Below are 57,002 nucleotides of genomic sequence, written 5' to 3' on the forward strand. Positions count from 1 at the left end.
CCTGTGCGCGGCGGCGCAACCATGCCGCGGTCAGGATCGCATCGGTTGCATGGTCCGTATAATGCGCGAGCGGCGCATGCGGCCTTGTGCCCAGAGCCGCCAGCGCACGGTCGAGCGTCACGCCGTCGCGCAGCTTCGACCGGCCCTTGCGTCCGCCGGCATCGCGCGCCGCGATCGCGGTATAGATTTCCACGACACACGCCCCCGCGCGGGGTGCTGCATCGAATGGCCAGATTGGCACCGCGCCGTGCAGCCGGTGCAGCAGCCGCATACCCGCAAAGCTGGCCTTGGCGACCTGCGCGGCGCCGATCGCGTCGAACACGGTGGACGGCTTGGTGCTTCCGTCATGCGCGACTTCGCAGCAGCGCCAGTGCAGAAAATCGGCTTTCCGGCCATCCGCCGCACCAAGATAGAAATGCCGCCCCCGCCGTTCCTCGATGAACTGTGCGGCGCCTAGGTCCGCGTCGGGGCTGTGCGCATCGACATGCGCCCACAGCTCGGATGCCTGCGCACTGCACGTCTCGCCCGGCAGATGCGCGCCGCGTGCGACAAAGGGGGCAGAGAAGCTGAAATCGAATCCGATCAGCATCGGTGCGTCGGCACGCGCGCGCACCCAGTCGAGCACGTCGCGGCGCGACCAGTGGCGATCGGGTGGCGGGATGAGCTGCGGCGCGGCGTCGCCAGCGGTGCAGTGCGCGACCGCGATCCCTGCGTGGCGCGATCCGCGCGCGCCGGACCAGTCGATCGCGACGAACTCGCGGAAATGGTCGGGCGCTCCGGCCATCTTGCGCTCAGCCGGGCGTTTCGATCCCTGCCAGCACGGCCATGCGGATCGCCTCGGCAAAGCTGGCGACGTCCAGCTTGAGCATGATCCGCGCGCGGTGCGACTCGACCGTCCGGACGCTCAGCCCCAGCTTGTCGGCAACCTCGCGGTTGGTCATCCCGTCGACCAGCAGCGCCAGGATCTCGACCTCGCGGTCGCTCAGCGTCTCCAGCCGCTCGCGTTCGCGCCCGCTCTGCTGGTCCAGCGTCAGATTGCGGTCGAGATGCTCGAACGCCACGCGCAGCGGCGCGAGCAGCTTGTCGAGGGTGAACGGCTTTTCGATGAAGTCGATCGCGCCCCGCTTGAGCGATTCGACCGCCGAAGTGATCTGGCCCTGGCCCGACACGATGATCGCCGGAAACCGGTTCTGGTCGAGCGTGCGCAGCGCGTCATTGCCTGAAAGACCCGGCATGTTGAGGTCCAGCAGCACCACGCCCGGCGTCGCCCCCTGCTGCGCGGCGGCGAGGAACTGCTCGGCCGACTCCCACGCACGCACATCGACCCCGGGCAGCGTGGCAACCAGGCTGGCGATCACGTCACGGGCAAGATCATCGTCATCGACGACGTGGACGGTTCTGGGCATCTGTGTTCGCTGCTCGCAAGACGGAACGCGCGTGATAATCGTGCCGTTCCACAAGTCCATATAGTTGCGCGCAGCTACTACTCAAATTGCATCGCCATGGGAAACGGTTTCGATCCTCTCGCGCAAATTATGCGCAAGGATGATACGTTCGTGCGGGCTGGCCTCTGCCATCGCCCGTTCGGTCTCACGCGCGGCGTCGCCCGCCTCGTCGTCCCCGAAATGACCGGCCGTGCCCGCGAACTTGTGGATGTCGGCGACCAGCGCGGCGACGGTTGCCGGGTCTTCGGCGGCGGCGAGGTCGAAGCGGTGCAGCGCATCGGCGAGTTCGGCCTTGCGGGTCCGGTATCGCTCCACCAATGCAGCCGGCGGTGCGGACGAATCCGGCACCGGGTCCAGCACAGGGGCTGGCGAAGCCGCTCGAGTGGCGCGTGGCCGTGCCCACGTGGCGATGGCACGTTCGAGCGCGTCGCGGCGCACCGGCTTGGCAAGATGCGCCTGCATGCCCGCCGCCGCACAGGCATCGATATCGCTCTGATAGACATTCGCCGACAGCGCGACGATCGGCAGCGTATCGGGTCCATGGCCCAGCGCGCGCAGCCGCTGGGCCGCACCGATCCCGTCCAGCACGGGCATCTGGATATCCATCAGGACCAAGTCGTAGGGATCGCCCGACTCGGCCGCGGCGACCGCGCGCGTCACGGCTTCGGCGCCATTGCTGGCAATGTCCATCTCAAGCCCCAGGCGCGCGGCGGTTGCGCGCATCAGCGCCTGATTGATCTCATTGTCCTCGGCCAGCAGCACGCGCGCTGCGGGCATCGACGGCTTGCCGCCGGCGGCGCTCGGCATCGCGGCGCTGCGGTCCGCATCGGCGTCGGGTGCCGGGACGCAGGGCAGGGTAAAGTGAAACACGCTGCCTTCGCCGACGCGGCTGTTGACCTTCAGCGTGCCGCCCATCAGCCGGACCAGCGAGCTCGAAATGGTCAGTCCCAGCCCGGTACCACCGCGTCCGGACAGTGCTTCGCCGCTGAGCTGGACGAACGACTTGAAGATGTCCGCAATCCGGTCGGGCGGGATGCCCGGGCCGGAATCGATCACCGCAAAGCGCATCGCATCGCCCGCGCGCGTGACTTCCAGCCGGACAAAGCCTTCCTCGGTGAACTTGACCGCATTGCCGATCAGGTTGAGCAGCACCTGGCGCAGCCGCAGAGTATCGCCCCGCACCCGCTGCGGAATTGCAGGGTCGATTTGCACTTCCAGCCACACGCTGCGCTGCCGGACGCTCGGCATCAGCATCCGGATCGTCGAGCGGGCCAGTTCCTCGATCGCGATCGGCTCGTCGGCCAGTTCCATATGCCCCGCCTCGATCTTGGACAGGTCGAGCACGTCGTTGAGTAGCGCCATCATGTTGGTGCCCGATTCGACGATGATCTGGGCATAGTTGCGCTGGTCGGCCTCGAGTTCGGTCTCGAGCAGCAGTTCGGCAAAGCCGATCACCCCGTTCATCGGAGTACGGATTTCGTGGCTGAGATTGGCCAGGAATGCGCCGCGCGCCTGCGATTCGCGCTGCGCCGTGTCGCGCGCCTTCAGCAGCAGGTTGCGCGCCTGGGTTTCGCTGGTGATGTCCTGCATGACCCCGAACAGCGCGATGGCGTTGCCGTCATCGTCCAGCTCGACCTGCGTCCAGTAACGCAGATAGCGCAGTTCGCCGTCGTCGCGCCGGATCCGCACCCGCGCGTCGAACGGCCTGCGCTCGCGCTGCGCCATTGCCAGCGCACGTTGAGTCGCCGGCTGGTCGTTGGGGTGAACATAGGCGAGCGATTCGGTGTTGTTGATCGCGCGGGCGGGGTCGCGCCCGGCGATCCGGTACAATTCATCCGACCAGAACAGCGATCCGGTGGCGATGTCGTAACGCCAGTGTCCGACATGCGTCGTCGCCTCGGTCAGCAGCAGCAGCCGGTTAGCCTCGGTCAGGTCGCGCGTCGCGCGCCGGACCTCGCTGGTCACGATCGCTTCGCGCCGGGCGACGATCCCCAGCACTGCGGCCAGCGCGAGGTTGATGGTCAGGCCGGTGAGCAGCACCAGCAACGGCTCGATGCTGCGCACCTTGCGCTCAAATGCTGTGGTGCTGTGCCATTCCAGCGACCAGACCCGCCCGGCGGCATCGATCTGCCGGCTTTCGGTATAGGCTGGCCGGTGGGTCTTGCCCGCGCTGGCCGGCGCGGTGTCGAACACCGTGATCCAGCTATTGTCGGCGTCCAGCGCGCGGATGCGCAGCTCGAACTCCTCGCCTTGTGTTTCGGTCAGTCCATTGAAGAACCGCTCGGCCGGGAAGGGGTGGTAGACCCAGCCAAGCAGCGCCGCGCGTCGCGCGGCCACCGATTGCGGCGGTCGCCCGGTCGAGTAGACGGGCCGCATCATGGTGAAGCCATAGCCGGGACCGCGATACTGCACGAATTCGACCGGCAGGGTGACGACGGCCAGCCCGGTATCGCGCGCCTGATCGGCTGCTGCCTTGCGCTTGGGGTCGAACGTAATGTCGAGACCCAGCACCGCCCGGTTTTTCTCGAGCGGGTAGATATAGGTCACCACATAATGCGGCCCGGTCGGCGAAGCGCGCTTGAGCTCGGTGATCGGCAGCCCGTTGCGGCGCGTCTCGGCGCGATATGCGTCGAGCCCCGCGCGCGGAACGTTGCGAATGAACCCGATATCGCGGATCCCGGGATAGGAACGCTCGATATCGATCACCTCGGAATAGGCAGCCCATTCGTCCCAAGTCACCCGCTCGCCGGCGGTGAACAGCCCGGATGCAGCGTCAAGGCTCTGCGCTGCGCGCGCAAGCCGGCCGCGCAACGCTTCTTCATTTGCGGTCGTCAGAACCGAAAATTGCGACCGCGCCGTCGCCAGTACCTGCTCGCGCGCATTGATCCACGCAAACAGGGTCAGGGCAAGGCCCAGGCCGACCCCCAGCGCGATATAGCCATAAAGCCCGCGAACCGGCTCGCCACGCCACAATGCGCGCAGGCGCCGGCCTTCACCGATCATTGCGAACGGCGCGACCGTGAGGATGCCGATCGCATCGCCCAGCGCCCAGACCGCCATGTTCGCCGGAACATCCTGCAGCGGAAAGCCGCGCAATATGACGAGGGCCGCATTGCCGATCGTGGCGGATATGAGCACGGGGATGACAATGCCCAGACCGATCGCGACGGCGACGTCGTTGCGGCGGGAAATGTCGATGCGGCGACCGAATCGTGCGCGCAACAGCGTCGCCGCAACCAGCGCCTGCAGCGTCGCACCGCTCGCGGTGAACACCGCCAGGGTCAGCGTCCGGGTGAAGCCCGATCCCATCGACATGCCGATGGTGACGTTGAGGATGAGCGATCCCAGCAGGACACCTGGCCACATCCACCGGCCATGCAGCAGCAGCGCGCCCACGGCGACGCCAGAGGGAAGCCACAGCATCGCGACATTGGCCGGCGGGATGGCGAGTTGCTTGGCAACCCATCCGCTCGTCACGAACAGCACCGCCAGCAGCGCGATCCGCTGCAACCGGATCAGGGGTGAATCGGGCGCACGCGGCCGGGGCGCGGGCAGCGCGGAACCAGCAGAGGGGGCGTCGGTCACGGTGGCCACGGCGAGATCGTATAGCATGCGTAACGCAATGCGCATCCCCGCATGTTTCTGGAATGTGCGGGCGCGGAAGGCGCTGCCGACGGACCCCGCATCGGCGCTGCTCAGGCTGACGATGTGGTGGAAATTGGTCGGGGCGACAGGATTCGAACCTGCGACCCCCACACCCCCAGTGTGATGCGCTACCAGGCTGCGCTACGCCCCGACCGAAGGCAGGCCCTCTAGGCGCCTGTGGCGGGGGATGCAAGGGGGTTCGGTCGGACTCTGTTCTGGCTGCGCCAAAGCGGTCCCGGCCCGCCGACAGTTGCGCCCGCGCAACACAAGTGGTAGCCCGCGCCGCTTGAACCGGGGGGCATCGCTCCCCACCAATAGGCCCACATCTCAGGCCCGGGAAACCCATGATCATCACCCCAGCATTTGCACAGGCCGCCAGCGGCGCGGCAGGACAGGCCAGCGGCGCCGCGTCGTTCCTTTCGATCGCACCGCTCGTCCTGATCTTCGTTGCCTTCTACTTCCTGATGATTCGCCCGCAGCAGAAGCGGATGAAGACGCTTCAGGCGACGATCGCGTCGATGAAGAAGAACGACACGGTCATCACTGCAGGCGGTCTGGTCGGCAAGGTGGTGTCGGTGGACGACGTCTATGCCAATGTCGAAATCGCGCCGACCGTGAAGGTCAAGGTGGTCAAGGCGACCATCGTCGAGGTTCAGCCGCTCGGCGGCAAGCCCGCGAACGACTGACGCCATGCTCGATTTTCCCAAGTGGAAAGTGTGGGCGGTGTGGCTCAGCATCGCCGCCTGCATCCTGCTCGCCGTGCCGAGCGTCGTCCCCGAAAGCTATCGGGAGCGCTGGCCGTCCTGGATTCCGCAGCCGTCGATCAACCTCGGCCTCGACCTTGCCGGCGGCAGCTCGATCCTGCTCGAAGCGGATGTCGACGATCTCGCGCGCACGCGCCTCGCCGCCAAGCGCGACGAGATCGAGACCGAGTTCCGGCGTCAGGATCCGCGGATCGACATCGGCGACATTTCCACCCGGGACAATCGCATCAGCTTCATGGTGCGCGACGTCGCGCAGGTCGATGCCGCGCGCGAGCGGCTGCTTCAGCTGACCGGCAGCGGCGTTGGCATGTCGGGCCAGCGCGAATGGACGATCGAGGTGCGGGACGGCACCCGCTTCATCGTTAGCCAGACCCGCGCCGGGCTCGATCAGGCAATCACCCAGGCGATGGCGGACGCGCGCGAAGTGGTCGATCGCCGCATCAACGCGCTCGGCACGCTCGAACCCACGATCATTCTCGAAGGGCGCAACCGCATCCTGGTCGAGGTTCCGGGTCTTAAGGATCCCGAAGCGCTCAAGGCATTGCTCGGCAAGACCGCACGGCTTGAGTTCAAGCTTGTCGACCTGACCGCCAACCCCGCCGACATCGCCGCCGGCCGCCCGCCGATCGGCAGCGAAATCGCCCCCTATCCGACCGCTCCCGGCGGGGCCCCTTATATCGCCTATCCGGCGCGAGAGGGTGAGGTCGCCAGGATCGCGCTGAAGCGTCAGATCATCGTCAGCGGCGATCAGCTGATCGATGCCAAGCAGGAATTCGACCAGGACCAGCGCCCGGTCGTTGCCTTCACCTTCGACAGCCAAGGCGGGTACAAGTTCGCGCAGACGACCCAGGCCAATACCGGCAAGCCGTTCGCCATCCTCGTCGACGGCCAGGTCATTTCGGCGCCGAACATCAACGAACCGATCCTGGGCGGTCGCGGCCAGATTTCGGGCGGCTTCACCGTCGAAAGCGCCAACGAACTCGCCATTGCACTGCGCTCGGGCAAGCTGCCGGTCGCGCTCAAGGTGGTCGAGGAGCGGACGGTTTCGGCCGAGCTCGGTCAGGAATCGATCGAGAAGGGCATCCTCGCCGGTGTCGTCGGCACGCTCGCACTGATCGGCTTCATGCTGTTCACCTATCTCCGCTTCGGGGTCTACACGACCGCCGCGCTGCTGGTGAACGCGATCATGATCCTTGGCGTGATGGCGTTTTTCGGTGCCACGCTGACCCTGCCCGGCATCGCCGGCTTCGTGCTCACCATCGGCGCCGCGGTCGACGCGAACGTGCTGATCAACGAACGCATCCGCGAGGAACAGCGCATCCGCGGTCGCGCGGCAATCGCCTCGGTCGAATTCGGCTACAAGGAAGCAAGCCGCGCAATCTTTGACGCGAACATCACCAACGTCATCTCGGCGGCGATCATGTTCCTGTTCGGCTCCGGCCCGATCCGCGGTTTCGCCGTCGTTCTCGCCATCGGCATCGTCACTTCGGTCTTCACCGGCGTTACCTTCACCCGCCTGCTCGTCGCAGACTGGCTGAAGCGCAACCGCCCGAAGACGATCAACATTTAAGGGCCGCCGGCAATGCGTCCGCTCAAACTTGTCCCCGACAACACCAACATCCCGTTCCTGAAATGGCGGAACGTGGCGATGGCGCTGTCGCTGCTGCTCATCATCGGCTCGATCGTGCTGTGCTTCGTCAAGGGGTTCAACCTCGGCATCGATTTCGTCGGCGGGCAGCAGACCCGCGTGACCTTCAGCCAGCCGGTCGATGTCGAAACGCTGCGCCAGCGGGTCGAAGGGCTCGGCTATGGTGAAGCGACGATCCAGCGTTCGGGCACCAGCAACGAATATTCGGTGCGTACCCCACTGCCCGACGGTGGTGAGGAGGCCGCGAACAAGGCGGCCTCGGCCATCCGCAAGTCGATCGAACAGGGCTATCCCGGCGCTCAGGTCGGCGGCGCACAGAGCGTGTCGGGCAAGGTGTCGGAAGAGCTGTTCCGCAACGGCGCGATCAGCCTGACGCTCGCGATGATCGCCATCGCGCTCTATGTCTGGTTCCGCTTCGAATGGCAGTTCGGCGTCGGCGCGCTGTTCGCGCTGTTCCACGACGTCGCGCTGACGCTCGGCTTCTTCGCGCTGACCCAGCTTGAGTTCGACCTCAACATCGTCGCGGCGATCCTGACGATCATCGGCTATTCATTGAACGACACCATCGTCGTCTATGACCGTATTCGCGAAAATATGCGCAAATACCGCAAGATGGAGATGGGCGAGCTGCTCGACCTGTCGATCAACGAAACGCTGTCGCGGACGGTCGTGACGTCGCTGTCGATCGGTATCGTGCTGACCATCCTGCTGGTGCTCGGACCGGATGTGATCTTCGGCTTCACCGCCGCGATGCTGCTCGGCATCGTCATCGGTACCTTCTCGTCGGTCTATGTTTCGGCGGCGATCCTGCTGTGGCTGCGGCTCAAACCCGACAGCTTCCTGCCCAAGGAAGCGGCGGGTCCCAAGGGCGCTGAGCGGACCGGGCCGGTCGATTTCAAGGACATGCCCTGATGCGGGTCGACCGGACCCGGATCGAGGGGCCGGTCGTCGCGGGGTTCAGCGGGCGCGGCTTCCGCGTCGACGATGGCGTGTATGAGGGGTTGTTGCTGACCCCGACGCGCGCCGAAGGCTGGTCGCCTCCGTCGCTCGACGCGCTCACCGCCGACGATCTCGCGCCGCTGCTGGCGATGGACCCGCTGCCCGAGTTCCTGATCCTTGGCACGGGGGGCACGCTGCGCCGGCCGCCGGCCGCGCTCGAGGCGGCGCTGCCCTTTGGTATCGAACCGATGGACAGCCGCGCCGCGGCGCGCCTGTGGGGCGTGCTGCGCGCGGAGCTTCGCGGCGTTGCCGCGGCACTCTATCCGCTCGACTGAGGCGCCATACCCGATCTTCCAGTTTGATTTGAACTGCGGCATCATCCCCTCAAACAAGCAGGGGAGAGGATCATGCTGACGTCCGTCATTGCATTCGCCGCCGTTCAGGCCGCCGCACCTGCGGCAGCCGATTATCGCGATGCCGCCAACTGGCTCTGCCGCCCGGGGCGAGAGGATAGCTGCACCGTCAATCTCGACGCCACCGTGGTCGCCCCCGACGGCGCGCGCACGGTCGAGAAATTCACGCCGGCAGCAAACCCGAAATTCGATTGCTTCTACGTCTATCCCACGGTCTCGACCGATCCGACCCCGAACAGCGATCTCGGCATCGATGCCGCCGAACGCCGCGTCGCGATGATCCAGGCGGCGCGCTTCCGCAGCGTGTGCCGCGTTTTTGCGCCGATGTATCGCCAGGTGACGCTCAAGGCGCTGCAGGCGGTCATGGCCGGTCAGCCCTCCGGCGCCGACCCGGTGCTCGGCTATCGCGACGTCAAGGCCGCGTTCGACGATTACATGAAGCATGACAATCAGGGTCGTGGCGTCGTCCTGATCGGCCACAGCCAGGGCGCGCGGATGCTGTCGCAACTGCTCGAGCGGGAATTCGACGGCAAACCCGGCGCGATGAAGTCGATCATCTCAGCGATGCCGATCGGCTTCAATCTCGACGTTGCGGCCGGTCAGCGCACCGGCACGCTCAAGACCATCCCGACCTGCGCCAGCGCAACCGAAACGGGCTGTGTGGTCACCTATGTCAGCTTCCGTGCGACGGTGCCGCCGCCTGCCAGGTCACGCTTCGCCCGCTCGACCACCCCGGGCATGCAGGTTGCCTGCACCAACCCGGCCGCGCTCGGCGGGGGCAGCGCGCCGCTCGACGCCTATCTCCCGACCGGCTCGCTGCTTGGCACCGCGTCTGCCTTTGCGTGGAGCAAGGACGGGCCGCCGGTCACCACCAATTTCGTCAAGCTGCCGGGTCTGCTCTCCGGCGCCTGTGTAGTGAAAGATGGGGCGAGCTATTTCGAAGCAGTGCTGAACGCCGACCCGGCCGATGCCCGCACCGACACGATCCCCGGCGACGTCATGGTCGGCGCGCAGCGGCTCGACGACTGGGGCCTGCATCTCATCGACATGAACCTGGCGATGGGTGATTTGGTGAAGCTCGCAGAGACGCAATATGCCGCGTGGGAGGCGCAGCGCTAGCGCCCGACCAGTCCTGCCAAATGCGCATAAAGCGCCGCGGTGTTGGCCTCCCAGGTAAACCCCGCGGCGCCCGCGCGCACGGCATCCACCGGCGGCGGTGCGGCGATCAGCGCGCCGATGGCTTCGGCAAATGCCTCTGCGGTCCGCGCGACGATCCGGCCATGCTCGGGCGCGGTCACCAATTCGCGCGCACCGCCCGCATCGGGGATCACCACCGGAGTCCCGCTCGCCAGCGCCTCGACCCAGGCATTGGCCAGCCCTTCCGACGACGACGCCAGCGCCATGACGTCGGCCGCCGCCAGCAGGCCTGGCAAGTCGCCATGCGCCACGCTGCCCAGCAATGTCACCCGGTCGCCCAGGCCCAGCCGGGCGATCTGTGCCATCAGCCTGGGGCGCTCCGGCCCTTCGCCCGCAATCGTCAGCCGTACGCCGGGAAGCGTCGCGACCGCGTCGATCACGATGTCATGCCCCTTGCGCGGGATCAGCGCGCCGACGCTGGCGACCAGTGGTCCCGCGATGCCCAGCGCGGCCTTTGCCGCCGCGCGGTCGCGCGGAGCGAAGCGGTCGAGATCGACGCCGGTGCGATGCACGCGGATCTTCGCGCGGTCCATGCCCAGTGCGGCCATGTCGTCGCGCATCGATCCCGCAACCGCCAGCAGCCCGTCAGCTGCCAATCCGGCGTTCAGCACCTGTGCGGCGGTTCCCCGCGCGCGGCCCCAGTGATGAATGTCGGCGCCGCGCGCCTTGATCGACACCGGTACGCCAAACGCGCGGCCCAGCGCGACGGCGGCGACGCCGTCCGGAAAGAAAAAGCTCGCATCGATCACGTCAAAGGCGAAGTCGCGCCGGATCGCGCGCAGCAGCGGCCTCAGCCGCGCTGCGAGCATTGCGGCATGGAAGCGCCCGCCCGTTCCCGGCAGGTTCACGAAGCGCGGCCGCCACGTTTCGACCCCCTTCCAGTCTTCGTGCCGGGGCAGGGAGGCGAGGGGCGCATAGCGCCCGGCCCGGGAAAGCGGCCATGGCGGCAGACCGACCGGCGCGACCAGCTTCAGCGCAACATCGGGGTGCGCCGCCAGCCCCAATGTCTGTCGCTCGACAAACACGCCGAAATTGGGCCGGGTCGCATCGGGAAACAGCGACGAAAGGGTGAGAACGCGCAGCATCAGCCACGCGCCCTACACCCTTTGCGTTAACGATGCGAAACCGGGGCGGTTAGCTCAACGCCCCTGACCCTGCCTCAGCGGCAGCGTACTTCGCCCTTGTCGACCGATGCCCCGATCGCGGCGCCGCCGGCCGCGCCGATGATCGTGCCCAGCGTCTTGGAGCCGCCCGGCGCGATGATGTTGCCGAGCACGCCGCCGGCAATGCCGCCGACGATCAGGCCGGTGCTGCCGTCGCTGCGTCGGCAATAATAGCGGCCATCCGATCCGACATAGACATTGTCGCCACGGCCAAGGCGACGCTCGGGGTAGCGATCGCCTGCGCGATAATAGCGCGACGCGTCCCAATAGCCGTTTCCGCCGCTGGCATAGCCGGGCCGGTCATAGCCATATTGGGTGCACGCGCCGGTGAGCGCCATGGCGCCGGCGCTGAGCGCGATCAGGCCGGAGCGGAACGAGAAATTCATCGGGATTCTCCCTGTCTGTCAGGCCCCCGCCGATGCACTCCCAACGAAACGGGGCGCGGAAATATCCCGCGCCCCGAAACATTTGAGCGATGCAATGGCCCGATCAGCGGCAACGCTTGCCACTACGCTCGATCTCGCGACCGGCAACGGCACCTGCGGCAGCGCCCAGCAGCGTGCCGACGGTGCGGTCGCCGCGGGTGTCGATCGTGCGACCGACCAGCGCGCCGGCAACGCCACCGATCACCAGGCCGGTCGTCCCGTCGGGCTTGCGGCAATAACGCCGCCCGTCGCGGCCCTTCCACTCGCGATAGCTGTAGCGCTGCTTCTTGCTCTGCGCCTGCGCTTCGCCCGAGGTGAGCGGAAGCATCGAACTTGCCGGGACTGCCAGCGAAGCGGCGCCCAGCGCCAGCATCAGGTTACGCATGATCTTACTCCATCTTCCTGAAACGCCCTGCAAAAACGTCGGCGTGGCGGATGGGGTTTCATGAACGTCACATTTCGGGCAGTTCATCGCGCATGCAGGAAGCCCGCTCGCTCATCGAACGCCTCGCTCTGACCCCGCATCCTGAAGGCGGCTGGTATCGCGAAACGTGGCGATCTCAACCGGTTGGTGCAGGCGCCCGGTCGCCGGGTACCGCAATCCTGTTCCTGCTGGAGCAGGGCCAGCGGTCGCACTGGCACCGGGTCGATGCCGATGAATTGTGGCTGTGGCACGCCGGATCGCCGCTCGACTTGATGATCGCGGATGCCGTCGACGCCAATCCGGTGACAATCGCGCTTGGCGGCGACGTGCTTGCTGGGTACCAGCCGCAAGCGCGCGTGCCGGCGACTCGCTGGCAGGCGGCGGATGCGCATCGCGGCTGGGCATTGGTCAGCTGCATCGTCGTCCCGGGCTTTGACTTTGCCGGGTTCGAACTGGCGCCACCCGACTGGACCCCGCCGATTCTGCGCTGACACCGCCATGCCCGGGATTCACGTTATCCACAGGTCGTAACCGACGGTTGGCGCTTCGTCCGACTCGCAAAGCGTGACAGCATCCATGGGCAGGCAGATGCGGACGCGGCGGGAAACCAAAGCGAAATCAGATGTTTGTCACGGCCTGACCGATGCAGGTGCCTTCGGGAAACCGCGTTGATCGGGACGGGGACGCCACCCCGGGAAACCGCAGGGACGATGTTCGCATCGACCATGCGCGAACGGAACGGACAGGCGTCCAATGGCATCGCTCGCCCAGTGCGGGGGATGACAGGCGAACGGGCAGGGGCCGATGCCTTCGGGCAGCACTCCGGGCCGAACGCCCTGGACGCAAAGCCCGTCTTCGCACCGGGTGGAGCGGGTTGTGATGAAGCGGCAGCGCCTTCGGGGGTGGCCGCGACGCTGCAGCCACAGCCGCGACGGGACCAAAGCCTTTGGGCAGAGGAACCGACGCGAGGTGATCGAATGAGACGACCCTTCGGGGATCGTGTCGATCGATGACCGGACCGCGATGCCGGAACGCCGCAAGGCAGGACGGGATCGCAAGGACATCGAGGCGGGATCGCGGCTCTTCGGAACCGCCCCCGTCCCGGTGACCGGCCAGCGGGCGCATCGCGACCGTTGGAACGCAGCGTTCCGCACTCCCTTGCCGGACGCGGAACACTGTCTGCCGCCGCCGCAACGCGCCCGTCTCCCGGATGGGCCAGCATGCGGATGGCGACACCGGGGGGCTGGCGGAAACGCCGGCCCCCTTTTGGTTCTGGAGTGATGGCATATGCGGGTGCCGCCTTTCTTCTCCCTCTCCCCGCAAGCGGAGAGAGGGCTAATTCCCCAGCACCATCGTCACTCCGGCCCCGTGCTAGGGTACACCCCGTCTCAGGTCCAACGCTCCAGCCTCTTGCGGCGCGCCCCGCCTCCCGGTTGACCCAGAGTCCGGGGGGGCAACAAACGGGCTGGACGCGGTCCAGCCACGCGCTACCCCTCACAACGATGCCTTTCGACACCCTCCACCTCGCGCTCGCCGCGTGCATGTTCCTCGGCGCGCTGCTCTACTCGACCGTCGGGCATGGCGGAGCGTCGTCCTATATCGCGCTGATGGCGCTGTTCAGCGTGCCGGTCGCGACGATGCGGCCGACCGCCTTGGTCCTCAACCTGATCGTCGCGAGCCTGGGATCGATCCGCTACGCCCGCGCCGGGCTGTTCCGCTGGCGCACGCTGTGGCCGTTCCTTGTCGGCGCGATTCCCGCGGCGTTTGTCGGCGGCATGATCCACGTGCCCCCCGAATATTATCGTCCCGCAATGGGCGCGGTATTGCTCTTCTCCGCCGCCCGCATGCTGTGGCCGCGCGACCTCAAGGCCGAACGCGAATGGCATGATCCGCCGTTGTGGTTGGCGATCCTCGCCGGGATCGGCCTCGGCCTGCTCGCCGGGCTGACCGGCACGGGCGGCGGCATCTTCCTCTCGCCGCTGCTGCTGTTCCTCGCCTGGTCCGCGCCCAAGCCCGCCTCGGGCGTCGTGGCGGTGTTCATCCTCGCCAATTCCGCCGCCGGCCTCGCGGGCAATTTCGCCGCGGTCGGCAGCCTGCCCCCCGAACTCCCGCTCTACGCGGTCGCGGTGCTGGCGGGCGGCCTGATCGGCACCACGCTCGGCATCAAGCTACCGCAAAAGTGGATCCTGCGCGCGCTCGGCCTCGTCCTGCTGGTCGCGAGCGCAAAGCTGTTCGGGGTCTATTGAGCGACGCGGATCAGGACCGAAGCGGTTAGGGCCTCCGGTGCCGGGAATCACGAGTATGACGGCCAGGAAAAACAGGACGCCGCCGATCTGAAAGAGCGAGGCCCAAAGGGGCAGGTCGGGGAACGTTGATGCCCCATTCAAAGGGTCACGAAACGCAAACCGTGCGCTCGAATAGACGCCGAACGCCATCGTTGGCGGGAGCAGCAGCGTCCACCATCCGCTCAGGTTCGCGTCATGGAGCCGACGCGCGAACATGGCGAAGATTGGCAGCAGCAACACCAGCTGACCCGCCTGATCCACGATCCAGTCGGTTCGCCATGACACGTCAAAAGGGATGTGCCGAAGGATCGTGCCGACGAGCATCGCCGCGATCCCGTAATAGAAAAACTCGAACCGCTGAGAGCGTCCGCGAAACGTCACGATGCCGGTTATGGCGCGCATGACCAGCGTCAGGCTCTCGTGGGTTGCTCGCTGCGCCATAAGCGATCAGCCTAGCTGCATCCCGAAACATCTCAAGAAGGCAAACGTCCCCTACGGCCTTCCCGCTCTAAAGCGGGACCGGGCTTCTTCCTCAGGACGGCGGACAGCCCGGCCCCGGGTCAGGCCCGGGGCGACAGGGGACAGGCGATCAGCCCCCCACCGCCTTTTTCAGCTTGTCGAAGAACCCGGTCGACACCGGGCATTCCTCGCCGGTCTCCAGCGCGCGGAACTGTTCCAGCAGTGCGCGCTGTTCGCCCGACAGCTTGGTCGGGATTTCGACCTCGATCCGCACGACCAGGTCGCCGCGACCGCGCCCCTGCAGCACGGGCATGCCCGCGCCGCGCTGGCGCACCTCGCGCCCGCTCTGCGTGCCGGGATGGAGGTGGATCTTGTGCACTTCGCCGTCCGGGCCGGGGATCTCGATCTCTCCGCCCAGTGCCGCGGTCGTGAAGCTGATCGGCGCGCGCGCGAACAGCGTCGTGCCCTCGCGCTCGAAGATCGCGTGCGGCTTGACGTGCAGGAAGATGTAGAGGTCGCCCGGAGGCGCCCCGCGCGCGCCCGCCTCGCCCTTGCCGGCCAGGCGGATGCGCGTACCTTCGTCGACGCCCGGCGGGATGTTCACCGCCAGCGTAACGGTCTTGTCGACGCGACCGTCGCCTCGGCAATTGCGGCATGGATCGGCGATCGTCTGGCCCGCGCCATGGCATGATGGACAGGTCCGCTCGACCACGAAAAAGCCCTGCTGCGCCCGCACCTTGCCATGGCCGGCACAGGTGGTGCAGCGCTTCGCCATCGTTCCCGGCGCAGCGCCGGTGCCGCCGCACGGCTCGCACGGTCCGGACACGTCGATCGTGATGTCGGTGGCCTTGCCGTGGAACGCGTCTTCCAGCGTGATGTCCATGTCATAGCGCAGGTCCGCGCCGCGCGCCTGGCGCTGGCCGCCGCCGCCGCGCCCGCCGCCCATGAACTCGCCGAACATCGATTCGAAAATGTCGGAAAAGGCGTCGAACCCCGGCCCGGCACCACCGCCGCCCATGCCCTGCGGCCCGGCATGGCCATAGCGGTCATAGGCCGCGCGCTTCTGCGGGTCCTTCAGGCAATCATAGGCTTCGTTGATCGCCTTGAACTTGGCTTCCTGCTCCTTGCACCCGCCATGCTTGTCGGGGTGGCACTGGATCGCCAGCTTGCGGAACGCCGATTTGATCGTCGCATCGTCGGCCGTCCGGCTGACGCCGAGCAGTTCGTAATAATCTACCTGGGTGGTCATTCAAAAAGCCCTCTCCCCTTCAGGGGAGTTCGGGGTCGGATCGTCTCCCAGACGATCCTGAACCGTGCGGGGCACGGTTCACCCCGAACTGGTTGGGAGAGGGGCAGTAATTGCAGCGGTGAACACTGCATTGCCCCACTCCCCCTCTCCCCGGCCCTCTCCCCTGAAGGGGAGAGGGAGGGGCTTGATTACGCCTTGTTGTCGTCCACCTCGGAGAATTCGGCATCGACCACGTCGTCCGCCGGCTTCTCCGCAGCCGCGTCCGCCGAAGGCGACGCCTCGGACTGCTGCTGCTTTTCGTAGATCGCCTGGCCCAGCTTCATCGCGACCTGCGCAAGGGCCTGGCTCTTTTCGTTCATCTGATCGGCATTACCGCTCTCGACCGCCGCCTTGGCCGCGTCGATCGCCGACTGGATCTCGCCCTTCAGCGCGTCGTCGACCTTGTCGCCATTTTCGGCGAGCTGGCGTTCGGTGGTGTGAATCAGCGATTCGGCATTGTTCTTCGCCTCGGCGGCGGCGCGACGCGCCTTGTCCTCCTCGGCGAACTTCTCGGCGTCGCGCACCATCTGGTCGATGTCGCTGTCCGACAGGCCACCGCTGGCCTGGATGCGGATCTGCTGCTCCTTGCCGGTGCCCTTGTCCTTGGCCGACACGTTGACGATGCCGTTGGCGTCGATGTCGAACGTCACCTCGATCTGCGGCACGCCGCGCGGGGCAGGGGGGATGCCGACCAGGTCGAACTGGCCCAGCATCTTGTTGTCCGCCGCCATTTCGCGCTCGCCCTGGAAGACGCGGATCGTCACCGCCTGCTGATTGTCATCGGCAGTCGAATAGACTTGGCTCTTCTTGGTCGGGATCGTGGTGTTGCGGTCGATCATGCGGGTGAACACGCCACCCAGCGTCTCGATGCCGAGGCTCAGCGGGGTCACGTCGAGCAGCAGCACGTCCTTGACGTCGCCCTGCAGCACGCCGGCCTGGATCGCAGCGCCGATCGCCACCACCTCATCGGGGTTGACGCCGGTGTGCGGCTCCTTGCCGAAGAACTCCTTCACGACCTGGCGCACCTTGGGCATGCGGGTCATGCCGCCGACCAGCACCACTTCGTCGATCTGCGCCGACTTGACGCCGGCATCCGCCATCGCCTTGCGGCACGGGTCGAGCGTGCGGGTGATCAGATCATCGACCAGCCGCTCCAGCTCCGCGCGCGACAGCGTCTTGACGAGGTGCTTGGGGCCATTCTGATCGGCGGTGATGAAGGGCAGGTTGACCTCGGTCGTCTGCGCCGACGACAGCTCGATCTTCGCCTTCTCGGCCGCTTCCTTCAGACGCTGGAGCGCCAGCTTGTCCTTGGTCAGGTCGATGCCTTCGGCCTTCTTGAACTCGTCGGCGAAATACTGGACCAGCTTGGAGTCGAAGTCCTCGCCGCCCAGGAAGGTGTCGCCATTGGTCGCCTTCACTTCGAACACGCCGTCGCCGATCTCGAGGATCGAGATGTCGAACGTGCCGCCGCCAAGGTCATAGACCGCGATGGTCTTGTTGTTGTCCTTGTCGAGGCCATAGGCCAGCGCCGCCGCGGTCGGCTCGTTGATGATGCGCAGCACTTCAAGGCCGGCGATCTTGCCGGCGTCCTTGGTCGCCTGGCGCTGCGCGTCGTTGAAATAGGCCGGAACGGTGATCACCGCCTGCGTGACGGTCTCGCCCAGATAGCTCTCGGCGGTTTCCTTCATCTTCTGCAGGATGAACGCGCTGATCTGGCTCGGCGAATAATCTTCGCCGCCCGCCTTGACCCATGCGTCGCCGTTCGAACCCTTCACGATCGTGTAGGGGACCAGCTCGGTGTCCTTCTTGGTGACCGGGTCGTCAAAGCGGCGGCCGATCAGGCGCTTGACCGCAAAGACGGTGTTGTCGGGGTTCGTGACCGCCTGGCGCTTGGCCGGCTGGCCGATCAGTCGCTCGCCGTCCTTGGCGAAGGCGACGATGGACGGCGTGGTACGCGCGCCCTCTGCATTCTCGATCACCTTGGGCTTGCCGCCCTCCATCACTGCCACGCAGCTGTTGGTCGTGCCGAGATCGATTCCGATAACCTTACCCATGAGTCCTCTAAGGCCCCCGTATGCTAAATCGTGTTAATCCAGTGCGTTACCGCGCCCCTCAAGCGGCAACGCGGCCTTCACAAGGGGCGATATAGGCGCGCTGCGCCTTGTCGCAAGGCCATGGCGCACCTAGGAATTTCGCGTAGCTTCCCGAATCGGGAGAAGGAGTTTCGAAGATGCGGTCTTTGGTGGTGGCAATTGCGGCGGCAGCAACGCTCGCCGGGTGCGAGCAGGCGCAGCTTGGCGTCGAGGATGCATGGGTGCGGCTGCCAGCGGTGTCGAGCCGCCCGGGCGCTGCCTATTTCACCGTAAAGGGCGGGAATGAGGCGACGACCCTGCTGGGCGTATCGTCGCCTGCAGCGGTGCGCACCGAGCTGCACGAGATGAAGCATGAAGGCGGCATGATGACGATGGCGCCGATCAAGGATGTCGCGATCCCCGCCGGATCGACCGTCAAGTTCGAACCGGGTGGCAAGCATATCATGCTCTACGACCTGTCGCCCGAACTGCGCGCCGGCGGCAAGGTTCCGCTGCGCCTCGCCTTCGCCAACGGCAAGACGATCGAGGTCGAGGCGGAACTGCGCGCGCCGGGTCAGGAAAAGTAACAAAAATCCTCCCCCGCCAGGGGGAGGTGGCGCCGAAGGCGACGGAGGGGGAGGACGGCTGCGCGCTTGCGCATCTTGCCGTAATGCTTCCTCCCCCTCCGTCTGCTGCACTGACACCTCCCCCTGGCGGGGGAGGATCAAGAGGTCAGAAATCCACCGACAGCGACGCGCGCACCGTGCGCGGTGCGCCCTGCAACAGCGCCTGGTTGAACGCGTCATAGGCCGACGCCCAGTAACGCGCATTGGTGACGTTATCGACGCCGACGCGCAGCGTCAGCGGCTTGTCCCCCGCGGCAAAGACGTAACGCGCGCCCAGGTCGATGCGCGTCCAGCTGTCCAGCTCCAGCGTGTTCGCCGGGTTCACCGCCTGCGGTCCGGTATGCACCACCCGGCCGGTCAGCGTCATGCCGGGGACGAACGCCATGTCCCATTCGCCGTTCAGGTTGGCGGTATATTCCGGCACGCCCTGCGCACGATTGCCGTCATTCGCGCCGCCGGGCGTGTCGCGCAGCGTCGCATCCACCACCGTCGCGCCGCCGATCAGGCGCAGCCCCTGTGCCACTTCGCCGGCAAAGGTCAGTTCGACCCCGCGATTGCGCTGGTTGCCGAACAGGCCATAGACCTGCCGTCCCGGCGTCCCGCTCGCCACGGCAAAGCCGGTCGGCAATTCGATCTGGAACAGCGCAAGGCTGGCGTCGATCCCGCCGATCCGCACCTTGCCGCCGACTTCATACTGGGTCGACTTGATCGGGGCGAACACCGCGCCGGGGTTGAGCAGCAGCGGATCGGTCGGTGCGGTCGGGCCCTGCTGCAGTGCCTCGATCCGATTGGCGAACAGCGACACGCCCTCGGCCGGCTTGGCGACGATCCCGATCACCGGAGTGACTGCGCGCTCTTCGTACACCGTGTCGAGCAGGCCGCCATTATAGGCGTTGTAGCTCTTGACCTGGATCGACTGGAGGCGCGCGCCGCCGGTCAGCAGCAACCGGTCGCCGAACAGCCCGACCGTGTCCGACACGAACATGCTCCACAGGCGGGTGCGGCTGATCGGGAAGGGATCGTCAAGGTCGCCGCCGACAAAGGCGGACGCCGGAATGGCGGCCAGCGTCGGGGCGTATAGGTTGGTGGCAAAGCCGGCAAAACCCGGCCCATAAAGGAAGTCGAACGCGTTGCGGTTGACCTGCCACGCGATGCTGCCGCCCAGGTTGATCTCATGCGTCACGGGGCCATCGGACGTGATCCGGATGCCCGTCTCGATCGCCTCGTTATTGTCGGTGCGCGGGACGTACAATGCATTGCCATTGGCCGCACCGGTCGTTGCGTCGAGAATGGTGATCCCGCCGTAAATTCCCTCTTCGCGGCCGTCGCGTGCACCGGCCGTTACATAGAAGAATGCGTCTTCGGCCAGGTCGACCTCGACCCGCGCCACGCCGAACACGTCGCGCATCTCGGTATAGGTCCAGGGCTGGGCATAATTGGCACCCGCCTCCGGCACGCGCGGCACGACCGGGGTGCCGATCGTCACCTTGGGACGCAGCCCGTCCACCTCGACCCGCTGGTAACCCAGGTCCAGCGACGCGCGCACCCGCTCGCCACGCCAGTCGAACGCCGCGCCGAGCACGGCGGTGCGACGGAACTCCCCATCGACCGCGACTTCGCCGCTGCGGAACGCACCGTTGACGCGCACGCCAAACGATCCGTCGCCAAACCGGCGCGCGACGTCAAAGCTGCCGCCGAAATGCTGGTCGCCGATATAGCTCGCCGTCGCGCGGGTCAGGTCGTGGGTGGCGCGCTTCAGCTGCAGGTTGACGCTGCCGCCAACGCCCGATCCGCCCGGCGCCGCGCCGTTCAGGAACGCCGAGGCACCGTTGAGCACCTGCACGCTCTCGAACAATTCGGGCGCGACCAGCTGGCGCGGCGCGATCCCGTACAGGCCGTTCAGCCCGACATCGTCGCCGAACAGCTGGAACCCGCGGATCACGAACTGCTCGGACGCATTGCCGAAACCATAAGTGGTGCGGATCGTCGGATCATTCTCCAGCAACGCGCCCAGCGTCAGCGGCTGCTGGTTGAGGATGATCGCCTCATTATACGACCGGACGGTGAACGGCACGTCCTCCGCCTTCTTGTTGCCCAGCGCGCCCAGATCGCCTTCGCCGGTCACGGCGCTCGCATTCTCGCGCTGTGCCTGGATCACGACCTCGTCATCCTGCGCGAGGGCAGGGGTGGCAATCGCGGCGAGCGACACGGTGGCAAGGATCAGGCGCTTCATTTGTCTATCCATTTGTCTAGAGTTCAGGAACGGCGCAGCCAGCTGCGCAGGAAGATGAGGACGGGCAGGGCGAGCAGCAGCGACGCGGCCGCGTCGCGCCACCCGTCGCCGGTCAGGCCGAGGATCAGGCCCGCCAGGCTCGCGACGAGCAACAGTGCCGGCACGGCAAGCACGCTGCCCGCGCGCTGCGGGCCGATGCGGCGCGACGCGCTCACGATGCCGCCCCGGCATGGACGATCTCGTCCACCGCGCGCTCGGTGCCACGCGCGCCCTTGCCCAGCCACAGCTGCAGCCCGCTCCACAGTACCCAGATCGTCGCCAGCGTCAGGATCGCCCACAGGATCTTCAGCGCGATCCCGCCATAATCGCCAAAGTGCAGCGGCTTGGACAGCATCAGCGCCTGGCTCAGTGCCGGCATCGTCGCGGTGTCGGCGAGCTTCGCGGTCTCGGCATCGACCAGCGCCGGGGTCAGCACATGGCTGGTCAGCGGCGTATCGCCCTGAAAGAAGATCGCATAGTGCCGCCCGCTGCTCCACCCGCCGCCGGGAAAGCCGATGAACTGCGGCGATACACCGGGCAGCGCCGCCTGCGCCGCCGCCATCGCCGCATCGACCGACGCATAATCGGCCGGCGCGACCGGCTTGTCGCCGCCATGCGCCGCGACCATTTCCTTCAACTGCCCTTCGCGCCAACTCGCGGTCAGCGGGTCGGCAAAGGCGTTGATCACGCCGGTCAGACCGACCACCAGCGCCCAGCCCAGCGTCACCATGCCCAGTAGATTATGCGTGTCGAGCCGCTTGACCCGCTTGCTCCGCGTCTTGCGCAGCGTCCCGAAGCGCAGCCGGCGCATGAACGGGACATAGAGGACGACGCCGGAGATGATCGCAAGGACGAACAGCGCCCCCATCACCCCCAGGAACAGCATCCCCGGCAGCCCCAGGAACATGTCGGTGTGCAGCTTCAACAGGAAGTGCATCACGCCTTCCTCGCGGATCTCGCCCGCGCTCGCGCCGGTGGTGCGGTTGTACGAAAACAGCCGCATCTGCGCTTCCGGCGCATCGGGGCTTGGCCCGGTGGTGACGGTCAGGATCGGATTGTCATGGCTGAACCCGACGAACAGCGGCACCCCGCCGCCATCCTCGGCCACCGCCTTGGCGATCAGCGTGTCGAGCGGCACCCCGCCCTGCGCCGACGGCATCCCCTGCATCGCCGCTGCCGGATCATGCTCGGTCAGCGCCTCGATCTCGTCATGAAAGATCAGCGGCAGTCCGGTGACGCACAGCATCAGCAGGAATGCGGTGCACACGATGCTCGACCATTTGTGGATCAGGAACCAGGCCTTGATCGTCGAGCGGGACACGGTGCGCGGCTTTCCTTGGCGAAACGAATTGCCGCGCGCCTAACCCGCTTCGTCGTGCCAGTCAATGCGAGGCATTCGCATTTGCAATCGGTTGATCCTCCCCCGCCAGGGGGAGGTGGCATGCGAAGCATGACGGAGGGGGAGGAAAGGGCAAAGTCTGAGGCTCAAGGGCGTAGCCGTCCGCCCCCTCCGTCGCCACCTCCCCCTGGCGGGGGAGGATTAAAAGCCCCTCACGCTTCCCGCCACGTCCCCGGCGCAATGCCGTCCAGCGTCCAATCGCCCACGCGCCAGCGCACCAGCCGCAGCGTCGGGTGTCCCACCGCCGCCGTCATCCGTCGCACCTGCCGGTTGCGCCCCTCGGTAATCGTCAGCGCAATCCAGCAATCGGGCACGCTCTTGCGGAACCGCACCGGCGGGTCGCGCGGCCAGATCGCCGGCGGGTCGATCCGTTCGGCCAGCGCCGGCCGCGTCACCCCGTCCTTCAGCCGCACGCCGGTGCGCAGCGCTGCCAGCGCCGCCGCGTCCGGCTCGCCCTCGACCTGCGCCCAATAGGTCTTGGGCATCTTGTGCTTCGGGTCCGCGATCCGCGCCTGCAAGCGCCCGTCATCGGTCAGCAGCAACAGCCCCTCGCTGTCCCGGTCGAGCCGCCCGGCGGGATAGACCCCCGGCATAGCGATATAATCGGCCAGCGTCGGGTGCCCGCTGCCCTCATCGGTGAATTGCGACAGCACGCCCCACGGCTTGTTGAACAGGATCAGCATGACGCAGCCCTAGACATAAGCGGATTGCCATTCCACTTCCTTGCCATGACCCATCGCCGCCCGCTCACCCCCGGAGAGATCGCGCTCGCCCGCAGCGTGTTCGGCGACGCGATCGACTATGCCGCTGCTGCCGTGGCCAACCGCAAATGGATCTTCTTCCAGCCGCGCAACGTGACGATGGCGCCGCTCGGCTGCATCCATTTCCACCCGCGCAGCGGCAGCTATCGCGACGATTTCGCCGCCGCCTCGCTCGCGCTTCAGGGGCATTTCATCCATGAAATGACGCATGTGTGGCAGCATCAGCAGGGCCTGTTCCTGCCGCTGCGGCGGCATCCGTTCTGTCGCTATGGCTATGCGCTGCGACCGGGCTGGACGCTCGACCGCTACGGCATCGAGCAGCAGGCCGAGATTGTCCGCCACATATTCCTCCTCGGACGGGGCGCCGTGATCCCGGGCGCCCCGCCCATCTCCCAGTATCGCGGCATCCTGCCCTTCACCCCGCGCTGAGCGTGCCCGGCGCTATTGCGGCCGCGACAGCTCGTTCTCCAGCCGCTGGGGCGACCCGGACGGCGGGGGTGGAGGCGGAGGGGGCGGCGGCGGTGGAGGCGGTGCCACGCGGACCGGTGGCGGTGCCGGCGCGACCTGCGGCCGCGGCTGCGGCGCCGGCTGCGGGCGCGGCGTCTCGACCCGCGGTTGCGGGCGCCACTGCGGTGCCGGCGGGGCAGCCGGTACCGGCGCAGCGCCGGGCTGCGGCGTCACCCGACGCGGCGCCTGCGGCCCGGTGTCGCGCGGGGCCGTGCCTTCGGGCAGGCGCCGGCGCCATTCGCGCGGACCGTCCCCCTGCGGCTGTCCGGTCCAGGGGCGCGGCGGGCGCGGCGTGACCGCGGGGGGTGTTGCTGGCTGAGGCTGCACGGTCACCGGCGGCGGCGGCGTCGGCGCTGGGGTCGGCGTCGGCGCTGGGGTTGGTGTTGGCGCGGGGGCAGGGGGCCGTCCGCCACCGCCGACGCCGCCCTCGGGACGTCCACCACCCGGTCGGCCGCCGCCCGGGCGGCCGTCACCCGGGCGAGTCCCCGGACCGGTCGTACCCGGCTGTCCGCCATCGGGACGGGTCGCGCCGGGGCGGCCACCGCCCGGGCGACCCTCGCCCGGCCGCGGGTCGCGGGGGCGCGTGCCGGGCAGGATCGCCCCGGGCAGGCCGCTATCGGGCCGGGTCGCCCCGGGGCGTCCGCCACCGGGGCCGCGCCCGTCGCCGTCGCGCCGCGGCGGGCGAACACCGGGCACGGGCCGGCCTGGACGAACCGGGCGATCGAAGCGGGGCGGGGGGCCGCTAAAGCCGTCGCGCTGCCAGCGGCGAAAGCGTTCGCTCGCGATCCGCCGCCGCTCGCGCTCGCGCTCCAGCCGCAGCCGCCAGCGCAGCGAATCCGCTCCGCCATGCCAGCGCTTCCAGCCCGGATGCCGCGCGCGCCCGGTTTCCCAGCGCAGCCGCAGCTCGATCACCGTGGCGATCTGGCTCGCCCACCATCCGGCATCGACCGCGTCCCATTGATCGGTCGACCGGTCCGCCGCGTCGCGCAGCGCGATTCCGCGGCGGTACAGCTCCTCGGCGCGCGCATCGTGCAGATCGCTTTCGCGCGGCGACAGCGCCGCTCCGCCGCTGTCATACACGACCGCCAGCCGCTGGCGCGCAAAGGCAAAGGACAGGCGCGGTTCCCGCACCAGGAACGGCGCATCGCTGTCGGGCGCATAAAAGAAATGCCGCAAGCCGCCATCGTCGAGCTGCTCGGCGAGCACCAGATGCCCCGACTCCAGGTCCCAGCCCCAGACGGGGTCGCCGCGATAGCGGAAGCTGAAGTCCGGTGGCGCGTCGCCGATCGCGCCCATCAGGCCGTCGGCATTGTCGATCCAGTAGTAATCGGCCGCCTGCGCCTGCCACCGCGTCTGCGCCTGCGGCGCGGCTGCCGCGCGGGCCGCGGGTGCGCCGCTGCCTGCCATCGCCGTGCCGGTCCCCGCCAGCATCAGCGCCATCGCCGCCAGGCTAACTCCGCTCACCGTCCGCATCGTCCGACTCCTCTCGTCCATTGCGGCAGCATCGCGCCGCGCGGATGAACCGCAAATGGACGGATTGCGGATGCGTAACGAACCCGCTGCGGCTCAGAGCAGGTCGTAGGGAATCATCAGCCGCGGCGCGTCGAACCCGTGCACCTGCGCGTCGAGCCGCCCGCCCGGCGCATGATCCTCCGCCTCGGCCTCGGGCGCAGTGCTGCTGCCCGCCGTGGCCAGGATGAAGTCGCGCGCCGACAGCGCCGCGCGCGCCACGCCGTTGAGCACGACCAGATCGCCATTGCCCAGCGTCAGGAAGGCGGTGCCGCCCTGTTCGCCCAGCACCGCTTCAACCTGCGCATAGCTGGTAAAGCCGAACGCGCTCAGATCGATCCGGTCGGTGCCGGCAACAAAGTCGCCGATCACGTCGCCGCCGGTGCCGCGTTCGAACACGAAGGTGTCGGCGCCGGCTTCGCCGAACAGCACGTCGTTGCCCGCGCCGCCGTTGAGCACGTCATTGCCCGCGCCGCCCAGCAGCCAGTTCGACGCCGCGCTGCCGGTGATGCGGTTGTCGAGTTCGTTGCCGACCCCGAACGGCGTGTCGCCGCCCAGCACCAGATTCTCGACATTGGCGTAGAGATAATAGCCGGCGCCATTGATCGTGGCATAGACGGTGTCGGTGCCGCCATTGGCCGCCTCGAACGTCAGGTCGTCGGGGGTGTCGACATAATAGGCGTCGTCGCCCGCGCCACCGTCCATCCGGTCATAATCGCCAAGGCCGCTGTCGCCGCGCAGCACGTCATTGCCCGCGCCGCCGACCAGGATGTCGGTGTGGAAGCCCGCCCCGCCGATCAGAATGTCGTCGCCATCCTCGCCGTACAGCGCATCGGCATCCTCACCGCCGTCAAGCGTGTCGTTGCCCGCGCCGCCGACGAGATAGTCGATCCCGGCATCGCCGAACAGCTGGTCGGCGCCGTCCTGCCCGAACAGCGAATCCACGCCGCCACCACCGCGCACGACATCGTCCCCCGCACCCGCGATCAGCAGGTTGGAGCCGCTGTTGCCAAGGATCGTGTTGGCCAGTTCGTTGCCCACGCCGTACAGGTCGCCCGACCCGGTCAGGGTCAGGTTTTCGATGTTCGCGTACAGATAGTAGCTGCCGCTCGCGACGACGGTGTCGGTTCCGCCATCGGCATCCTCGAACGCCAGGTCATGCTGCGCGTCGACGTAGAAGATGTCGTTGCCCGCCCCGCCGGTCAGGTGATCCGCACCCAGGCCGCCATCAAGCCGGTCGTCCCCATCGCCGCCGTCGAAATACTCGACGCCGCTGCCGCCGTAGAACCAGTCGCGCCCGCCAAAGCCATAGACGACACCATCGATCGTGCCCTCCCTTCCGTCGTAGCGATTGTCGCGATCGGTGAACTCGATGTCGCCCTCGATCGTGCCGTTGTTGGTTACCGTGCTGCCATAGGGCAGGGGGGCGAACATGATCGCGACCGTCGCGGAAATATGCCCGTTGTTCACGACATTGCATTCAAGTCCCCAATTGGGGAACATGGCATAGATGCCGACGGTGGTCAGACCTGGCCGAGCATTCGGCCCGACCGTCGCAATGATCGTACCGTCATTGATCACCGATCCGAACAGCGCGACCCCGGTTGCGGCAATGTCTTCGGGGACATAGCGGTCGCCATAGCTATAGTTCTGGTAATGCGTGCCGCCCGCCTCGGCATAGATGGTGCCGGTGTTGAAGAATGCCTGGGCATTCGTCATGAAGGCGCTGCCGAACCCGGCATTGACGGCGATCGCGCGCGATGTTTCGGAAACGGCCGCGATCAGTCCGCTGTTGGTCAGAGTCCCTTGGGCGTTTTGAATGGCGATGGCCGTGCCCGGGTAGGAATAGACCGTGATCTCGCCGCTGTTGAAGATGTTGCCGTTGCTGGTGTTGGGCCCGGCGCCCAGGTCGATCGCAAAGCTGGGATAATTGGTGATCGTGTCGACGAGGTGTTGCTCGACGTTGATCACGCCATAATTGTTGATCTCTACCGGAAATTCGAACCGCAGCCCGACCGAGCTGGGATAGCGATCGTCCAGGCTGAAGATTTCACCATAGTTGTTCAGCGTGGCCGGGCCATTGGACAGCAGCACCGGCGCGCCGTTCGAATAGAAGGTTTCGCCGTCTTCCACCGTGAACACATCGTCCGTGATCACATATTGCGACACATATTCCGGCCCGCTGTAATTCAGTCCCGCCGCTTCGCCCGGCGTCGGTGCCGCCGCTCCGGCCGCAATCGCGTCGAGCCCGGTCGCATTGCCGGGCGCGCTGGTCGAAATGGTGACGCTCGCCCCCTGCCGCACCTGCACGGTCTCGCCGCCCAGCGTGAAGATGCGGTAGCTGGTCCCGTCGGTCACCGCGGTCGCCTGTTCGCTCCAGCCGCCGACCAGCGTGACGATACCGTTCGCCCCCGCCTCGAAGCGGAGCGCGTTGCTATCGCTCAGCGCGTCGGCATCGCCAGCGCGCACCACGACATGCTGCGCGCCCGGCAGTTCGATCGCCTCGAACGCTGCGATCCGTCCGCTCGCAATCGCGCCTGCCAGGTCCAGGACGAGCGCGGTGTCGGGCAGGACAAGCGTGTCATAGCCGTCCTCGCCGCTGGCAAAGCGAAAGCTGAGATCGCCGAGGATGACGCGATCATTGCCGCGGCCGCCCTCGATATGATCGCCGCCCTGACTATGGATGATGTCATTGCCCGATTCGCCGATCAGGCCGTCATTGCCCGCACCGCCGCGCAGCACGTCGTCGCCGAACGATCCGAGCAGGATATCGTTACCTGCCCCGCCGTCCAGCGTGTCGTTGCCGCGCCCGCCGGTCGCCCGGTCATCATAGCTCGACCCGGTATAGCGGTCATCGTCGAACCCCATATCGACAACGCCGCTCACCCAGCCGGCGCCCTCGAATATGTCATTGCCGCCGTCCATCAGCACATTGCCGCGCACCTGACCGTCGTTGAGGAAGCGGTCATCGCCGATGTGCAGGAATACATCGCCCTCGATCACGCCGGTGGCGCGATTCTCGATATGCTCGATGGTGTTGAAGTTCGACGTGCCGCCGCTCTGCACGGCATAGATGGCGTAATCGGCGCGGATCGTTCCTTCATTGACCACGGTCATCGGGGCAATGCCGCCATTCGTCAGGAACACCCCGATGGCGACCCCGTCCGCTTCGGTTGCGTTGACGTGGATCAGGCCGGCGTTTTGGACCACGGGGATGGCACCGTTGGACGGCGCGACGCCGCTATAGTCGATGCCGATCGCAAACATCGGGGCTTCGACGATGATGCGTCCGCCGGCGCGGTTGATGATGCCGTTGGTGGTGAGATACGCCTCGATCGCGGTCGCATTGGGAAGGTACGCGTAATCGCGGTCCCAGCTCAGCGCCTGCACGGCGATCAGCCCGCTATTGTCGACGTCGAGCGATACCGATTCACCCACCACGCCGCGCGCGCGCCAGCCATCCGCGATCACGAAGATCGACCCGCTATTGGTCAACTGGGTGACCATCATCCCCAGCTGGACCTGTTGCCCACCGCGCACATGGATGAATCCGGTATTCTCGAACGCCTGGGTGCCGCCGCTCAAAAGCCATGCCTGTAGCGTGGGGCTGTGCAGCCACAACGTGCCATGGTTGATCAGCGTGTCGTTCCAGCCGCGATAGATGGCGTCGATCACATTGCTGTAGATGGTCGTCCCGGCGGCAACGATCGTGGTCGCATCGCCCCCGGTTTCGATCGATTGCGTGATCGGCGCGACATTGGGCGGCGAACCGGGGCTGGGGAAAATCGAGCCACCGCCTGCGAGCTTGCCAACCAACGCGCGCATCATCGAATCTCCCCCAAGAATTGAAGCAGGTACAGCAGTCGCCTGAGAAGCTGTCAAATAATGCGCACCGTGCGCTTTGGTCGTCGGCGCCCCCTCGCAACCCGGCCCGTGCGGCCCTATCTGGGGCCTAGCCTCCCATCAAGAACAAAGCTAGAACCCGACGCATGAGCCTGACCCATATCTCCGTCCGCGGCGCGCGTGAGCACAATCTCAAGGGCGTGGACATCGACATTCCGCGCGACACGCTGACGGTCATCACCGGCCTGTCGGGCAGCGGCAAGTCGAGCCTCGCCTTCGATACCATCTATGCCGAGGGGCAGCGGCGCTACGTCGAGAGCCTGAGCGCCTATGCGCGCCAGTTCCTCGAGATGATGCAAAAGCCCAATGTCGAGCATATCGAGGGGCTGAGCCCCGCGATCAGCATCGAGCAGAAGACCACCAGCCGCAACCCGCGCTCGACCGTCGCGACGGTGACCGAGATTTACGATTACATGCGTCTGCTGTGGGCGCGCGTCGGCATCCCCTACAGCCCCGCCACCGGCCTGCCGATCGCGGCGCAGACCGTCAGCCAGATGGTCGACCGCGTCCTCGCGCTCCCCGAAGGCACGCGCCTGCTGCTGCTCGCCCCGGTCGTGCGCGGCCGCAAGGGCGAGTATCGCAAGGAGCTCGCCGAGTGGCAAAAGGCCGGCTTCCAGCGCGTCCGCATCGACGGCGAAACCTATCTGATCGAAGAAGCCCCCGCGCTCGACAAGAAGTACAAGCATGACATCGAGGTCGTGGTCGACCGCCTCGTCGTCCGCGACGACATCGCCACGCGCCTCGCCGAAAGCTTCGAAACCGCGCTGAAACTGGCGGACGGCCTTGCCTATGTCGACCTGGTCGACGCGACGGTCGAGGAAGTGGTCGGAGGCCGCGTCAAGGAAGCACCGCAGAAGTTCGCCGCCGAACCCGCCTCGGCGACGAAGGGCATGAAAAACACCGGCATCCCCGACAACCGCATCGTGTTCAGCGAGAAATTCGCCTGCCCGGTCAGCGGCTTCACCATCCCCGACATCGAACCGCGGCTGTTCAGCTTCAACGCCCCGCAGGGCGCCTGCCCGGCGTGCGACGGCCTCGGCGAAAAGCTGATCTTCGACGAAGACCTCGTCGTCCCCAACCACGACCTGTCGATCAAGAAGGGCGCGGTCGTCCCCTGGGCCAAGTCCAACCCGCCATCGCCCTATTACATGCAGGTCCTCGGCAGCCTCGCGCGCGAATTCGGTTTCTCGCTCGACACGCCGTGGAAGGATCTGCCCGGCGAGGTTCAGCTGATCATCCTCCACGGCACCGGCGGCAAGCCGGTCACGCTCACCTTCATCGACGGCCGCAAATCCTACGACGTGAAGAAGCCGTTCGAGGGCGTCATCGGCAACCTCAACCGCCGCATGCTCCAGACCGAAAGCGCGTGGATGCGCGAAGAGCTGTCCAAGTACCAGGCCGCGCACCCGTGCGAGACCTGCAACGGCGCGCGCCTCAAGCCCGAGGCGCTGGCGGTCAAGATCGCCGGCCGCGACATCTCCTCCGTCACCCGCCTCAGCGTGGTCGACGCCTTGCCCTTCTTCCGCGACCTCCCCGCCGCGCTCACCCCGCAGCAGCAGGAAATCGCCAGGGCCATCCTCAAGGAAATCGACGAGCGCCTCGGCTTCCTCAACAATGTCGGCCTCGACTATCTCAACCTCGATCGCACCAGCGGCACGCTGTCGGGCGGGGAGAGCCAGCGCATCCGCCTCGCCTCGCAAATCGGCTCCGGCCTGTCCGGCGTCCTCTACGTGCTCGACGAACCGTCGATCGGCCTGCATCAGCGCGACAACGACATGCTGCTCGCCACGCTGCGCCGCCTGCGCGATCTCGGCAACACCGTGCTGGTGGTCGAGCATGACGAGGATGCGATCCGCACCGCCGACTATGTCATCGACATGGGACCGGGCGCCGGCGTCCATGGCGGACAGGTCGTCGCACAGGGCACGTTCGAGGAAATCCTGGCCAGCACCGGCAGCGTCACTGCCGATTACCTGAACGGCACCCGCCGGATCGAGGTCCCGGCCAAGCGCCGCAAGGGCAATGGCAAGAAGCTGACCGTCCACAACGCCACCGCCAACAACCTCACCGGCGTCACTGCGTCGATCCCGCTCGGCACCTTCACCTGCGTCACCGGCGTGTCCGGCTCGGGCAAGTCGAGCTTCACCATCGACACGCTCTACGCCGCCGCCGCGCGCCACCTCAACGGCGCGCGCGTGCTCGCGGGCAAGCATGACAGGATCACCGGCCTCGACCATCTCGACAAGGTGATCGACATCGATCAGTCCCCGATCGGCCGCACCCCGCGCTCCAACCCCGCCACCTATACCGGCGCCTTCACCAACATCCGCGACTGGTTCGCCGGCCTGCCAGAGGCGCAGGCGCGCGGCTACAAGCCCGGCCGGTTCAGCTTCAACGTCAAGGGCGGGCGGTGCGAAGCATGCCAGGGCGACGGCGTGCTCAAGATCGAAATGCACTTCCTCCCCGACGTCTACGTCACCTGCGACGTCTGCCACGGACAGCGCTACAACCGCGAAACGCTGGAAGTGAAGTTCAAGGGCCGCAGCATCGCCGATGTGCTCGACATGACGGTCGAGGACGCGGTCGAATTCTTCAAGGCCGTCCCCCCGATCCGCGACAAGATGGCAATGCTCGCCGAAGTCGGCCTCGGCTACGTCAAGGTCGGCCAGCAAGCCACGACCCTCTCCGGCGGCGAAGCCCAGCGCGTCAAACTCGCCAAGGAGCTCAGCCGCCGCGCCACCGGCCAGACGCTGTATATCCTGGACGAACCCACCACCGGCCTGCATTTCGAGGACGTCCGCAAGCTGCTCGAAGTCCTCCACGCACTGGTCGAACAGGGCAACACCGTGGTGGTGATCGAACACAATCTCGACGTCATCAAGACCGCGGACTGGATTTTGGACCTCGGCCCCGAAGGCGGCGTGAAGGGCGGCGAGATCGTCGCCGAAGGAACGCCGGAGACGGTGGCGAAGGAGCCGCGCAGCTACACGGGGAAGTATCTTGCGCCGTTGCTGGAGCGGGGCGGGGTTAAGGAGCGGGCTGAGGTGGCGGCAGAGTGATAATATGACGGCCCCCTCTAGCCCTTTCTATAACTGCTTTTGTGCTTATTATCTCGCGGCAGTAAGGGGAGCGGGATATGTTCTATATTCATTTGTTTCGCGTGAAATGTGAGTCCCTTCCGCAAGGGGATTTTCTCCGCGTGTCGCGCGATACGGTTGATGTTATCTCGAAGTCGATTGAGGCAAAGCCTACGGCGGAGGTCGGCCGACGGTCTGAATGGCATATTGGCAATGTGGAGCCTGTAAAGGGTGGCGGTATCGCATTCGCGATGGGGCGCACCCAAGCTGTGACGTCGCCGAAATTTGATAGTGTCAGTCATGACTTCCTCGAAGAGGAGGCCATGAAAGCGCCTTTTACCGTTGGGGTTTTCGATACTGAAACTCAGGCCTGCGGGGTTATTCGCAAATCCGGTGTGTCACAAAGTTCAACCGAGGTTGCCAGTAAACTCGAAGTGCTGTTGAATGCTGCGCCCTATGCTCGAGAAAGTAATTCCCGTATAATAGTGGAGCCTATTCCGGATCCTGTCACCTTTATTGACGCAATTCGCCGTGCTAAGGCTGTAACACGATTTAGTTTCACGGTAACTCGACCAAATCCGCACGATATAAATAGGCTTATACAAAAGCCTGCGGAGGAGTTCACTGAAGCGGCGGACGGCGAAAAGGCGAAGGTTGAAGTGGAAGGAAGTGATCTAAACAGAGATTTGATCGAGGACGTTGCTCACGCCGTGGCAGCTGTTGGTGAGTCGGCGGCAGCTAATATTATTCCTGAAGATGGTAGTCGAACAAAAAGAGTTCATTTGAGCGGAAATGCTGTCGTCGAGCCTGTTGAGACAGGAGACAAGATTTCCGTATTTGCCGCGATTCTAGACCGGACTCGCGCGGCATACGCGCGCATCAGAAATAGTGAAGGTCGGTGATTACATTTTGGAAATGGTTGAGGGTGGGTGCGGGTAAGGGGCCGGCCGGAATTCGCAACGTGGCGAATTGGTGGCTTGTGCTCCACTCTATCGTGGCACTGACGGCTACATACTTGATCGCCGCTGACCCATTCTCATTTGCGTCAAAGGCGCTTTTCCCCGCTGCTTCGGTGCTTATCGGTATGTCGATGGCTTGGACGACCCGCGCATCGACGGTAATGCAGTCGAAAGACCTTCGTGAAGCGCTATTCAATGATCAGCGGCCAGCGGAAGATTACATTTATGGATTTCAATTATCCATACTCATTGTAATATTTATGGTGGTTTATGTGGCGGTTATGGCTGGCGGAGGACTTCGTGTCTCTTTTTTCAGTAGGGAGTGGGACCGTCTTCTTTCTGGATACTGGATGTATTTCGTAATAAGCTTGGCGCTTAGAGAGTGCTGGGGCGTTGTAAATTTTACGAATATGCTGAGTATGCTCGATTATCGTAGGAATAAATAGAGGTGGGACGTGGCAAAGACCGCATTCCAGAATGTTTATGTAGCAGAGTTCAACCGCTGCATTGGGGATAATATCAAGAATGTAGTGCGGCGCTTACGGGCCAAGGGCTACGAGGTGAGCGTTATACGACATAAAACAACCGTACTGTTACGGCGCCCGTCCGGCCAGTCATTCCGTTCTTTTAGGAAGGATATCGCTGCATTGGTACAAGACAGAATCGGCTCAGTGGTTGTTTCGTCGACGTCCGGAAAAATATGGATCATCGACAACAAGGGCAATCAGGCTGGAGAGATGAGACTGATCACTGAGAACGATCTGTAGGCAATGATTGACCAACAACTTCGTGAATCGCTTAAACATAATCCTCGCCGTCACGCTCCGCTGGCGTGATGCTGCGCGCAAAGCTAACCTCCCCCCATGCCCCGCCTCGACACCCAATTCGCCCATCTCGGCCTGAACGCCACCGCCACCGTCGAGCCCCCCTTCGACGGCATGGCCTGGTACGAAGGCTACGGCCAACGCCACGCCGCCGACGGGATCGAGGGGCGCCTCGTCTCGCAATACAGCTTCACCGAAAGCTGGACCTCCTGGGAAGTCCACCCGCACGGTGCGGAGCTGGTCATCTGCACCGCGGGGGAAATGACGCTGGTGCGGGAACTGCCCGATGGCACCGCCACCCGCGAAACCCTCACCCCCGGCGACTATGCGATCAACCCGCCCGGCGTGTGGCACACCGCGGACGTGCCCCCCGGCACCACCGCCACCGCCATCTTCATCACCCCCGGCGCCGGCACCGACCACCGCCCGCGCTGATCCGCGCCCCCTTGCGCCGCGCGCCCGGCTGCGCTCTCATCGCCGGACCAACCGGGAAGGGACCCCGCATGACCGATCTGCTCGCGCTGCTGATCATCCTTGGCGGCATCGCCTTTCCCTTCATCGCCATGCCGTTGCTGTGGCGCCGCATGAAGCGGGTGCGCGACGCGACCTATCGTGAGGCAAGGGAGAAGGAGCGCCCCCACACCGCGTGGGAGGAAAGCGCCGCGCGCCCCGACGGCCTCGCCACCACCCGCCGCCACGATCCGAACGAGGGCCTGATCGACCTTGGCGACCGTGCGCGCCACAGCCGCTGGCCGCTCAGCAACGAATAGCGCGGGGGAACCGCCGCGCCCGCTCCCGTGTTCTCTCGCCATTCCCCAAGCAATTTCAGCGAGATCGAACATGGCAACCCGCACCACCACGCCCCCCAAGACCAAGGCCGCGACGCGCGCGACCACCAAGCGCACCCCCGCCAAGCGCGCCGCCACGGCCAAGACCGCTCCGCGCAAGGCGACCGCCCGCAAGTCCCCGGCCCGCACCAAGGCAGCACAGGCCAGCACGGCGACCACCGCGCTCGCCGCGCTGCGCCGCAACGTCCTGCCCATCGCCGGGGCGCTCGCCGCCGGTGCCGCAACCGCTGCAGCGTTATTCTTCACCCGCCGCGCCAACGTCCTCGCCGAGGGTCATGCCGCACCGGATCTCGAAACCGGCGCGCATCCCGGCCCGGACGACCGCGCCGCGCCGCATTTCCGCCCGGACATGGACGCGCCGATGAGCCCGGCGGACCGCGCCGCGCTCGCCCCGGCGCTCGCCAATGGCGATGCGCGGGCGGACCTGCGCCACTAATCACAGCCGGCGGCCGGGCAGGGGGCTTTCCTACAGCGCCCCGTCCGGCCTATCCGGTGCCAGGGACGCGGCGCCGGAGGCATGCGGCGGACACCCGTTCGTACATGCGTGAAACTGTCCGGTTCGTCCGGTTCGTGCTGCCGCACCGGGAAACAATCGCGGCCTTGCCCTTGCAATCGCCGGGCGGCACCCCATCTCTGTCAGGCTACAGTCGCAAATCGACGGTCTTCGGTGCTTTGCGGCCCCTTCTTCCTTCTTTCCCTGCCTCAGCAGCACGAGGTCCGCCCGTACGGGGCGCGCCGACAACAGAAGGAAGATCCAATGAGCATCAATGGCACCGTCAAGTTTTTCAACTCGGACAAGGGCTATGGTTTCATCGCGCCCGACAATGGCGGCGCGGACGCGTTCGTGCACATCTCGGCCGTTGAGCGCGCCGGCATGGCCACGCTGAACCAGGACCAGCGCGTCAGCTACGAGCTGGAGCAGGACAAGCGCGGCAAGATGGCCGCCGTGAACCTCCAGCCGGTCGACTGATCCGGCCCGGGCGGTACGCCGGTTGCGTATCGCGTACCGCCCGACCCTTATTTCAGAAAGGAGCGCCCGATGGCTGCCCAGACGCTGACCTATCGTGACAATGCGGCCAAATGCCGCGCCGATGCCGATGCGGCGACGCTCGACAATGTCCGCGACCGCAACCTGCGGGCAGAGGCCGCATGGCTCGCCATGGCCGACCGTCAGGAGCGCACCGACACCGCCCGTGCCGAGCGCGAGGCGAATGTAACCCCCAGACAGGAAACCCAGTGAAATCCATTTTTTCGAATAAGTATCAGAACGTTATCACTCATCAGCGCGCGGCCCGCCCGCCGCTCACCTTTCTCGCCCGGCGCACCGCCGACGACCTCCGCGCCGCCGCCGTGGCTCGCGCCGCCGTCCTCGAAGTGATCGGCTAGAACAGCTCGGCAATCCCCGCGGTCAGCAGCAACAGGCTGACCGCCGCGAGCAACATGATGTTGGCCCGCCGCCCGTTGACCCGCAGCAGCACCAGCAGCAGCACCAGCACCCCGAGCGACGCGAGCACTTCAACGGCATCGCCGGCCCCGGAAAATGTCTCCTCCGGCGACGGCGCGACGAATTCCAGCCCGATCGACCCGATCCAGCTGCCGACATTCGCCGCCAGCAGCCCGCCGATCACCATCCGGTTCTGCCGGTCATACCACAGGTCGAAATCGGGCCAGTCCTCCGGATCGTCCGGAAAAATCAGCGACGCGGCAAGATAATAGACCCCGACGATCGCCAGCACGCTGACCAAAGTCAGGTAGTTCGCCGCAATCTGGCGCTGCGCTTCCCACGCCAGCAGCCAGAATGAGGTGAGGTCGAGGATCACGACCAGCCCCAGCAACGGCGTGAGCCACCCGACCCGCACCGCCCGGCCACCGCGCTTGAGCTTCAGCACCCGCGCAAATCCGCCGAGCACCTCGGCGATGGCGAGGCCCAGCAACAGGCCATAGACCGCGAACACAAGCTCGAACGCTGCCACCGTCACCTCCCGCGCTGCGGGGGCAACCTAACGCGCTCGCCCCAAAAGAAAACCGCCGCCCCGGTTGCCCGGGACGGCGGTGTTTCCTGTCAGCTGTTCAGGTCGATCAGAAACCGATGACCAGCGAACCGACGATCGCGCGCGGCGAACCGATGTTCACGAAGGTCGAGGTCGTGGTCAGGCCCGACGACGCCGAACCGATGTACGATTCGTCGAACAGGTTGGTGATGTTCAGCTGGAAGTAGCTGCGCTCCAGGCCCGCACCGGCGAGCGAGTAGCGGATGTCGATATCGGCCACCGTGTAGCCCGGCAGGGTCACGGTGTTGATGTCGTTCAGGAAGCGCGAACCGGTGCGCTTGACCTGGAACCCGATGTCGAGATCGCCCAGCGAACCCTGAACGCGGGCACCGAAGGTGTGCTTCGGCGCGCCGCCTTCACGCTTGCCGGCGGTCTGGGCAAAGCCCGTCGCGCTGGTCTGGACGTTTTCCTTGATCTCCGAGTTCAGGACCGAACCGAAGACATAGACGAGCAGTTCGGGGATCGGACGTGCCGAGATGCTGCCGTCGAAGCCCCACTTCTCGACTTCACCGAGATTGCGGGTGACCGAGCAGTCGCAATCGGGGTCATAGGCGCTGGCCAGACGATCGCTGTACTTGGTGAACCAGCCGGTCAGCTGTGCCTGGATGATGCCCGACTGATAGCGGACACCAGCGTCGAAGCTGTCCGAGGTTTCCGCTGCCGGCTTCGACTGGGGATCGCTCTCGTCGAAGAACAGCGCGCCGTACAGCACGTCCGTGCCCGGGACCGACAGGTTCTTGGCATAGCTTGCGAACACGCTCACCGGCTCGGCAATGCGATAGGTGAAGCCCAGGTTCGGCAGGAACTTGTTATAGTCCAGCTTGCGCGAGGTGGGTGCCGCGAAGGTCGGGTTGGCCGCCGCATAGGCCGCGTAGTTGGCGGTGTTGGTGATGCAGTCGACGTTGCCGCCCGACGAAGTCGTGAAGCAATACTGGTTCAGGTCGCGGGTGAAGAACGGCATCGCGCCGGCCAGCTGGATCGACAGCGCGTCGTCGAAGAAGCTGCCGCGATACTCACCGGCGATGCGGTGCAGCGTCGCGTACGACAGACGATCGCGATCGTTCAGCTCGACGCCGTCAGCCGTCAGCAGCGGGTTGTTGACCGGGAAGACGTCATCGACTTCGCCGTTCGACAGCACGACGCCCGACTGGCCGGTCTGGCGATGACGCGCGCGATCGAAGGTGTACGACAGGCGGACGCGGTTATTCTCGTCCAGTTCGTACGACAGGTTGGCGATCACGCCATAACGACGCGTCTGGGTCTGGCTGGGCGAGGACACGCGGACCTGGTCGAGCAGATCGCCGTCGCCGTTGAGGTCACGACCGAAATAATAGCCGTTGCCGCTATAGCCATAATAGGTGCGGCCACCGACGGTGCGGCCGCCTTCGCGACCGGTGGTCAGGCCACCGCCATTGGCCTTCACATACTGGAAGCTCGGATCGACGGTCAGGACCAGGCCGTCCGACAGCGTAAAGCGCGAGTTGATGCGGATGTTGCCCGTGTTCGACGGGTTGAACCGGCGCTCGAACTCGTTGCCGCAGCCGTTCGGTGCGTCGGCGACGCCGGCCTGGGGCGTGTCGGTGGTGCACGGATAGGCGATTTCGTAGAAACGATCTTCCGGCGCGATGCCGCCGTTGTTGTTGATCGTCACGTTGCTGTACGGCGAACCGTTGAAGTTGTTGCGGTTCTGGTTGTAGTGGCCCGACACGGCGATGAAGTCGCCGTTGCTGCCGATCGGCTGATAGATCTTGCCGTTATACTGCTGCTTGTCGACGCCGCCATAGTTCGAATAGACGCTCTCGTTGGTCGCCTTCGAAGCCGAGAACCACGCCTTGGTGCCAAAGCTGGTCAGCGTGCCGGTGTCGATCATCACGAAACCGCGATGGAACGGACGGTCGCCCGGATTGCCGCGCGCGATGATGTTGCCGTAGCTGGCAACCGCGAGCACGCCGAGGTCGTCGCGCGGCGTGCGGGTGCGGATGTTGACGGTGCCGCCAACCGCCGATGCGGTCGGGCTGTCGACGTCGGTCGAACCGAGGTTGACGTTCACCGACTCAAGCGTTTCCGGATCCTGCTGCTGGTTGGTGTACAGCGCATAGTTGCCCGAATCGTTGAGCGGGATACCGTCGACGGTCTGCGAAATGCGGTCCGACGAGAAGCCGCGGATCGTGAAGTTGCCACCCAGCGAACCGAACGGATCGTTGTTGGTGAAGCTGACGCCGGGGACCAGGTTGATGATGTCGTTGACGGTCTGGCCCGGAGTCTGGCGCAGCATCAGCTCGCGGTCGATCTCGACCTTCGCCTTGGGCGAGTCGGGGATGTTGACGCCGCCAACGCCCGAGTCAGCCGAACCGGTGATGACAATTTCGCCCTCGTCGAAATCGACCGAGCCGGTGGACTGGGCAAAGGCCGCAGTCGGAAGCGAAAGCGCAGCAACAGCCGCGCCGACAAGCAGATGATATCGCATATTGGTCCCCTTAGGATCGGCTATGAATGCCTGCACAAGCGGTGTTAGTTCACCGTCCTGCGCTGCCCCATGGGGAGAGTTCTTTGCGGGAATGTTACAGTGGGTTCAAGTCCGTTGTGCGTTGCAAAAAAGCATCACCCCGCGGAAGCCACGATTTCCGCCCATTCCGCCTCGTTGATCACCCGGATTTTGAGGTCGGCGGCCTTTTTGAGCTTCGATCCGGCGCCCGGTCCGGCCACGACCAGATCGGTCTTGGCCGACACCGAGCCGGCGACTCGGGCGCCCAGCGCCTCGGCCTGCGCCTTCGCCTCGTCGCGACTCAGCGTCTCGAGCGACCCGGTAAAGACCACTGTCTTTCCCGACACTTCCGACTCCCGCGCCGCCACGACGAAGCGCGGCGGGCTGACCTCGGCGAGCAGGTCGGTCCACACCGTGCGGTTGTGCGGCTCATGGAAGAAGTCGGCCAGCGCGTGCCCGACGGCAGCGCCGACATTCTCGATGTTGATATGCTCGGCAATCGCCTTGTCGCGCCGCGCTTGAAACTTGGCCTCGGGCTCGCCCAGGGCGGGCGTGATCGATGCGCGCAGGGCGATCAGGTCATCGGCCAGTGCGGCCAGCGCGGGAACGGTTTCCAGCCGCTTCATCAGGTCGCGCGCGGTAATCGCGCCGATGTGGCGGATCCCTAGCCCGAACAGCAGCCGCGCCGCATCGGGTTCGCGCTTCGCCTCGATCGCGGCGAGCAGGTTATCGACCGACTTCTCCTTCCACCCCTCACGCCCGAGCAGCGCATCGCGGTGCGCGCTCAGGCGAAAGATGTCGGCCGGCTCGGCGATCCAGCGCAGGTCGAGAAATTCGGCGATGGTCTTTTCGCCCAGCCCCTCGATATCGAGCGCGCCGCGGCTGACGAAATGCTTCAGCCGCTCCAGCCGCTGCGCTGGGCAGATCAGCCCGCCAGTGCAGCGCACATCGACCTCGCCATCCTCGCGCGTCGCTTCGGACTGACAGACCGGGCAATGGGTAGGGAAGGTGAATGCCGGAAGCTCCACGTCGCGCGTCAGATTCTCCACGATCTGCGGGATCACGTCGCCCGCGCGCTGCAGCACCACCCGGTCCCCCGGCCGCACCCCCAGCCGCTCGATCTCGTCGGCATTGTGCAGCGTGGCGTTGGTCACGACCACGCCGCCGACCGTGACCGGTTCAAGCCGTGCCACGGGCGTCAGCTTGCCCGTGCGCCCGACCTGAATGTCGATATCGCGCAGCGTCGTCTCGGCGCGTTCGGCCGGGAATTTATGCGCGATCGCCCAGCGCGGCGCGCGCCCGACGCTGCCCAGCCGTTCCTGCCAGTCGAGCCGGTCGACCTTGTACACCACGCCATCGATGTCGAACGGCAGATCGGCGCGCAGCTTCTCGATCTTGCGATATTGCGCCAGCGCCGGCTCAACCTGTGCGCAGGCGACGAACAGCGGATGGACCGGAAAGCCCCAGCCGGCGATTGCCTGCATCACCGCGAACTGGCTCTCGCCCGGCAGCGCGCTGGTCTCGCCCCAGCCATGTGCGAGAAAGCGCAGCGGCCGCGCCGCGGTGATGCGCGCATCCTTTTGCCGCAGCGATCCCGCGGCGGCATTGCGCGGATTGGCGAACTGCCGCGCCTCCTTGCCGCTGTCCTCCGCCTCGGTCAGCAACCGCGCGTTGAGCGCGAGGAAATTGTCCTTGGCCATGTACACCTCGCCGCGCACCTCGAACACATCGGGCGCATCGGCGGGCAGCTCGGTCGGAATATCGGCGATCGTCAGCGCATTGGCGGTGACATTCTCACCAACCTGCCCATCGCCGCGCGTCGCCGCCAGCACCAGCCGGCGGTTTTCGTAGCGCAGCGAGCAGGACAGCCCGTCGATCTTGGGCTCGGCGGTGAGCGCGACGCGATCCCCTTCGCCCAGCGACAGGAACCGCCGCACGCGCAGGACGAACTCGATCACGTCCTCATCCGAAAACGCGTTGTCGAGGCTCATCATCGCGCGCGCATGCGGCACCTTGGCGAGATGCCCGGCGGGCGCCGCCCCGACCAGCTTCGATGGCGAATCCGCGCGCACCAGATGCGGGAACGCCGCCTCGATCGCGGCATTGCGCCGGACCAGCGCGTCATAGGCCGCGTCGCTGATCTCCGGCGAATCCTCGGTGTGATAGAGCGCGTTGTGGCGCGCGATCTGCGCGGCCAGCGCCTCCAGCTCGGCGGCAGCTTCGATGTCGGTAGCGGGGAGGGTGTCCATGTCTCCCCGCTACCGCCCGATCACTTCACCTTCAACTGGTCCAGCGCGAACGCCAGATATTCGGCCTGTTCCTTGAACCGCTCGAACCGCCCCGACTTGCCGCCATGGCCGGCTTCCATGTTGGTGCGGAAGATCAGCGGGTTGGTGTCGGTCTTCAGCGTGCGCAGCCTTGCCACATATTTGGCCGGCTCATAATATTGCACCTGGCTGTCCCACAGTCCGGTGCCGACGAAGATCGCCGGATAGGCCCCGCGCTTCAGCTGATCATAGGGCGAGTAGCTGAGCATATAGTCATAGCTCGCCTTGTTCTCCGGATTGCCCCATTCGTCATATTCGCCGGTGGTCAGCGGGATCGTGGGGTCAAGCATCGTCGTCACCACATCGACAAACGGCACCAGGCTGACGATCGCGCCATAATCCTGCGGCGCCATGTTGGTGATGCCGCCCATCAGCAGCCCGCCCGCGCTGCCCCCCATCGCGGCGACGCGGCCCTTCTGCGCATAGCCCTGCTCGACCAGGAACCGGGTCACGTCGATGAAGTCGGTGAAGCTGTTCTTCTTGTTGAACATCCGCCCCTGATCATACCAGGCGCGGCCCATTTCCTGTCCGCCGCGGATATGCGCGATGGCATAGACCATGCCGCGGTCGAGCAGGCTCGGCAGCATCGGCGAGAAGGCCGGATCGGTCGAATAGCCATAGCTGCCATAGGCGTACTGGAACAGCGGCGCGGTGCCGTCCTTCTTGAACCCCTTGGCATAGACCAGGCTCACCGGAACCTTGGTTCCGTCGCGCGCGGTCGCCCAGACGCGCTCGGTCACATATTTGCTCGCGTCATAGCCCGGCACCGGGGTGACCTTCAGCGTGCGGCGCTCGCCGGTCTTCATGTTCGCCTCGATGACCGTCGATGGCGTGGTCAGCGAATTATAGGTATAGCGGACCCAGTCGGTCGCGGTCTCGGCATTGGTGCTCAGCGCCATGGAGTAGGCCGGTTCATCCGCCTCGACAAAGCTCGACTTGCCGTCATTGCCCAGCAGCCGAAGCCGCTTGTTGCCGCCCGACCGTTCCTCGATCGCTAGATAATTGTCGAACGGCTGTACGCCTTCGATGAACACCTGCGCGCTGTGCGGCACGATATCCTTCCACGCCGCCTTGCCGGCACCGGTCGCAGTGTCCGCCACGGTCATCAGGCGATAGTTCGGCGCGTTCCAGTTGGTGCGGATCACCCAGCGATTGCCGACATGGTCCGCGCCATACAGGAAATCGGTCGCGCGCGGCGCCAGGACGGTGAAGTTCGTCGGGTTCGCCACCGGTGCACAACGCTGCTCGTCGCTCACCGTCTTGCTCGAATAGATGCAGATATATTGCTCGGAACTCGTCGTCCCGATGCCGAGCGAGAACGTGTCGTCCTTCTCCTCATAGACCAGCCGGTCGGCGCTGGCCGGCGTGCCCAGCACATGCGCCTTGACCCGCTTGCCCAGCAGCGTGACCGGATCCTTCTCGATGTAGAAGATCGTCTTGTTGTCGCCCGCCCAGGCGAAGCCAGCCTGCACATTGGGAATGCTGTCCTCCAGCGTCTTGCCGGTGGTCAGGTCCTTGACCTTGAGCACGAACTGCCGCCGCCCGACCTTGTCCTCGGCATAGGCGAGCAGGCGGTTGTCGGGGCTCACCTGACGGCTGCCGATCTGGAAGAAATTGGCGCCCTTCGCCATCTCCGGCTGGTCGAGGATGATTTCTTCCGGCGCGTCCATGCTGCCCTTGCGCCGCGCGACGATCGGGTAGCTGCCGCCGACCTCGAACCGCGTGTAATAATAATAGCCATTGTCGAGATAGGGGACGCTGCTGTCGTCCTGCTTGATGCGGCCCGTAATCTCCTTGAACAGCGCCTCCTGCATCGGCTTGGTCGGCGCCAGCACCGCGTCGGCATAGGCATTTTCGGCGGTGAGATAGGCGAGCATCTCCGGGTTCTTGCGCGTATCGTCGCGCAGCCAGTAATATTCATCCTCGCGCACCGCACCGAACGGCGCCTTCACCTGATACGGCCTCTTCGCCGCAACCGGTGGCTGCGGCGGCGCACTCGGCGCATCCTGCGCGGCCAGCGGCGTGGCGGCGAGGATCAGGCCGACCAATGCGGTGCGGCGGAACGAATGGTACATGCGAATCCCCTTGAACTGGTTGATTCGATCCTGCGGCAAGGATGCGGACGCATCAACCTGTCCCGGATTTGGCAACTACCGTATTCTCGCTGCTTGAGGCGTGCTGCGGCGCAGTGATAAGCCCTCCGCTCCGGGGAGGGGTTTCTGGTGACCGATCATGCGATGCGGGGCGTAACGCCGCATTATGACACGACTCTCGACCGCGCCGGCATCGCGCTGGCGCTGGGTGGCGCATTGGGTGGGCTCGTCGTCCTGCTGCTGGTCTATGCTGCGGGTCAGCGCGACCCCGGCGCGCTCGGCGCGGCGTGGTTGCTGGGCACGATCTTCTCGGCGCTCGGTATCGCCGGGGCAGGCGGCCCGCTATGGCTCGTCCTGCACCTTGCCGGCTATCGCCGCCCGGCGCATGCCGCGACGCTGGGCGCGCTCATCGCGCTCGTGCTGTTCGTCGGGGCGCAGACCTATGGCTTCGGCTTCCTCGCCGCCCCGGCCAGCGATGTGCGCACCACCCTGTTCCGCTGGATCAGCGCGCTCGGCACCAGCGCGCTGCTGGCAATCGTCGCTGCGGGGATCGCGCTGGCGATGTGGCGCGTGGCCTATCGCCGGGTGATGTAGCCGGGTTCTCTCCAATCCACGCGTCGTCCCGGGCCTGAGCCGGGACCGGGCCGCGTCCGTAATGTTCTTGCTACGTTCTTGCTGATCCGGTATCTGTCAAGTGCGGGGGAGGGGCATATGCGAAAAGCGGCGAGGCACGACATTTCCGGCGTGGGCGGACGCAAGCGGGCCGCGCCGAATATCCTTCTTCGGATGACAGCGGGCATTGCCGGGCTGCTCGCCATGACCGTGTCCGCGCCGGCCACGACCGATTGGCCGAGGACGCAAGGCCTCACTGCCGCGCCTGCTGGTCTGGCGAAAGCACACGGATCGCGCTCCGATCCCGGCTTGCGCGCATCGATTCCTATTGGTCAGCCGTTGCCCGGCGACCGGGTGAGTTTGTCGGCATCTCCCGGGTGGACAATCGGCCGCGACACGCGCGAGCCTTCTGTAACGAAGCGAAAGGCAGGTCCTGTGACGCAGGATAAGTATGAAATCCTCGGCCCGCTGTTGAGCGAGTTGGGGCAGGAGCTTGCGGCGCTTCTCGGAGGAAATCCTGACGGCGTCTTTCTCTATGTCGAGGCCGGGGAAGGTTGGGTTGCGCCGAGCGTATTCCGCGCCGATGGCGATGTGGTTCGCTATCATCCGTCAGAGGACTCGGCCGTTTCCGAAATCCTGTCCGACATCTGGTACGCCGAGCCGGACAAGACCAAACGCTGGTCGGTGATGGAATATGTCGTCCAGAACGGAAAATTCCTGGCCGAGTACAAATTTCCCGACGAGGTCGACGTGACCAAACCCGATAACGCGCGGCGCGAGGCTGCACTGCGCGCCCATTTTGGACGCCGAACGGTCATCTATCCACCGATCGAGGGCATGACCGAGCGGAAGCCGTCGCCCACCACGTGATTTTTGTCAGTTTTGTCTGGCAGCCTTACCGTTTCTCCCATTTGCACCCCTGACCCCGGACCCCATATTCCCGCCATGGCGATCCAGATCCGCACCAGTCTTGCCGAGCCCGAAACCGGCCCCGGTTTCGTTCCCCACCGCCCGACCCGCCCGGAAAAGAGCGAGGGCGGGCGGCCGTTCAAGCTGGTCAGCGACTATGAACCAGCCGGCGACCAGCCGACCGCGATCAGGGAACTGACCGAGGCGGCATTGGCCGGCGAGCGTGATCAGGTGCTGCTCGGCGTCACCGGCTCGGGCAAGACCTTCACCATGGCGAGCGTGATCAACAATCTTCAGCGCCCGGCGCTCATCCTCGCCCCCAACAAGATCCTCGCCGCGCAGCTCTATGGTGAGTTCAAGAGCTTCTTCCCCGACAACGCGGTCGAATATTTCGTCAGCTATTACGACTATTACCAGCCCGAGGCCTACGTCCCCCGCTCGGACACCTATATCGAGAAGGAAAGCTCGGTGAACGAGGCGATCGACCGGATGCGCCACTCGGCCACCCGGTCCTTGCTCGAACGCGACGACGTCATCATCGTCGCCTCGGTCTCGTGCCTCTACGGTATCGGTTCGGTCGAAACCTATTCGGCAATGATCTTCGACCTCAAGAAAGGTCAGGTCGCCGACCAGCGGGAGATCATCCGCAAGCTCGTCGCGCTGCAGTACAAGCGCAACGACGCGGCGTTCGCGCGCGGCAATTTCCGGGTCCGCGGCGACAGCCTCGAAATCTTCCCGTCGCATTATGAGGACACCGCCTGGCGGATCAGCTTCTTTGGCGACGATATCGAGGAGATTACCGAATTTGATCCGCTGACGGGATCGAAGGTCGCAAACCTCGATAGCATCCGCGTCTATGCGAACTCGCACCACGTCACCCCCGGCCCGACGCTCAAACAGGCGATGGAGGCGATCAAGCACGAACTCGCCGAGCGGCTGAAGGAACTGCATATCGAGGGCAAATTGCTCGAAGCCCAGCGGCTGGAGCAGCGCACCAATTTCGATCTCGAGATGATCGCTGCCACCGGCAGCTGCGCGGGGATCGAGAATTACAGCCGCTTCCTCACCGGCCGCCTGCCAGGCGAGCCGCCGCCGACGCTGTTCGAATATCTGCCCGAAAACGCGATCCTGTTCGTCGATGAAAGCCACCAGACCGTGCCGCAGATCGGCGCGATGGCGCGCGGCGATCACCGGCGCAAGATCACGCTGGCCGAATATGGTTTCCGCCTGCCGAGCTGCATCGACAACCGCCCGCTGCGCTTCAACGAATGGGACGCGATGCGCCCGCAGACCGTCAGCGTCTCGGCAACCCCGGGCGGCTGGGAAATGGAGCAGACCGGCGGCGTGTTCAGCGAACAGGTGATCCGCCCCACCGGCCTGATCGATCCGCCAGTCGAGATCAAGCCGGTCGAGGAGCAGGTCCAGGACCTGATCGTGGAGTGCAAGAAGACCGCCGAGCTGGGCTATCGCACCCTCGTCACCACGCTGACCAAGCGGATGGCCGAGGACCTGACCGAATATATGCACGAAGCGGGGATCAAGGTCCGCTACATGCACAGCGACGTCGAGACGCTGGAGCGTATCGAGCTGATCCGCGACCTGCGCATGGGTGTTTACGATGTGCTGATCGGCATCAACCTGCTGCGCGAAGGCCTTGATATTCCAGAATGCGGCCTCGTCGCGATCCTCGACGCCGACAAGGAAGGGTTCCTCCGCTCCGAAACCTCGCTGATCCAGACGATCGGGCGCGCCGCGCGCAACGTCGAAGGCCGCGTGATCCTCTATGCCGACCGCATCACCGGCAGCATGGAGCGCGCGCTCAACGAAACCAGCCGCCGCCGCGAAAAGCAGGAGGCGTATAACCGCGAACACGGCATCACCCCGACCACGATCAAGCGCAATATCGGCGACATCATCGCCCATGTCGCGTCGAAGGATCAGGTGACGGTCGAAATCGAGGACGGCCCGGCGCACATGGTCGGCCACAACCTGCGCGCGTACATCGAGGAACTCGAAAAGAAGATGCGCAACGCCGCCGCGAACCTGGAGTTCGAGGAAGCCGGCCGTCTGCGCGACGAAATCCGCAGCCTCGAAGCCGAAGAACTGGGCTTGCCCGCAGGCGACCGCAAGGCTCCGGTGATGGGCCGCAGCAACGAGGGCAAGCCGGGAACGCGCAAGACCCGCTTCGGCAAGGTGCAGCGCAAATGGGGCGGGGGGAAACGATGAATCGCGACAGGGCGTTGAGCAGGACCCAGGGTTCGCCCATAACGCGGCCCATGCGATCGCTTCCTGCCTTTGGCTTGCTGGCCGGCCTTGCCGGTCTTTCCGCCTGCGTGCCCGCTCCGCGGCCGGCGCCGCCGCCCGCCGCGCCCGTTCCCGTGCCGTCTCCGGCACCTAGCGCCGCGCCCCCAGTGGTCTCGGCGTTCAGCGACTGGCGCGATGTGCCCCTGTCGCCGGGGGGCTGGACCTACCGTCGCGATGCGACGGGCAGCGTTGCCGTATTCGGCACAAGCGCCGACCGTCCCGAATTCCAGCTGCGCTGCGACCGGAGCGAGCGGCGCATGGTGATCCTTCGGCGGGGTGTTTCGGCTGGTCCGTTGCTGATCCGCACGTCGAGCAGCACGCGCTCGCTCACCGCGCGACCGGCGGGCACGGCCATGGAGGTGCGGTTGCGCCCCGATGACCCGGTACTCGATGCGATGGGGTACAGCCGCGGCCGCTTTGTCGTCGACACACCGCCGCTCGCGCCGCTGGTCGTGCCGAGCTGGGCTGAAGTGCAGCGGGTTGCGGAGGATTGCCGCGGCTGAACTCCGCGCGCCAGACCTTCAGAATCGTACAAAATTCGTATCATTACAAGTCTTGTTCTCGGCTTGCGGATGACCCAGATTGGCGATGCACCCAGCGCAGGGTGCGCCGTTTCAACAAGCGAAAGGAGGTGATCCGATGTCTCATGGTTCAGCAGTGAGGTCGGTTCAGTTCGTTCGGGAGACGCGCCGCTAAGGCTTCTTGCCGGGTGGAATTGCTCCATCCGGTCTGGCGTACGGGAGGGCTTCGCCTCCAATCAACGGCGCCAAAGAAGCGGAATGCGGTCCGCATGGTCTCCCGGGCTGGAGCTCTCCGGCCGCTGACCATGTCGGAGGTCACCGGGTGCCAGGAATGGCCCCGGTGGCCTCTTTCATTTTCAGAGCAGATAAACGACCAGATATCGCCCGACGAGCGCCGCCATCACCGCTGCGCTTGCCCGGTTTCCCCGTACCAGCATCGCCGCGATCATCAGCGCGACCAGAACGATTGTCAGTGCTATGGCAAGCGGGTTTCGCAGCACCGGGGCAATTGCGGGGACCGACAGATAATAGACGATCTGACAAGCCAGCAGTGCCAGCATCACGCCGAGCACGATCCGCCGGACACGGAAGAAGTGGCTGTCCAGCTCGCGATGCTCTGCCGGGTCACGCGGAAAGACGAGGTGCGCGGCGAGATAATAGGCGCTGGCGAACAGCGTCACGGCCATCAGCGAGTGGCTCGACACGTCGATCACGTCGCGCGTTGTCCACGCTGCCTGCCAGAACGACAACAGATCGAGCAGCACGAAGATGCCGAGCAGCGGCGTCAGCCATCCGATCCGGACCGTCGCACCGGGCCGCAACCGCGCTTCGATCGATCGGGCAAGGCCGCCCAGGACCTCGACGATCGACAGGCCGAGCAGCAGCCCGAACAATGCAAAGATAAATTCGAACCCGCTCATGGATTTTCCCCCACCGCGCTTTATCCATCTGTGAACCGCCCTGTCGAGCGAAAGGCCCAATGATGTCGGATCGAATCCTAGTCTTCTACGGCTCTTACCGGCGTGATCGGATCGGAATCCGCCTGGCGCGATGGCTGACGGCGCAGCTCATCGCGAAAGGCTGCGATGCTGAACTGATCGATGCGATGGCGGTCGGCCTTCCGATGCTCGACCGGATGTACAAGGAATATCCGGATGGTGAAGCACCGGAGAAGATGGCGCAACTTGCCGACAAGATCCGGGCTGCGGACGGGTTTCTGTTCGTGACCGGCGAATATAATTGGGGGATGCAGCCGGGCCTCAAGAACCTGACCGACCATTTTCTGGAAGAGTGGTTCTGGCGGCCCGCGGCGATTGCCAGCTACTCGGCCGGTCGCCTGGCGGGTGCGCGGAGCAATTCGGCGTGGCATCCGACGCTCAGCGAGATGGGAATGGTGGTGGTGTCCTCGACCCTCACGGTGGGCCAGATCGGGCAGAGCCTCGACGCCGACGACCAGCCTCAGGGCGATGGCGGCGCGGCGCTGGTCCGTGCCTTTCCCCGCTTTGCCGATGATCTGCTCTGGTGGGTCGAGGCAGCGCGTACGCAGCGGGCGCGGCGTGCGCCGCCATATTGAAACCTGCCAACAGTCAGACGACCTGCAGCACGATCCAGCCCAACAGGCCAAGCAAGAGCGCCGGGCTGCACAGGATCAGCGCGATCACGGCCATGACCGTCCAGGCATGGCGCCGGTTCCAGCCTTCGCGGCTGCACGCGTAGATCACATGGAGCAGCCCGAAAAAGCCGTTGTCGCGCATCATGCGTCTCCCATAGCCTTGAGCCGGTAAAGCATCTCGAGCGCTTCGCGGGGAGTGAGTGCGTCGAGATCGAGCTGTGCCAGCTCGGCGCGCAATGCGTCGACCGGTGGCGCGGATTCGGTGGCGATCGCTGCGAACAACGGCAGATCATCCAGGCCGGCGGCGATCCCGCCCGTCTTCTCGCGCCCCGCTTCCAGCTTCGCCAGGACCGACTTGGCCCGCGCGATCGTCAACGGCGGCAATCCCGCAAGTCGCGCCACCGCAAGGCCATAGCTGCGATCGGCGGGACCTTCGGCGACTTCATGGAGCAGGACGAGATCGCCCTTCCATTCGCGCGCGCGCACATGGTGCAGCGACAGCGCGTCGCACCGCTCCGCGAGCCGGGTCAGCTCGTGATAATGGGTTGCGAACAGGCAGCGGCAGCGATTGTCCTCATGGATGGCTTCAACCACCGCCCAGGCGATCGCGAGGCCATCATAGGTGCTGGTGCCGCGTCCCACTTCGTCGAGGATGACGAAGCTGCGCGGGGTCGCCTGCGCCAGGATCGCGGCAGTCTCGACCATCTCGACCATGAAGGTCGAACGGCCACGGGCGAGATTGTCGGACGCGCCGACCCGGCTGAACAGTCGATCGACCAGCCCCAATTTCGCGCGCGCCGCCGGGACATAGGCACCCGCCTGCGCCAGCACGGCAATCAGCGCATTCTGACGCAGAAAGGTCGACTTGCCGCCCATATTGGGTCCGGTCACCAGCCACAGCCGGTTGTTTTCCGACAAGATGCAGTCATTCGCCACAAAGCGCTCACCGCTTTTCGCCAGCGCCGACTCGACGACCGGGTGACGACCGCCCTCGACCTCGAAACAGGCATGATCGACCAGCACGGGGCGGGTCCAGGCGCCTTCCGCCGCCCGCTCGGCCAACGCCGCAGCCACATCGATCCGTGCCAGCGCGTCGGCAGTGCCGGCAATGGCTTCGCGCGTCGCCAGCGTGGCAGCGGTCAGTTCTTCCAGATGCGCCGCCTCAGCCGCCAACGCATGCGCGCCGGCCTGTGTCACCTTGACGGCAATTTCGTGCAGCTCCGGGGCGTTGAAGCGAACGACCCCGGCGAGGGTCTGGCGATGGGTAAACCCGCTGTCCGGCGCCATCAGCGCGTCGGCATGCTTCGCCGCGACCTCGATATGATAGCCGAGGACGCCATTATGCTTGATCTTCAGCGCGGCGATGCCGGTGCGGGTGCGATATTCGGACTCCAGCGCGGCAATTGCCCGGCGCCCGCCCGCCCCGGCATCGCGCAGATCGTCAAGGGCGGCGTCGTAGCCCTCGGCTATGTACCCTCCGCCGGCTGAATCGATCGGTGGTGCGGGCACCAGCGCGCGCTGGAGCAGATCGATCAGTGCGCCATGGCCGCGCAACTGCGGCGCCAGCTCCGCGAGCAGCGCGGGCAAAGCAGACAGCTGGCTGAGCCGCTCACCCAGACGCCACGCCCCGTCCAGTCCGTCGCGCAACTGGCCCAGATCGCGCGGGCTGCCGCGTCCGGCGGCAATGCGCCCGAGCGCGCGGCCGATATCGGGCAGACTGCGCAGCGTATCCCGCACTGCGCCGCGCAGTCCGGGATCGTCGTGAAAGCGCTGCACGAGGTCGAGGCGCGCTTCGATTGCAGCGCGGTCCATCAGCGGCGCTGCCAGATCCTGCCCAAGCAGCCGCGCGCCGGCGCCGGTGACGGTGCGGTCGACGGCATCGAGCAGGCTGCCCTTGCGCGCGCCGGACTGCGACTGGGACAGCTCCAGGCTTTCCCGAGTCGCCGCATCGATCGCCATACAGCCTTCGGACCGGGTGATCCGCGGCGGTCGCAGAAAGGGCAGGGCGCCCTTCGCCGTATGGTCGAGATAGGCGATCAGCCCGCCGGCCGCCGCCAGCGATGCGCGCCCGAACTGACCGAACCCGTCAAGTGTCGCGACGCCGAACAAGGCCTTCAGCCGCGCCTCGCCGCGCGCACTGTCGAATGTCGCGCGCGGGCGCAGGCTGGTCGCCAGGGATGCGGCATGGCCGTCTTCGGCAACGATGATTTCAGCCGGATTGAGCTGGGCGAGCACCGCGCCGACAGCCTCCGGGCTGCATTCGAGCAGCTCGAACCGACCGGTCGAGACGTCGGCAGCGGCAATTGCGACATCGCCGCCGGCTTCACCGATCGCTGCGCACCAGTTTGCGGTGCGGCTGTCGAGCAGCGCCTCCTCGGTCAAGGTGCCGGCAGTGACCACGCGAATAATCGCGCGCGCGACCAGCGCCTTGGATCCGCCGCGTTTCTTCGCTTCTTCCGGGGTTTCGACCTGTTCGGCGATGGCGACCCGGTGACCCGCCTTGATCAGGCGGGCGAGATAGGCCTCGGCGGCATGGACGGGCACCCCGCACATCGGGATCGGCGCGCCCGCATGCTCCCCGCGCGACGTCAGGGCGATGTCCAGCACGGTGCTGGCGGTCTTTGCATCGTCGAAGAATAGTTCGAAGAAGTCGCCCATGCGGTAGAAGAGCAGGCAGTCCTGGGCGTCTGACTTGAGCGCCAGATACTGCGCCATCATCGGCGTGGGGGCAGCGGTCATGCGGCCGCGGTAGCTTAGCGGTGGCAGCGCGACAATGGCGGCGATCTGGTCAGGCGCGAATTTGTGTGGATCGTCGTCCGCGCATGCTGCCCGGAGCGCCGAGGCAAGAGTTGCTTGCATTCCCCTGCGTCAAGGCGCGTTGCCAAGCGCGCCTGCTCGCCCCTAAAGGAGGCCGATCCGGGAGAGAAGCATGTCCGAAGAACCCAATATCCAGTTTTCCGAGCGCGAGGCGCTGCTGTTCCATTCGGAAGGCCGGCCGGGCAAGATCGAGATCGTCGCGAGCAAGCCGTTGACCACCCAGCGCGATCTGGCGCTCGCTTATTCGCCGGGCGTGGCGGTGCCGGTGCAGGCAATCGCTGACGATCCCGCAACCGCTTATGATTACACGGCAAAGGGCAATCTGGTCGCGGTCATCTCGAACGGTACCGCGATCCTTGGCATGGGCAATCTGGGGGCGTTGGCGTCCAAGCCGGTGATGGAAGGCAAGGCGGTGCTGTTCAAGCGCTTCGCCGATGTCGACTCGATCGATATCGAGCTCAAGACCGAGGATGTCGATCGGTTCATCGACGCGGTCGAACTGATGGAGCCGAGCTTTGGCGGCATCAACCTTGAGGACATCAAGGCGCCCGAATGCTTCATCATCGAGCAGACCCTGCGCGAGCGGATGAACATCCCGGTCTTTCATGACGATCAGCACGGTACCGCGATCATCACCGCCGCCGGTCTGATCAATGCCTGCCTGCTGACCGGGCGGAGCCTGCCCGAGATCAAGGTGGTCGTGAATGGCGCCGGCGCCGCCGCGATCGCCTGCACCGAACTGATCAAGGCGATGGGCGTACGCCACGACAATGTCCTGATGTGCGACCGCAAGGGCGTGATCACCCCCGACCGTGAAGGCGTCAACCAGTGGCAGTCGGCGCATGCCGTCGCCACCGATCGCACGACGCTGACCGAAGCGCTGGTCGGCGCCGACGTGTTTCTCGGTCTCTCGGCTGCCGGCGCGCTCAAGCCGGAGATGGTCAAGGATATGGCGCCCGCGCCGATCATCTTCGCGATGGCCAATCCCGAACCGGAAATCCGTCCCGAGCTGGCAAAGGCAGCGCGGCCCGACGCGATCATCGCCACGGGCCGGTCGGATTATCCCAATCAGGTCAACAACGTCCTCGGCTTCCCCTTCATCTTCCGCGGCGCGCTCGACGTGCGCGCGACCGCAGTGAATGAAGAGATGAAGATTGCCGCTGCCCGCGCCATCGCCGAACTCGCGCGCGAGCAGGTGCCCGAGGAAGTCGCGCTCGCTTATGGCAAGGCGCACAGCTTCGGCCCGGAATACATCATTCCCGCGCCGTTCGACCCGCGCCTGATGGAAGTCGTGTCGATGGCGGTTGCCCGCGCCGCGATGGATTCGGGCGTGGCGACCAAGCCGATTCTCGACATGGCGGCCTATCGCCATGCGCTGCGTGGGCGGCTCAACCCGACAACGTCGGTCCTGACGCTCGCCTATGAGGGGGCGCGTGCGCACCCCAAGCGCGTGATCTTTGCCGAAGGCGAGGAGGAAGTGGTGTTGCGCGCGGCCATTGCGTTCCGCGATGGCGGTTACGGCACCCCGGTCCTGGTCGGGCGCGACGACGTGCCGGAACGGCTGCGCGCGCTGGGCGTCAGCGATCCGGAAAGCTTCGAACTCCATAACAGCCGCAACTCGCCGCTCGTCCCGGCGATGGTCGACTTCCTCTACAAGCGGCTGCAGCGCCGGGGCTATCTGCGCCGCGACTGCGAGCGGATGGTCAACCAGGACCGCAACATCTTCGGCTCGCTGCTGCTTCAGCTGGGCGAGGGCGATGCGATGATCACGGGCGTGACCCGGACCTATTCGCAGACGATGCGCGAAGTGCGTCGCGTGATCGACGTTGCCGAGGGGCGGACCGCATTCGGCATTCATGTGCTGGTCGGCCAGAGCCACACCGTGTTCATTGCCGACACGACCGTCAATGAGCGCCCGACTGCGGAAGAACTGGCCGACATTGCCGAGCAGACTGCGCAGGTCGCACGGCGGATGGGGCATGAGCCGCGGGTCGCGTTCCTGAGCTATTCGACCTTCGGCAACCCCGAGGGACATTTCCTCGAGAATATCCGTGCCGCGGTGAAGGTGCTCGACGAGCGGCAGGTCGGCTTCGAATATGAGGGCGAGATGGCGCCGGACGTTGCCCTCAACCCGCGCCAGCTCGCCAATTATCCCTTTGCCCGCCTGTCCGGGCCGGCAAACATCCTCATCATGCCGGGGCTGCAATCGGCCAATATCTCCGCGAAGTTGCTGCGCGAGCTTGGCGGCGATGCGATGATCGGGCCGATGCTGATCGGAATGGAAAAGCCGGTCCAGGTTGCGCCGATGACGAGCAGCGCGGGCGATCTGGTGACGCTGGCGGTGCTGGCGGCCGGCGGCATCGCGCGGTAGACGGCAAGGGGCAAGGTGGCCGCGCCTTGCCCAGCCAGCCTGCCTGTAACCGGAGCATTTCATACCGATGATTTCCCCATCCGATCCGGGCTCGCGTGGCTTCCCTACCGTCGGGCAGGTCGCGACGATCAGCGTTACTGTCCTGGCGATCTTCGGCTTTGCCTGGATGCTGATCGAGTTGTCGGGCCTGCTGATGCTGGTGTTCGCAGCGCTGGTGCTGGCGGCGATCTTCGATTCGATGACCCGATTGGTCGGTCGGATCCCGTGGATCGGTCGTGGCCCGGCGCTGGGCATTTCCGTGCTGCTGATCCTCGCGGTCTTTGGTGGCGCCTTCACGCTGTTCGGATCGCAGCTGGCCGGTGAATTCGACACGATCCAGGACAGCATTCCGCCGGCGATCGATCAGGTTCGCGCCTTTCTCGAGCGTGCCGGCCTGAGCGAGTCGGTGCGCAACATGGTCGAGCAGGGGAGCAGCGATGTGTCGCGCCTTGCCAGCCAGGCTGGCGGATATGTTCTGACCGCAACCAACGGCATCGCCAATTTCGTCCTGGTGTTCGTCGCGGCGATTTTCCTTGCAAGCGACCCTGCGGTGTATCGCCGCGGGTTGTTGCTGCTGATGCCGCGTAGCGCCGAGACGGCGGTGGCGCATGCGCTGGACGATGCTTCGCGCGGGCTGCGCGGCTGGATGGTGGGGCAGGCAGTCTCGTCGCTCGTCGTCGCTGCCTTTACTTGGGCGGGCCTCGCGCTGCTGGGCGTGCCGGCATCGGGCGGGTTGGGGCTGATTGCCGGCCTGCTCGACGTCATTCCGATGATCGGGCCGATCATCGCCGGCGTTCCCGCCGTCCTGCTTGCCTTTACCGTGTCGCCGATCACGGCGCTGTGGACCGTCGTGCTGTTCCTGGTCATCCAGCAGATCCAGGGCAATTTCCTGCAGCCGATGATCCAGAAACAGGCGGTCGACGTGCCCCCGGCGATCCTGTTGTTCGCCGTGGTCGCGGCCGGGCTGCTGTTCAGCTTCCTCGGCGTCCTGCTGGCCGCGCCGCTTACCGTGGTCGTCTATGTCCTTGTCCAGCGCATCTATGTGCAAACGCTGCTGGGCAAGGACATGACCATTGCCGGGAAGGGCGACGGGACGCCCCCCGCCGACCCGAACTAGGCGTCGATGCTCATGGCGAGCGAGGCGTTGACCAGCCCGCCATCGACCACCAGCGTATCGCCGACGACATAGTCGCTGGCGCGGCTGGCGAGGAAGATCGCGGCGCCGGCCATGTCCTCGGGCGTGCCGATGCGGCGCATCGGGATGCGCTTGGCCACTTCATCGCCATGGTCGCGGGCGGCGCGGTTCATCTCGCTGGCAAAAGCTCCCGGGGCGAGGCTGGTGACGATGATCCCGTCGCGGATCAGCCGCGCGGCCATGCGCTTGGTCAGATAGATCAGCGCGGCCTTTGACGCGTGGTAGCTGTAGGTTTCCCACGGATTGAGCCGCAGGCCGTCGATCGAGGTGATGTTGATCACCTTGGACGGCGCGTCGAAGCTGGCGCGCGCCTTGAGCAGGCCGTGCAGCGCCTGGGTCAGGAAGAAGGGCGATTTGACGTTGAGGTCCATCACCTTGTCCCACCCGCTTTCGGGAAATTCGGTGAATTCGACGCCCCATGCCGCGCCGGCATTGTTGACCAGAATGTCGAGATGCGGCTCGCGCTCGGCCAGCGCGGCGGCGAGTGCCTTGCACCCGTCGACCGTCGAAACGTCCATCGGCAGGGGGATGCAGTTCGGGCCGAGTTCGGCGGCGGTTTCATCGCAGGCCGGGGCCTTGCGCGACGAGATATAGACCTTCGCGCCCTGGGCGATGAAGCCGGCGGCGATCATCTTGCCGATCCCGCGGCTGCCGCCGGTGACGAGGGCGACCTTGCCGGTCAGGTCAAAGAACTTGCTGGTGTCCATCATGTCTCCCGCTCCCCTTTGGGGGAGAGCCGGGGAGAGGGGCAGTTTCTCCAGCTCCGGCCCATCGTTTCGATCCAACTGCCCCGCTCCCAACCCTCTCCCCTAAC

General features: G+C 65.8%; 49 protein-coding genes and 1 tRNA gene (1 of these 50 running past the window's edge). 26 read left to right on the top strand and 24 right to left on the bottom strand.

Annotated features, from left to right (window positions below; genetic code table 11):
* From J2Y54_RS15760 to J2Y54_RS15775, 4 genes are all read right to left on the bottom strand, one after another.
* Positions 1–784 carry the 5' portion of a hypothetical protein gene (locus J2Y54_RS15760; RefSeq protein WP_310041103.1) on the bottom strand. The gene continues 77 nt to the left of window position 1, outside the view, so 784 of the gene's 861 nt are visible here — the first part of the coding sequence; the start codon lies at positions 782–784; its stop codon lies beyond the left edge, outside the window.
* 7 nt (positions 785–791) lie between these two features.
* Positions 792–1,406, bottom strand: a complete 615-nt coding sequence (locus tag J2Y54_RS15765; RefSeq protein ID WP_310041106.1) for a response regulator — start codon at positions 1,404–1,406, stop codon at positions 792–794.
* Positions 1,407–1,487: 81 nt separating this feature from the next.
* The gene (locus tag J2Y54_RS15770; protein ID WP_310041108.1) at positions 1,488–5,057 is read right to left on the bottom strand and encodes a CHASE domain-containing protein; all 3,570 of its coding nucleotides are present in this window, start codon (positions 5,055–5,057) and stop codon (positions 1,488–1,490) included.
* Positions 5,058–5,164: 107 nt separating this feature from the next.
* Positions 5,165–5,241 (bottom strand) — tRNA-Pro (locus J2Y54_RS15775).
* A gap of 193 nt (positions 5,242–5,434) precedes the next feature.
* Between J2Y54_RS15775 and yajC the strand changes: the two genes are divergently transcribed.
* The 5 genes from yajC (at position 5,435) to J2Y54_RS15800 (ending at position 9,973) form a co-directional block, all read left to right on the top strand.
* Entirely contained in the window at positions 5,435–5,776 is a 342-nt protein-coding gene (gene yajC / locus J2Y54_RS15780) for a preprotein translocase subunit YajC (RefSeq protein ID WP_310041110.1), read from the top strand.
* 4 nt (positions 5,777–5,780) lie between these two features.
* Complete coding sequence (secD, locus tag J2Y54_RS15785; RefSeq protein ID WP_310041112.1) at positions 5,781–7,424, top strand: protein translocase subunit SecD; 1,644 nt, start codon at positions 5,781–5,783, stop codon at positions 7,422–7,424.
* 12 nt (positions 7,425–7,436) lie between these two features.
* The gene (gene secF / locus J2Y54_RS15790; RefSeq protein ID WP_310041115.1) at positions 7,437–8,414 is read left to right on the top strand and encodes a protein translocase subunit SecF; all 978 of its coding nucleotides are present in this window, start codon (positions 7,437–7,439) and stop codon (positions 8,412–8,414) included.
* Entirely contained in the window at positions 8,414–8,776 is a 363-nt protein-coding gene (locus tag J2Y54_RS15795) for an MTH938/NDUFAF3 family protein (RefSeq protein ID WP_310041117.1), read from the top strand. Before secF ends, J2Y54_RS15795 begins: the two co-directional genes overlap by 1 nt.
* 72 nt (positions 8,777–8,848) lie before the next feature.
* Positions 8,849–9,973 (top strand): DUF3089 domain-containing protein, encoded by a 1,125-nt coding sequence (locus J2Y54_RS15800; RefSeq protein ID WP_310041120.1) that lies wholly within the window; start codon positions 8,849–8,851, stop codon positions 9,971–9,973.
* On the opposite strand, the gene J2Y54_RS15805 is transcribed toward J2Y54_RS15800, so the two are convergent.
* From J2Y54_RS15805 to J2Y54_RS15815, 3 genes are all read right to left on the bottom strand, one after another.
* Entirely contained in the window at positions 9,970–11,136 is a 1,167-nt protein-coding gene (locus tag J2Y54_RS15805; protein ID WP_310041122.1) for a glycosyltransferase, read from the bottom strand. The genes J2Y54_RS15800 and J2Y54_RS15805 overlap by 4 nt on opposite strands.
* Positions 11,137–11,210: 74 nt before the next feature.
* Positions 11,211–11,600 (bottom strand): glycine zipper 2TM domain-containing protein, encoded by a 390-nt coding sequence (locus tag J2Y54_RS15810; RefSeq protein WP_310041124.1) that lies wholly within the window; start codon positions 11,598–11,600, stop codon positions 11,211–11,213.
* Positions 11,601–11,703: 103 nt separating this feature from the next.
* The gene (locus tag J2Y54_RS15815) at positions 11,704–12,024 is read right to left on the bottom strand and encodes a glycine zipper 2TM domain-containing protein (protein ID WP_310041126.1); all 321 of its coding nucleotides are present in this window, start codon (positions 12,022–12,024) and stop codon (positions 11,704–11,706) included.
* Between the two features lie 92 nt (positions 12,025–12,116).
* On the opposite strand from J2Y54_RS15815, the gene J2Y54_RS15820 reads away from it, so the two are divergent.
* A complete protein-coding gene (locus J2Y54_RS15820) occupies positions 12,117–12,554 on the top strand; it encodes a cupin domain-containing protein (RefSeq protein ID WP_310041127.1) in 438 nt (145 codons plus the stop codon).
* Positions 12,555–13,565: 1,011 nt separating this feature from the next.
* Positions 13,566–14,309: a sulfite exporter TauE/SafE family protein gene (locus tag J2Y54_RS15825; RefSeq protein ID WP_310041129.1), complete on the top strand. Its 744-nt coding sequence runs from the start codon at positions 13,566–13,568 to the stop codon at positions 14,307–14,309.
* Here the strand turns inward: J2Y54_RS15825 and J2Y54_RS15830 are convergent.
* The 3 genes from J2Y54_RS15830 to dnaK form a co-directional block, all read right to left on the bottom strand.
* Entirely contained in the window at positions 14,232–14,789 is a 558-nt protein-coding gene (locus J2Y54_RS15830; protein WP_310041132.1) for a DUF805 domain-containing protein, read from the bottom strand. The genes J2Y54_RS15825 and J2Y54_RS15830 overlap by 78 nt on opposite strands.
* A 148-nt stretch (positions 14,790–14,937) precedes the next feature.
* Positions 14,938–16,056 (bottom strand): molecular chaperone DnaJ, encoded by a 1,119-nt coding sequence (gene dnaJ / locus J2Y54_RS15835; protein WP_310041134.1) that lies wholly within the window; start codon positions 16,054–16,056, stop codon positions 14,938–14,940.
* 188 nt (positions 16,057–16,244) lie between these two features.
* Positions 16,245–18,149, bottom strand: a complete 1,905-nt coding sequence (dnaK, locus tag J2Y54_RS15840) for a molecular chaperone DnaK (protein WP_310041137.1) — start codon at positions 18,147–18,149, stop codon at positions 16,245–16,247.
* Positions 18,150–18,325: 176 nt separating this feature from the next.
* Between dnaK and J2Y54_RS15845 the strand changes: the two genes are divergently transcribed.
* Complete coding sequence (locus tag J2Y54_RS15845) at positions 18,326–18,754, top strand: copper chaperone PCu(A)C (protein ID WP_310041139.1); 429 nt, start codon at positions 18,326–18,328, stop codon at positions 18,752–18,754.
* A gap of 145 nt (positions 18,755–18,899) precedes the next feature.
* Here the strand turns inward: J2Y54_RS15845 and J2Y54_RS15850 are convergent, their stop codons facing one another.
* The 4 genes from J2Y54_RS15850 to J2Y54_RS15865 all read right to left on the bottom strand — a co-directional run bounded on the left by J2Y54_RS15850 (position 18,900) and on the right by J2Y54_RS15865 (position 23,147).
* Positions 18,900–21,026 carry a TonB-dependent siderophore receptor gene (locus tag J2Y54_RS15850; RefSeq protein WP_310041141.1) on the bottom strand — a complete coding sequence of 709 codons (2,127 nt, stop codon included), beginning with the start codon at positions 21,024–21,026 and terminating at the stop codon, positions 18,900–18,902.
* A 23-nt stretch (positions 21,027–21,049) separates the two neighbouring features.
* A complete protein-coding gene (locus tag J2Y54_RS15855) occupies positions 21,050–21,241 on the bottom strand; it encodes a hypothetical protein (protein WP_310041143.1) in 192 nt (63 codons plus the stop codon).
* Entirely contained in the window at positions 21,238–22,386 is a 1,149-nt protein-coding gene (locus tag J2Y54_RS15860; protein WP_310041145.1) for a PepSY-associated TM helix domain-containing protein, read from the bottom strand. The genes J2Y54_RS15855 and J2Y54_RS15860 overlap by 4 nt, the downstream gene beginning before the upstream one ends.
* Before the next feature lie 230 nt (positions 22,387–22,616).
* The gene (locus tag J2Y54_RS15865) at positions 22,617–23,147 is read right to left on the bottom strand and encodes an rRNA large subunit pseudouridine synthase E (RefSeq protein ID WP_310041147.1); all 531 of its coding nucleotides are present in this window, start codon (positions 23,145–23,147) and stop codon (positions 22,617–22,619) included.
* 45 nt (positions 23,148–23,192) lie between these two features.
* On the opposite strand from J2Y54_RS15865, the gene J2Y54_RS15870 reads away from it, so the two are divergent.
* On the top strand, positions 23,193–23,654 hold the full coding sequence (locus tag J2Y54_RS15870) for a vgr related protein (protein WP_310041149.1): 462 nt from the start codon (positions 23,193–23,195) through the stop codon (positions 23,652–23,654).
* A 12-nt stretch (positions 23,655–23,666) separates the two neighbouring features.
* On the opposite strand, the gene J2Y54_RS15875 is transcribed toward J2Y54_RS15870, so the two are convergent.
* On the bottom strand, positions 23,667–25,205 hold the full coding sequence (locus tag J2Y54_RS15875) for a hypothetical protein (RefSeq protein WP_310041152.1): 1,539 nt from the start codon (positions 25,203–25,205) through the stop codon (positions 23,667–23,669).
* Positions 25,206–25,298: 93 nt separating this feature from the next.
* Positions 25,299–29,066: a hypothetical protein gene (locus J2Y54_RS15880; RefSeq protein WP_310041154.1), complete on the bottom strand. Its 3,768-nt coding sequence runs from the start codon at positions 29,064–29,066 to the stop codon at positions 25,299–25,301.
* A 164-nt stretch (positions 29,067–29,230) separates the two neighbouring features.
* Between J2Y54_RS15880 and uvrA the strand changes: the two genes are divergently transcribed.
* The 10 genes from uvrA (at position 29,231) to J2Y54_RS15930 (ending at position 36,238) form a co-directional block, all read left to right on the top strand.
* Positions 29,231–32,203: an excinuclease ABC subunit UvrA gene (gene uvrA / locus J2Y54_RS15885; protein WP_310041156.1), complete on the top strand. Its 2,973-nt coding sequence runs from the start codon at positions 29,231–29,233 to the stop codon at positions 32,201–32,203.
* A 77-nt stretch (positions 32,204–32,280) separates the two neighbouring features.
* On the top strand, positions 32,281–33,123 hold the full coding sequence (locus tag J2Y54_RS15890; RefSeq protein WP_310041158.1) for a hypothetical protein: 843 nt from the start codon (positions 32,281–32,283) through the stop codon (positions 33,121–33,123).
* 92 nt (positions 33,124–33,215) lie between these two features.
* A complete protein-coding gene (locus J2Y54_RS15895) occupies positions 33,216–33,626 on the top strand; it encodes a hypothetical protein (protein WP_310041160.1) in 411 nt (136 codons plus the stop codon).
* Between the two features lie 9 nt (positions 33,627–33,635).
* On the top strand, positions 33,636–33,947 hold the full coding sequence (locus tag J2Y54_RS15900; protein WP_310041162.1) for a hypothetical protein: 312 nt from the start codon (positions 33,636–33,638) through the stop codon (positions 33,945–33,947).
* Positions 33,948–34,043: 96 nt separating this feature from the next.
* Positions 34,044–34,439, top strand: coding sequence for a cupin domain-containing protein (locus J2Y54_RS15905; protein ID WP_310041165.1), 396 nt, complete (start codon positions 34,044–34,046; stop codon positions 34,437–34,439).
* Between the two features lie 68 nt (positions 34,440–34,507).
* Positions 34,508–34,774, top strand: a complete 267-nt coding sequence (locus tag J2Y54_RS15910) for a hypothetical protein (protein ID WP_310041167.1) — start codon at positions 34,508–34,510, stop codon at positions 34,772–34,774.
* A gap of 70 nt (positions 34,775–34,844) precedes the next feature.
* Positions 34,845–35,288: a hypothetical protein gene (locus J2Y54_RS15915; RefSeq protein WP_310041169.1), complete on the top strand. Its 444-nt coding sequence runs from the start codon at positions 34,845–34,847 to the stop codon at positions 35,286–35,288.
* Between the two features lie 321 nt (positions 35,289–35,609).
* A complete protein-coding gene (locus J2Y54_RS15920) occupies positions 35,610–35,822 on the top strand; it encodes a cold-shock protein (RefSeq protein WP_310041172.1) in 213 nt (70 codons plus the stop codon).
* Positions 35,823–35,891: 69 nt separating this feature from the next.
* Positions 35,892–36,092: a hypothetical protein gene (locus J2Y54_RS15925; RefSeq protein ID WP_310041174.1), complete on the top strand. Its 201-nt coding sequence runs from the start codon at positions 35,892–35,894 to the stop codon at positions 36,090–36,092.
* A complete protein-coding gene (locus J2Y54_RS15930) occupies positions 36,089–36,238 on the top strand; it encodes a hypothetical protein (RefSeq protein ID WP_310041177.1) in 150 nt (49 codons plus the stop codon). Before J2Y54_RS15925 ends, J2Y54_RS15930 begins: the two co-directional genes overlap by 4 nt.
* Here the strand turns inward: J2Y54_RS15930 and J2Y54_RS15935 are convergent.
* The 4 genes from J2Y54_RS15935 to J2Y54_RS15950 form a co-directional block, all read right to left on the bottom strand.
* Positions 36,235–36,825 carry a hypothetical protein gene (locus J2Y54_RS15935; RefSeq protein WP_310041179.1) on the bottom strand — a complete coding sequence of 197 codons (591 nt, stop codon included), beginning with the start codon at positions 36,823–36,825 and terminating at the stop codon, positions 36,235–36,237. The two genes, J2Y54_RS15930 and J2Y54_RS15935, sit on opposite strands and share 4 nt — an antisense overlap.
* Positions 36,826–36,931: 106 nt before the next feature.
* Positions 36,932–39,370 (bottom strand): TonB-dependent receptor domain-containing protein, encoded by a 2,439-nt coding sequence (locus J2Y54_RS15940; protein ID WP_310041181.1) that lies wholly within the window; start codon positions 39,368–39,370, stop codon positions 36,932–36,934.
* A gap of 134 nt (positions 39,371–39,504) precedes the next feature.
* A complete protein-coding gene (gene ligA / locus J2Y54_RS15945) occupies positions 39,505–41,637 on the bottom strand; it encodes an NAD-dependent DNA ligase LigA (protein WP_310041183.1) in 2,133 nt (710 codons plus the stop codon).
* Between the two features lie 20 nt (positions 41,638–41,657).
* Entirely contained in the window at positions 41,658–43,790 is a 2,133-nt protein-coding gene (locus tag J2Y54_RS15950) for a S9 family peptidase (protein WP_310041185.1), read from the bottom strand.
* 147 nt (positions 43,791–43,937) lie between these two features.
* On the opposite strand from J2Y54_RS15950, the gene J2Y54_RS15955 reads away from it, so the two are divergent.
* From J2Y54_RS15955 to J2Y54_RS15970, 4 genes are all read left to right on the top strand, one after another.
* Complete coding sequence (locus J2Y54_RS15955) at positions 43,938–44,402, top strand: hypothetical protein (RefSeq protein WP_310041187.1); 465 nt, start codon at positions 43,938–43,940, stop codon at positions 44,400–44,402.
* Positions 44,403–44,519: 117 nt separating this feature from the next.
* Positions 44,520–45,290 carry a hypothetical protein gene (locus J2Y54_RS15960; RefSeq protein ID WP_310041188.1) on the top strand — a complete coding sequence of 257 codons (771 nt, stop codon included), beginning with the start codon at positions 44,520–44,522 and terminating at the stop codon, positions 45,288–45,290.
* A 75-nt stretch (positions 45,291–45,365) separates the two neighbouring features.
* Positions 45,366–47,555 carry an excinuclease ABC subunit UvrB gene (gene uvrB, locus J2Y54_RS15965; RefSeq protein ID WP_310041190.1) on the top strand — a complete coding sequence of 730 codons (2,190 nt, stop codon included), beginning with the start codon at positions 45,366–45,368 and terminating at the stop codon, positions 47,553–47,555.
* A gap of 185 nt (positions 47,556–47,740) precedes the next feature.
* Complete coding sequence (locus J2Y54_RS15970; RefSeq protein WP_310041192.1) at positions 47,741–48,136, top strand: hypothetical protein; 396 nt, start codon at positions 47,741–47,743, stop codon at positions 48,134–48,136.
* A gap of 374 nt (positions 48,137–48,510) precedes the next feature.
* Here J2Y54_RS15970 and J2Y54_RS15975 read toward each other — a convergent pair whose 3' ends face one another.
* On the bottom strand, positions 48,511–49,074 hold the full coding sequence (locus tag J2Y54_RS15975) for a hypothetical protein (RefSeq protein ID WP_310041194.1): 564 nt from the start codon (positions 49,072–49,074) through the stop codon (positions 48,511–48,513).
* A 62-nt stretch (positions 49,075–49,136) separates the two neighbouring features.
* Here J2Y54_RS15975 and J2Y54_RS15980 point away from each other — a divergent pair, with 62 nt between their 5' ends.
* Positions 49,137–49,727: an NAD(P)H-dependent oxidoreductase gene (locus tag J2Y54_RS15980; RefSeq protein ID WP_310041196.1), complete on the top strand. Its 591-nt coding sequence runs from the start codon at positions 49,137–49,139 to the stop codon at positions 49,725–49,727.
* 13 nt (positions 49,728–49,740) lie between these two features.
* Here the strand turns inward: J2Y54_RS15980 and J2Y54_RS15985 are convergent, their stop codons facing one another.
* Both J2Y54_RS15985 and mutS read right to left on the bottom strand, forming a co-directional pair.
* The gene (locus J2Y54_RS15985) at positions 49,741–49,911 is read right to left on the bottom strand and encodes a hypothetical protein (protein ID WP_310041197.1); all 171 of its coding nucleotides are present in this window, start codon (positions 49,909–49,911) and stop codon (positions 49,741–49,743) included.
* Positions 49,908–52,484, bottom strand: coding sequence for a DNA mismatch repair protein MutS (gene mutS, locus J2Y54_RS15990; protein WP_310041341.1), 2,577 nt, complete (start codon positions 52,482–52,484; stop codon positions 49,908–49,910). The genes J2Y54_RS15985 and mutS overlap by 4 nt, the downstream gene beginning before the upstream one ends.
* A 211-nt stretch (positions 52,485–52,695) precedes the next feature.
* On the opposite strand from mutS, the gene J2Y54_RS15995 reads away from it, so the two are divergent.
* The gene (locus J2Y54_RS15995) at positions 52,696–54,954 is read left to right on the top strand and encodes an NADP-dependent malic enzyme (protein ID WP_310041199.1); all 2,259 of its coding nucleotides are present in this window, start codon (positions 52,696–52,698) and stop codon (positions 54,952–54,954) included.
* A 67-nt stretch (positions 54,955–55,021) separates the two neighbouring features.
* Positions 55,022–56,110 carry an AI-2E family transporter gene (locus J2Y54_RS16000; RefSeq protein WP_310041200.1) on the top strand — a complete coding sequence of 363 codons (1,089 nt, stop codon included), beginning with the start codon at positions 55,022–55,024 and terminating at the stop codon, positions 56,108–56,110.
* On the opposite strand, the gene J2Y54_RS16005 is transcribed toward J2Y54_RS16000, so the two are convergent.
* Positions 56,107–56,895 carry an SDR family oxidoreductase gene (locus tag J2Y54_RS16005; RefSeq protein ID WP_310041343.1) on the bottom strand — a complete coding sequence of 263 codons (789 nt, stop codon included), beginning with the start codon at positions 56,893–56,895 and terminating at the stop codon, positions 56,107–56,109. The genes J2Y54_RS16000 and J2Y54_RS16005 overlap by 4 nt on opposite strands.
* Positions 56,896–57,002: the final 107 nt, after the last annotated feature.

Source organism: Sphingomonas sp. BE123, from assembly GCF_031456015.1.
In the GTDB taxonomy this organism is placed as follows: Bacteria; Pseudomonadota; Alphaproteobacteria; order Sphingomonadales; family Sphingomonadaceae; genus Sphingomonas.

What these genes read in the sequence shown, in the direction of transcription:
- J2Y54_RS15795 (WP_310041117.1), top strand. Translation starts at nt 8,414, where the DNA reads ATGCGGGTCGACCGGACCCGGATCGAGGGGCCGGTCGTCGCGGGGTTC.
- J2Y54_RS15950 (WP_310041185.1), bottom strand. Translation starts at nt 43,790, where the DNA reads ATGTACCATTCGTTCCGCCGCACCGCATTGGTCGGCCTGATCCTCGCC.
- mutS (WP_310041341.1), bottom strand. Translation starts at nt 52,484, where the DNA reads ATGATGGCGCAGTATCTGGCGCTCAAGTCAGACGCCCAGGACTGCCTG.
- J2Y54_RS15825 (WP_310041129.1), top strand. Translation starts at nt 13,566, where the DNA reads ATGCCTTTCGACACCCTCCACCTCGCGCTCGCCGCGTGCATGTTCCTC.
- J2Y54_RS15805 (WP_310041122.1), bottom strand. Translation starts at nt 11,136, where the DNA reads ATGCTGCGCGTTCTCACCCTTTCGTCGCTGTTTCCCGATGCGACCCGG.
- J2Y54_RS15820 (WP_310041127.1), top strand. Translation starts at nt 12,117, where the DNA reads ATGCAGGAAGCCCGCTCGCTCATCGAACGCCTCGCTCTGACCCCGCAT.
- J2Y54_RS15815 (WP_310041126.1), bottom strand. Translation starts at nt 12,024, where the DNA reads ATGCGTAACCTGATGCTGGCGCTGGGCGCCGCTTCGCTGGCAGTCCCG.
- J2Y54_RS15915 (WP_310041169.1), top strand. Translation starts at nt 34,845, where the DNA reads ATGGCAACCCGCACCACCACGCCCCCCAAGACCAAGGCCGCGACGCGC.
- J2Y54_RS15810 (WP_310041124.1), bottom strand. Translation starts at nt 11,600, where the DNA reads ATGAATTTCTCGTTCCGCTCCGGCCTGATCGCGCTCAGCGCCGGCGCC.
- secF (WP_310041115.1), top strand. Translation starts at nt 7,437, where the DNA reads ATGCGTCCGCTCAAACTTGTCCCCGACAACACCAACATCCCGTTCCTG.
- J2Y54_RS15925 (WP_310041174.1), top strand. Translation starts at nt 35,892, where the DNA reads ATGGCTGCCCAGACGCTGACCTATCGTGACAATGCGGCCAAATGCCGC.
- J2Y54_RS15910 (WP_310041167.1), top strand. Translation starts at nt 34,508, where the DNA reads ATGACCGATCTGCTCGCGCTGCTGATCATCCTTGGCGGCATCGCCTTT.
- J2Y54_RS15850 (WP_310041141.1), bottom strand. Translation starts at nt 21,026, where the DNA reads ATGAAGCGCCTGATCCTTGCCACCGTGTCGCTCGCCGCGATTGCCACC.
- J2Y54_RS15905 (WP_310041165.1), top strand. Translation starts at nt 34,044, where the DNA reads ATGCCCCGCCTCGACACCCAATTCGCCCATCTCGGCCTGAACGCCACC.
- J2Y54_RS15995 (WP_310041199.1), top strand. Translation starts at nt 52,696, where the DNA reads ATGTCCGAAGAACCCAATATCCAGTTTTCCGAGCGCGAGGCGCTGCTG.
- J2Y54_RS15765 (WP_310041106.1), bottom strand. Translation starts at nt 1,406, where the DNA reads ATGCCCAGAACCGTCCACGTCGTCGATGACGATGATCTTGCCCGTGAC.
- J2Y54_RS15880 (WP_310041154.1), bottom strand. Translation starts at nt 29,066, where the DNA reads ATGCGCGCGTTGGTTGGCAAGCTCGCAGGCGGTGGCTCGATTTTCCCC.
- uvrB (WP_310041190.1), top strand. Translation starts at nt 45,366, where the DNA reads ATGGCGATCCAGATCCGCACCAGTCTTGCCGAGCCCGAAACCGGCCCC.
- yajC (WP_310041110.1), top strand. Translation starts at nt 5,435, where the DNA reads ATGATCATCACCCCAGCATTTGCACAGGCCGCCAGCGGCGCGGCAGGA.
- J2Y54_RS15875 (WP_310041152.1), bottom strand. Translation starts at nt 25,205, where the DNA reads ATGCGGACGGTGAGCGGAGTTAGCCTGGCGGCGATGGCGCTGATGCTG.
- J2Y54_RS15960 (WP_310041188.1), top strand. Translation starts at nt 44,520, where the DNA reads ATGCGAAAAGCGGCGAGGCACGACATTTCCGGCGTGGGCGGACGCAAG.
- J2Y54_RS15870 (WP_310041149.1), top strand. Translation starts at nt 23,193, where the DNA reads ATGACCCATCGCCGCCCGCTCACCCCCGGAGAGATCGCGCTCGCCCGC.
- J2Y54_RS15865 (WP_310041147.1), bottom strand. Translation starts at nt 23,147, where the DNA reads ATGCTGATCCTGTTCAACAAGCCGTGGGGCGTGCTGTCGCAATTCACC.
- J2Y54_RS16005 (WP_310041343.1), bottom strand. Translation starts at nt 56,895, where the DNA reads ATGGACACCAGCAAGTTCTTTGACCTGACCGGCAAGGTCGCCCTCGTC.
- dnaK (WP_310041137.1), bottom strand. Translation starts at nt 18,149, where the DNA reads ATGGGTAAGGTTATCGGAATCGATCTCGGCACGACCAACAGCTGCGTG.
- J2Y54_RS15940 (WP_310041181.1), bottom strand. Translation starts at nt 39,370, where the DNA reads ATGCGATATCATCTGCTTGTCGGCGCGGCTGTTGCTGCGCTTTCGCTT.
- dnaJ (WP_310041134.1), bottom strand. Translation starts at nt 16,056, where the DNA reads ATGACCACCCAGGTAGATTATTACGAACTGCTCGGCGTCAGCCGGACG.
- J2Y54_RS15890 (WP_310041158.1), top strand. Translation starts at nt 32,281, where the DNA reads ATGTTCTATATTCATTTGTTTCGCGTGAAATGTGAGTCCCTTCCGCAA.
- ligA (WP_310041183.1), bottom strand. Translation starts at nt 41,637, where the DNA reads ATGGACACCCTCCCCGCTACCGACATCGAAGCTGCCGCCGAGCTGGAG.
- J2Y54_RS15975 (WP_310041194.1), bottom strand. Translation starts at nt 49,074, where the DNA reads ATGAGCGGGTTCGAATTTATCTTTGCATTGTTCGGGCTGCTGCTCGGC.
- J2Y54_RS15920 (WP_310041172.1), top strand. Translation starts at nt 35,610, where the DNA reads ATGAGCATCAATGGCACCGTCAAGTTTTTCAACTCGGACAAGGGCTAT.
- J2Y54_RS15845 (WP_310041139.1), top strand. Translation starts at nt 18,326, where the DNA reads ATGCGGTCTTTGGTGGTGGCAATTGCGGCGGCAGCAACGCTCGCCGGG.
- uvrA (WP_310041156.1), top strand. Translation starts at nt 29,231, where the DNA reads ATGAGCCTGACCCATATCTCCGTCCGCGGCGCGCGTGAGCACAATCTC.
- J2Y54_RS15830 (WP_310041132.1), bottom strand. Translation starts at nt 14,789, where the DNA reads ATGGCGCAGCGAGCAACCCACGAGAGCCTGACGCTGGTCATGCGCGCC.
- J2Y54_RS15800 (WP_310041120.1), top strand. Translation starts at nt 8,849, where the DNA reads ATGCTGACGTCCGTCATTGCATTCGCCGCCGTTCAGGCCGCCGCACCT.
- J2Y54_RS15985 (WP_310041197.1), bottom strand. Translation starts at nt 49,911, where the DNA reads ATGATGCGCGACAACGGCTTTTTCGGGCTGCTCCATGTGATCTACGCG.
- J2Y54_RS15980 (WP_310041196.1), top strand. Translation starts at nt 49,137, where the DNA reads ATGTCGGATCGAATCCTAGTCTTCTACGGCTCTTACCGGCGTGATCGG.
- J2Y54_RS16000 (WP_310041200.1), top strand. Translation starts at nt 55,022, where the DNA reads ATGATTTCCCCATCCGATCCGGGCTCGCGTGGCTTCCCTACCGTCGGG.
- J2Y54_RS15770 (WP_310041108.1), bottom strand. Translation starts at nt 5,057, where the DNA reads ATGCTATACGATCTCGCCGTGGCCACCGTGACCGACGCCCCCTCTGCT.
- secD (WP_310041112.1), top strand. Translation starts at nt 5,781, where the DNA reads ATGCTCGATTTTCCCAAGTGGAAAGTGTGGGCGGTGTGGCTCAGCATC.